The organism is Kaistella montana, from assembly GCF_024436175.1.
GTDB classification, from domain to species: Bacteria; Bacteroidota; Bacteroidia; order Flavobacteriales; family Weeksellaceae; genus Kaistella; species Kaistella montana.
The window spans coordinates 57,672-115,342 of the sequence record NZ_JANFQP010000001.1; the positions used below are offsets into that span (position 1 = coordinate 57,672).

Here is a 57,671-nt window from a genome sequence, read left to right on the forward strand (position 1 = left end):
CAGTCTGCGCCCTTTCCAAGTGGAATATCGATCGTAATAAAGCGACATTCCGACGATTTCATCATCAATTTCCGCGACAAATGCTCCCCAAACCGGATTGTTTCCGAAACCGTCTTCTATAAATTGGTTTAAAGGTAAAACCACTTCGTCACCGGCTTTTTCGAAAACCGCAAGCTCGTGGATGAGCTTCATCATTGCTTCACAATCTTTCTTTTCTGCTTTTCTAATCATTATTTTTATGGCGCCTGGATTTTAGATAAAATTCTTTCTACAATTTCGTCGGCAGTGATTTCTTCAGCTTCCGCTTCGAAACTCAATCCAATTCGGTGACGAAGAACATCTTTTGCAATTTCTTTCACATCTTCCGGAATCACGAATGCGCGATTTTTCAAAAATGCCATTGCTCTTCCTGCGATCGCCAAGTTGATTGATGCTCTCGGTGATGCACCGAAACTGATGTAATTTTTCAATTCTGACAAACCATATTTCTCTGGAAAACGAGTGGCAAATACCATATCGAGAATGTATTTTTCAATCTTTTCATCGAGATAGATTTGGTTGATCAGTTTTTTGGCTTCAACGATATTGTGCAATGAAATTACAGGCTTAATCTCGGGTTGATGAGCTGTAGCAATCATTTTCATGATTTTTCTTTCATCTTCGAAATCGGGGTAAGAAATCGTACATTTTAGCATAAAACGGTCGCTTTGCGCTTCTGGCAAAAGGTAAGTTCCTTCTTGATCGATTGGGTTTTGCGTAGCGAGAACCAAAAACGGCTTCGGAAGTTCCATGGTTTCATCGCCGATGGTTACCTGCTTTTCCTGCATTGCTTCCAATAAAGCCGATTGTACTTTCGATGGTGCACGGTTGATCTCATCCGCCAAAACAAAATTTGCGAAAATCGGACCTCGTTTGATCGTGAAATCATTGTCTTTTATATTGTACATCAATGTTCCCACAACATCGGCAGGAAGCAAATCTGGCGTAAACTGTATCCTCGAAAATTCTCCTTGAACCGCATCTGCCAAAGTTTTAATGGCCAAGGTTTTCGCCAATCCCGGAACACCTTCCAAAAGAACATGTCCGTTCCCTAGAAGACCGATCAGCAAACGATCTACCATGTATTCTTGTCCGATAATTGCTTTGTTGATTTCTTGTTTTAAAAGAGAAAAAAAGTAATTCTGTTCTCTTACTTTTTCCGTGAGTTGTCTGATATCTTCCGCCTGATGTAGTTCTGACATAGCTTTTCTAAAATTTAAGGTGTAAATTTCTAATAATTACGGGGATCAATCAACACAATTGGTGCCAATTTTGAGTTAAAGTTTTGTTAAAACCATGGTTAGAAGGCAAAATCAGTTGCAGCTTTCGTGCTGTAGTTTTGTCTTGTTCAGTTTATTAACCTATTTTTGAGGCTTAAAATTAAGCATCAATGAATTACCATTTTCAGGCACACCGCCAGGTTCGCAGAAATCTGCTGGAAATTCTGCAAAATACTTCTCATCAGGATTTAATGTTGATTCCCGATGGTTTTAATAATAATATTTACTGGAATATCGCGCATGTTGTTGCAACTCAACAGCTTTTGTGTTATTATCTCAGTGGAAATCCTTTCCGGATTGATAAATATTGGATTGAAACTTATAAAAAAGGAACGCTTCCGAACCTGAATGTGGAGCAATCTGAAGTGGATGATTTGGCATTTTTGCTTGCCGAAACTTCTAAGATTTTAATGAAAGATTACGACGCCGATTTTTTCTCTGATTACACGCCTTATACCACAAGTTTTGGCTTGGATTTGAAGAATATTCAGGACGCAATCATCTTCAATAATATGCATGAAAGTTTGCATTATGGTTATGCAATGGCACAGAAAAGAGCTATTATCGGCGAGAAATTTTGAAAAATAAAATTAACAAAGAAATAATCATTCGAAAGATTGGCTATTTCTCATTCAATTAATACAATGAAAGACGACTTTATATTTGGTTTGCGCCCGGTGATTGAAGCTATCGAGGCAGGAAAAACCATCGACAAAATATTTTTGCAAAACGCACTGCAAGGTGAGATTTATTTTGAACTAAAAAACTTGCTTTCCAAGCATAATATTCGACCGAATTATGTGCCGGTAGAAAAACTCAATCGCTTTACCAGAAAGAATCATCAAGGGGTCGTGGCTTTTATCTCGGATGTTCCGTTTGAAAGCATTGAAGATGTTTTGCCGCAACTTTTCGAAGAAGGAAAAACTCCTTTTTTATTGATGTTGGATCGTTTAACGGATGTGAGAAATTTCGGGGCGATTTGTAGAACTGCCGAATGTGTAGGAATTCACGCGATTATTTTGCCTGAAAAAGGCGCTGCACCGATCAATTCTGATGCAATTAAAACTTCTGCTGGAGCGATTTATAATATCAGAATTTGCAAAGAAAAAAATCTTGCTCATACAGTGGATTTCTTGCAGCAATCAGGCGTTCAGGTTTTTGCTGCGACTGAAAAAGCGGATAAATTGATTTATGATGTGGATTTTTCTCAACCTTGTACAATCGTGATGGGAAATGAGGAAACCGGAATTTCAAAAGAGGTTTTGCATCATTCTGATGAAAAAATAAAACTTCCAATTGAAGGGAAAACCCAATCGTTGAACGTATCTGTAGCTTGCGGAGCAATTCTTTATGAAGCGGTTCGTCAGAAGATAAACAGCGCAGTTTAGATTTTTATTTTCATCGATTAGCATCAGTTTTGAATTGAAAAGATTTTTTACCTTTAAATTAAAAATTGAACGATGCGGAAGAGTACGGCTTTGAAAAGTGATGTTCGGAATCACGTGAAAGAAATTATTCTCAATAAAATAGAAAAACTCGAAAAATTCATCGAGTTTACCTTGGATGCGAGTCGAGACATCAAAAAAACGCCAAAATACGATACGATTCGCGAGGAAATGCAGGAGGAAATTTACCAAATGCAAAAACAATTGGCAGCGCTGAGAGATTTACAAAGAAATATGACTAGAGTTTTGAATAAACCAACAGAAAAAATTCAGCTCGGATCGATGGTTTTTACCAATAAAGCTAGGTTTTATATTTCGGTTTCTTTGGGCGAATTTTTCTTTGAAGGTGACCGTTTTTATGCGATTTCCGAAGAAAGTCCTATGGCGAAAATCATGTTTGGCAAGAAATCCGGAGACTCGTTTGTTCTCAATAATATCGCGCAAACGATAGAAAATGTAATATAATTTTAAGCAAAAATTTCATCAGAGAATGGAAAAATCAGAAATATTAAAAGAGATTGTCGAAGGCCGAAGAAGTATTTTTCCTAAAGATTATTTAGCAGAAAATATCGAACAAAATATTCTTGATGAGATTGTAAATTCCTCCAATTTTGCGCCCAATCACAAGCGAACAAAACCGTGGAGATTTAAAGTTTTTAAAGGAGAAGAAAAAGATTTTTTAGGACAACATCTCGCAGAGATTTATAAAAACACTACTGCACCTGAAGTTTTTCTTGAAAAAAAATATCTGGACATCATTGAAAAAGTGGCGAAAACGAATGTAATCATTACGATTTCAGTCAATTTCAGTGGTTTACTTCCGGAATGGGAAGAAATTGCGGCTACGGCAATGGCGGTTCAGAATATGTACCTTACTTCCACGGCGAATAAAGTGGGTTGCTATTGGAGCTCACCTGGAATGATCAAACATCTTGACGGATTTCTCGGTTTGGCGGAAAACCAAAAATGCTACGGATTATTTTATTTGGGTAAAATTTAAGTAAAATGTAACTTTTTCCGGATGATTTAGACTGATTATGAAACAATTAATCAAGAAAAATCAAAAAAATGGAAACTTACGGTTACAGCAATCCCGGATCTCAGCAAAACCAAAATTACAGCAACCAGAATTATCGTTCCGAAAAGAAACTCGCAGCCGGACTTCTGGGAATTTTATTAGGTGCATTTGGAGCCAATAAATTTTTCATGGGATACATTAATGAGGGAATTATTCAGATTGTTCTGAATATCGTAACTTGCGGAATTGCAACCGCTATTCCTTTTATTGAAGGCATTATTTACCTCACGATGAGCGACGAACAATTCGACAAAACTTATATTCAAAATCGAAAAGCTTGGTTTTAAAAAACAAAAAAAATCTTTCAAACTGCTTGAAAGATTTTTTTTATTGAATGAAATTCGATTATTGATTAAGTAAGATTGCTGCTTCTTTGGCTGCGTAAGTGAAAATCATATCGGCGCCGGCTCTTTTGATGCAAGTTAAACTTTCGATAATGGCTTGGTCATTATCCAACCAACCATTTTGTGCAGCGGCTTTCAGCATCGCATATTCGCCACTTACATTATAAACCGCAATGGGTAAATCGATGGTTTCGCGAACTTTGGCAACGATGTCGAGATAAGGCATTCCTGGTTTGATCATGATGATATCCGCGCCTTCCGAAATGTCTTTCATCACTTCATCCAACGCTTCTCGGGAATTATGGAAATCCATTTGGTAGGTTTTTTTGTCTTTCGGAATGTCATTATTTTCTTTCGGCGCCGAATCTAAAGCACTTCGGAATGGTCCGTAAAACGAACTTGCATATTTCGCAGCGTAACTTAAAATTCCTACATCGGTGAAGCCACCTTCTTCCAAACCGGTTCTAATTGCGGCAACGCGACCGTCCATCATATCACTTGGAGCCAAAATATCAGCGCCGGCTGCAGCTAGCGAAACCGACATTTTCACCAAGGCTTCGTTGGTAGCATCATTATCAATTTTTCCATTGGCGATAATTCCGTCGTGGCCATAAATAGAGTAGGGATCTAAGGCTACATCGGGCATCACAACCATTCCCGGAACAGCGTCTTTAATGGCTTTAATGGCATTTTGCATCAATCCGTTTTCGTTCCAAGATTCGGTTCCTTTGTTATCTTTTAGGTTTTCGGAAACTTTCATGTAAAGATTTACACCTTTTACACCTAATGAATATAATTCCTGACATTCTTTTACGGTTAAATCCAAAGTTCTTCGGAAAATTCCGGGCATCGAGGAGATAGATTCTTGCTTATTTTCACCTTCCATTACGAAGATTGGCATAACCAAATCATTGGTGGTTAAAACGGTTTGTTGTACTAAAGCTCTGATAGAAGCATTGATGCGCAATCTTCTATTTCTGGAGTATATAATCATTTTTGGAATGGTATTTGAGTTATGTCCTGCAAATTTAATTATAGTTTTATTAAAAAACTATGGTAAATAAATTTCAATTTCTTAGATTTGTAAGGATATCCATAAATATAAAGTTCTATAAGGTGAAAAAATTATTATTTTCTTTAATCTTTATAAGTAGTTTAACAATTTTTTCGAAAAAAATTTCTGCGCAAAGTTTTGCTAGAGAGCCGATTGCAACATCTCAGAAATCTGATGAAGGAGTGTTGGTTGCGTATCCTAATCCGGCCAAAGATTTTATTATTGTTAAATCAAGAGATAATGATTTAAAAATTAAATCGGTCACTTTTTATTCTATTTTAGGAATGCAAGTGGCAGAATATGCGGTAAATATGTATTCCGGTGAAATTCGGTTGGATAAACTGAAACCTGGAAAGTATCTGATGCGATACACGATGAGCGACAATACTCAAAAGGTGACTCAAATTGTAAAACAATAAACTCTTAATCCTTGATTTTTTCAAGGATTTTTTTTTAAATAATGGTTTTTGAAGGGTTCGGCTAAGAGTTTACTGTAAAAAAAATCAGTAATTTTGTCTCATGGAAACCAGGGAGAAAATTATAGTTATCGGCGGTGGTTTTGCAGGTCTTCAGCTTGCTAAAACGCTAAATAATAAACGAAAAAAAGTGATTGTTATCGATAAGGTAAACCATCACATGTTTCAACCTCTTTTTTACCAAGTTGCTTGCGGACGTATCGAACCGAGCAATATTTCTTTCCCTTTTCGAAAAATTTTCCAGCGCTCCAGAAATATTCAGTATCGGATGATTGAGGTGCAGAAAATTCTCCCAGATCAAAATAAAATCATTACTTCCGAAGCCGAATTTACTTACGACAAACTCGTTATTGCAACAGGTTGTAAAACCAATTTTTTCGGAAATTCCAAGATGGAAAGCCTCACTTTTGGGATGAAAAACACTCAGGAAGCAATCGCAATTCGTAATCATATCTTGCTCACTTTTGAGAAATTAATTATTGAAAAAAAACGAAGCGACGATGGAAATTGGAACATCGTTATCGTAGGAAGTGGACCGACAGGGGTGGAACTTGCAGGTGCTTTTGCAGAAATGAAAAAAGAAATTCTGCCAAGAGATTACCCGAACATGAATTTTGCTAATCTGAATATCATTTTGGTGAGTTCTACAGATACCCCTTTGAGCGTGATGAGCGAAGATGCACAGAAGATGTCGGAGAAATATCTTCAGGAATTGGGCGTGGATTTTATGAGTGGGGAAAGAGTTGTCGATTACGACGGAGACCGCGTTTTCTTAGAAAGTGGTAAAGAAATTCCCGCTAATAATGTGATTTGGGCAGCGGGCGTTACCGGAAATGTGATTGAAGGTTTAAATCCCGAAATCATGGTTAGGAATCGTTACAAAACCGATCGTTTCAATCGTGTTCAAGGGTATAAAAATATTTTTGCAATTGGTGATATCGCTTATATGGAAACTCCACTTTATCCTCAAGGTCATCCTCAAGTAGCGAATGTTGCCATTCATCAAGGGAAAAATTTAGGAAAAAACTTTCTCCAAAAATCGGAAAACGAGTGGGTTGAATATGAATATAAAGATCAGGGAAGTATGGCGACCATTGGGAAACACCGCGCTGTAGTGGATTTGCCGAAATTTAAATTTCAGGGCTTTTTTGCTTGGTACTTTTGGATGTTTTTACATTTGATGCTCATTCTTTCGGTGCGAAATAAACTGGCGGTTTTCTTCAATTGGATGTGGAGTTATGTCAACAAAGATTCCTCGCTGCGCCTCATCATCATCCCCAACAAAAAGAATAATACAGAACAATGAGAATCGATATAATAAGTGTTTTACCGGAATTGATGGAAAGTCCGTTCCGAACGTCTATCCTGAAACGTGCAATGGATAAAGGATTGGCAGAAGTTCATTTTCATAATTTACGCGATTTCGGTTTGGGAAAACATCGCCAAGTTGATGATGAACCTTACGGAGGTGGCGCCGGAATGGTGATGATGATTGAACCTTTGGATCAATGTATCTCAGAATTAAAGGCTCAAAGAAATTACGATGAGGTAATCTATCTCACGCCGGATGGGGAAACTTTAAACCAAAAAATTGCCAATTCATTATCGATTAAGAAGAACCTAATTTTTCTTTGTGGTCATTACAAAGGAATTGATCAGCGCGTTCGGGAATTGCATATTACCAAAGAAATTTCCATTGGCGATTATGTGTTGACAGGAGGCGAATTGGCAGCTTGTGTTTTGGCCGATAGCGTGATACGACTTCTTCCGGGAGTTTTAAATGATGAGCAAAGCGCTCTTACAGACAGTTTCCAAGACAATCTTCTCTCACCACCAATTTATACAAGACCTTCGGAATACAAAGGATTGAAAGTTCCGGAAATTTTAATGAGCGGCAATTCCAAAAAAATTGAAGAATGGCTTCATGAAGAAGCGGTAAAAATCACTCAGGAAAAAAGACCCGACTTATTGGATTAAAATGAATCATAATTAATTATTTTTCCTAAATTTACAATACAATAAAAACAGAAAGACAAATTTGTAGATGATAAATATGGATGCTAAAGAGTTGATCGCTTTTTATAATGTAGAAAATTTGTTTTCTCCAGATCCGCCTCAGGTTCATAAGTTAGATCCAACCTTATCTGGTCTTAGAAACTGGGATGAGCGACGATATCAAAACAAGCTTTTCAAGATTGCTCACGTTTTTCAACTCATTCAAGAAGCTGAAAACACCCTGCCTTTTCTTATTGGACTCTCAGAAATTCAAGGTCAAAAACCTTTGGAAGATTTAATCGCCATGGAACCTTTCAACTCAAATTTCGGAGTTGTGCATTACGATTCTATGGATGAAAGAGGAGTGGATGTAGCGTTACTTTATGACAAAAGCAAGGTGGAAATTATTTCTTCTGAACCTATAACTTATTTCTTTGAAATCGAGGACAATAATCCCGCAAACTATGATACAACAAGAGATGTATTGTTTTGCAAGGTGAAATATTTAGGAGAAATTATCAATCTTTTTGTCCTTCATCTTCCGTCAAAAAGAGAAAAAGATGTCAATAAACCTAAGCGCGATTATATCATGAATGATGTGCGGCAGAAGGTTTCGGATATTATTTCCGAGAAAAAAGAAGCAGTGATCATCTGCGGAGATTTCAATGAAAATCCTACTGATGATAATTTAATAAAACTGCAATATGATTATAATTCCGAAAAAATAATGACGAACCCTTATCTGGATTTATACCAAAATCAAAATTTTTCAACATACCATTACAAAGATGGCTTGCTTTTTGACCAGATAATTTTTTCCCCTCAGTTTTTTGCTACAGATTTTCCTTTAAAGTTTGCTGCTGCGAAGGTTTTCAATCATATAAAACTGAGTAATTATGATAAGAAATTTGCAGGAAGGCCTTTTCGCACTTATGCAGGCACAAGATATTTAGGAGGATACAGCGACCATTTTCCGGTGATTGTAGAATTTAAAAAATAATAATATAAAAGACGACTAATAAAAAATGAAAAGCGCAGTAGAGACAGGTTATCATTTGGATTCGGTGGATAAAGAAATCATCTATATGTTGATGGATAATGCTAAAACTTCTTTATCACATATCTCCAAAAATGTAGGTATTTCGACCACCGCTGTTCACCAAAGAATAAAAAAACTGGAACAGGCGGGAGTTATCGAAAACTCAATTTCCTTTCTTAATCCTAGAAAAATTGGTTATAAAGTAGTTTCATATATCGGGGTTTTCTTGGATCAACCAAGTCATTATCACGATGCAGTAAAAGCACTGAAAGAGGTAAATGAAGTGGTAGAAGCTCATTACACCACTGGGAATTATACTATTTTCCTTAAAGTTCTTTGCAGAGATAATGATCATTTGATGGAAATTCTTAACAAATTACAAAAACTGAAAGGAGTAACAAGAACTGAAACTTTCATATCTTTGGAACAAAGTATTAACCGACAACTGAAAGTGTAATGAAAATTAATAATTACTTAGATTCTACTTATCTTAAAACACCACAACAATCGGGGTTAACAGAAGAAGAAACCAAAGAAAAAGTTGACGAACTCACCCGAGAAGCGATCGATAATCAGTTTTTTGAAGTGATGATTCGCCCGAATTTTGTGAAAGAAATCAAAGAATATTTGCTTAAAAATAATTCCGATGTGAAAGTCGGAACCGTGATTGGATTTCATGAAGGAACCGCAACTGTTGAAGAAAAATTATTCGAAGCACAACAAGCCATCAATGATGGAGTGGATGAATTGGATTTTGTAATCAATTTTGAAGCCTATAAAAAAGGAGATTTGGAAACTCCGAAACAAGAATTTTTGAAAGGTTCTCAACTTGCATTAGAAAACGGAAAAGTCGTAAAATGGATTATCGAAATCGCCGCTCTTACCGATGAACAAATTGTTGATATCACTAAAAATATCAGAATTTGGGCGGAAGATAACCTCAAAGAGGAAGATTTAAAAAACATTTTCGTGAAATCTTCCACCGGATTTTATCCTACAGAAAACGGAAAACCGAACGGAGCCACTTTTGAAGGAATCAAATTAATGCTTGAAAACGCAGGTTCTCTTTCCGTAAAAGCTGCAGGTGGAGTAAAAAGCCCCGAAGATGCAGAAAAGATGATTGCTTTGGGCGTGAAAAGAATCGGAACATCATCAGCAAAAGCTTTGGTATCCGACGAAGAAGCGCAAGGAGGATATTAATTCCAACTTTTATATAAAATTTCAAGAAATCGTGCCGAAGGTGCGATTTTTTGTGTTTAAATCCTATTTTTGCAAACCATGGCAAAGAAACCCATCAAAAAAAAGACGACTCGAAAAATTCATAAGGCTAGAAAAAGACATTTTCTCTTGCGACGTGAGATTTTGCTCGTCATTTTGGCGGTAGCTCTCCTCGGAACTGGGTTTTATTTGAAACAAAAAATTGCATTTTATTATGCGGTGTATTTCAATAAATTCGAGCATAAAAAACTCTCCAATACCGAATTCGAAGAGCAGCGAATCAACAGAATTATGGAAGATTATGTTGATAAAACTTTTGGAATCGACATGTCGCATTACCAACGGAAAGAAGATATCAATTGGGACAGTTTAAGCATCGGAAACCGTTCAATTCCTATAAAATTTGTGATTTTAAGAGCAACGATGGGAAACCGAAGCGCCGATAAAAACTTTGATGAATTCTGGGCTCTTGCCAAAAAACACAATCTAATCCGTGGAGCTTATCATTTTTATCGTGCTGATGAAGATCCGGTGATGCAAGCCAATAATTTTTTAGAAAACGCAAAACTCGAGGAAGGAGATTTGCCACCGATTTTGGATATTGAAAAAATTCCGCGCCGAAAATCCAACGAAAAACTCATCGAGGATTTGAAAATCTGGTGCCGAATCGTAGAAGAAAAATTCGGTGAGAAGCCTATTATTTACAGCTATTATCACTATCACAAAGACTTTTTGCAAGGTGAATTCGACGATTATCCATTGTGGTTGGCTAATTATAATGATGTTCCGCAGCCCACGCCGACTGGGGTTTGGGATTTTTGGCAATTTACCGAAAACGGAATCGTGTACGGTATCAATACCAAAATTGATTTGAATGTATATAACGGAAGTCTTTGGTCACTGAAAAGTTTAACTTTGGATTAGTTGTTTATTTCTTAAAAAGGGTGCTTTTTTTAATGAGTAATGATCGGTCAATATGAGGTTGCCCTTCTTACAACTATAGAAATGTGCCCAAAATTCAGTACTTTCGCAAAAATTCCTAATTCTGATGAACTACGTTTCCGCTGAAAATTTAACTAAATCGTATGGTTTAAAAGTCCTATTTCAAGACATAACCTTCCATGTGAATGAAGGCGACAAAATCGCAATCGTGGCAAAAAATGGCTCCGGAAAATCTACATTATTAAAGATTTTGATGGGCAAAGAAATCGCCGATTCCGGAAATGTGGTCATTAATAAAGATATTCAGGTGGTTTTGTTTGATCAGGAAATTGATTTTGAAGGCGATCTCAATGTGGAAGAATTCATGATGACGCTGGATTCTGCACCGATTTTGGCAGTGAAAAATTACCATCACGCGCTTCATACCGAAAATCCTGATGATATGGAAAAAGCTTTGGCTGAAATGGAAATCCATAAAGCTTGGGATTTGGAAAATGAAATGCGCCAAATTCTTTCTCAGCTAAAAATCACTGATTTGGAAGCGAAAATGAAAACGCTTTCCGGAGGTCAAATAAAAAGAGTTGCGCTCGCAAAACTTTTATTGGAAACCCGCGCCGAACATCGCCACACCCTTTTGATCATGGACGAACCTACCAATCACCTCGATGTCGATATGGTGGAATGGCTGGAAAATTACCTTTCAAAAGCGATGGTAACGCTACTTTTGGTAACGCACGATCGTTATTTTTTGGATGCGGTTTGCGACACGATTTGGGAAATGGAAGACCGAAATTTGTATGTTCATAACGGAAGCTACGCGACTTATTTGGAAAACAAAATGATTCGCGAAGATAATTTGAATTCCACCATCGATAAAGCTAATAACCTTTACCGAAAGGAATTGGAATGGATGCGCCGCCAACCAAAAGCAAGAACTACAAAATCTAAATCAAGAATCGATTCCTTTTACGAAACCGAAAAAGTGGCAAAAACCGATACCAGAAAACAAAATCTGGAGCTGGATTTCGAAATGAAACGCCTTGGAAAGAAAATTCTTGAACTTAAAAACATCAATAAAAGTTTCGGTGAAAAGCTTTTGATTAGAGATTTTTCCTATCAATTTCAGCGTGGTGAAAAAGTAGGAATTGTAGGGAAAAATGGAGCCGGAAAATCGACTTTACTTAATATTATTCAAGGCTTTGAACCTTATGACAAAGGCGAAATTGAAACTGGGGAAACCATAAAATTTGGATATTTTTCTCAAAAAGGTTTAAAATATAAAGAAGACGAACGCGTTATCGATTTCATCAAAGAAATTGGTGAAAATTTCCCTTTAGCCAACGGGAGAACTATTTCTGCATCGCAGTTTCTAAGGTTGTTTCTTTTTGATGATCAAACGCAATATTCGCCGATTTCCAAACTTTCAGGTGGAGAAAAAAGACGACTTCATTTGATGTACGTTCTTTACCAAAATCCGAATTTCCTCATTTTTGATGAACCTACAAATGACCTTGATTTACCAACTTTGACGGTTTTGGAGAATTTTCTGTTGAACTTTCAGGGTTCTTTGATCATCGTTTCGCACGACAGATATTTCATGGATCGTATTGTCGATCATGTTTTGGCATTTGAAGGCGATGGAATCATCAAAGATTTTGTAGGGAATTTCTCGGAATATCGTGAGAACAAAAGCCAAGAAAGCAGTAAAAACCAACCGGAAATCCAAAAAGATTCTGTAAAAAATGAAACTCCCGTTCCTGTAGTTTCTGCTGAAAAACCAGCTGCGATTAAAAGAAAATTATCTTTCAAAGAACAACGCGAATTGGAAATGATCGATAAAGAACTTCCGGTTTTGGAAAAAGAAAGGAATGTAATTCTGGAAAAACTGAATAATGAAACCGATTACGAAAAAATCTCGGTTTATTCGGCAGAATTGGAGCTTATTTCTGGTAAAATGGAAGAGATGGAAATGCGCTGGCTAGAATTACAAGACTAAAAATATTTCTCACATAATCACTTTCTCAATATGGAAAATCAGCAAAAACTCGAAGCCAAATATGGTTTGTTCACCGCAATTTCGATGGTTATCGGTCAAGTAATTGGTTCCGGGATATTTTTCAAAGTTGATGATGTTCTCACTGCTACTCAAGGAAATATTTTTGCAGGTCTTGCAGGTTTCGTAATCGTCGGTTTCAGTGTGATTTTCGGTGCGATTTCAATGGCAAATTATGCCGAATTGCTCCCAAAAGATGGTGGAATTCTAAATTATGTAGAATACCGATTTGGTAAAACCGCCGGATATTTCGTTGGTTGGATGTACATGAGTTTGTTTTATCCTTTGCTTACCGCTGTTTTATTCATGGTATCGGGAATTTATATTGCGCATTTCGCAGCAGAATTTTTGCAATTTCAACCGACGACTTTGCATTTTGTTTTAATTGGATTTGTGAATTTGTTGATCTTTTTTGTTTTTAATATTTACAAACCGAAAAGCAGCGGAATTTTTCAACAGTTAACGACGGTTTTGAAGGTTCTTCCACTTATTTTGATTGCTTCTTTAGGGATTATCAGTTTACTGAAAGGAGATGTGGATGAAGCCAATACTTTTTCCTATGCTGCGAAAAATGTAAAGGAAAATCAGTCATTATTGGTATTGATTGCGGCAAGTTTTATCCCGATTTCGTTTGCTTTTGATGGTTGGTATGTGGCGACACAAATCTCTGGAGAAATAAAAAATTCAAGTAAAAATCTTCCAAAAGCATTAATTATAGGTACAGTTTCAGTGATGATGATTTATATTTCTTATTACATGGGAATTGTTTTTCGAATGAGCGGCGATGAAATTATTACTTTAAAAGACACTTATATTACTGAATTTTCCAGAAAAATTGGATCAAATACAGGAGCTTTGCTGATGCAGATTTTCATTATCATTTCGGTTTTGGGAACAGCCAACGGATTGCTTTTGGCGACGATTCGGGTACCTTATCAGTTTGCAAATCTTGAAAAATCGAAAAAGTTTTTGAATCTCAATCAAATTAATTCGAAGACAAAAATGCCGGTAAACAGTGCATTTCTTGGTTTGGGAATCATCATTTTTTATCTCGTTATTTATTATATAACCAATACTTATCCATATTTTACAGAACGAAATTTTGATCTTTCTGCAATTCCGATTGTGTTTATTTATTTGGTTAATACTGCGCTTTTCATCGGATTATTCAAGCTTGTAAGACAGAATGTCTTTTCTGGAAATCATTTTTTCAAAGCTACAATGGCTGTAATTGCGATTTTGGGAACTTTCACAGTGCTTTTCGGAACGGCAACTGCTCCGAACGGATGGTCTTATTTTTTAGTAACCATCGTTTTTATTGTTGTGGGATTCTTCTTCAAAAAGCAAAACTGATAAATATCACTATCAATTAATCTTCTTTATTTCAGTTACTTAAATTCTTTTGCAAGGATTTATTTAGAATTATTAAAAATAAATTTGGACGAATTGCAGGCGTTTTCTACATTTGCGTCGTTATTTTAATTCATTCTAAATAAAAACTTGTTAATGAAAAAGCAAATACTATCTGTAGGTCTTCTTGTCGTTGCAATATCGATAAATGCTCAAATGAAATATGAACCAATCAGTGATACCTTAAAAATACAATTGATTGAGGACGTGAACTTGCACAAAACGGGTAATCCCAATGTAGCAAAACCGATGTCAACAAAATCGAATCTTTCGATTATGGAAACGCCACAGCCGATTGCCATTGTTACTCATGAAATTATCGAACAGCAGCAAGCAAAGCAGTTGAGCGATGTGTTGCAAAACGTGAACGGTTTGTATATCACTTCATCAAGAGGGAATTCTCAGGATAGTTTTGGTGGAAGAGGTTTTGCTTTAGGAAATGATAATATTTTCAAGAATGGAACTCGCGTGAACAGCGGAGTTTTTCCTGAAGTTTCCGGTTTGGAAAGAGTAGAAGTGCTGAAAGGTGCCAATGCAATGCTTTACGGAAATACTGCAGCTGGAGGAGTTATTAATATGATTACCAAAAAGCCGAGATTTAATTATGGAGGAATGGTTGGTTTCAGTGCAGGAAGTTGGAATTCTTATAAGCCAACCGTAGATTTTTATGGACCGCTTTCGGATCAAGTGGCGTTCCGAGTGAATGGAGCTTACGAAACTGCAGATAGCTTCAGGGATAAGGTTTCTTCGGAAAAATATTATTTCAATCCTTCGTTTTTATTCAATTTAGGTGAAAAATCCCAGTTGATTGTGGAAGCAGATTATCTGAAAAATGATTTCACTCCCGATTTTGGGGTTGGTTCAATTACTCATCCGGATTCAAGCTATTCGTTAAACGATCAAGTTGGAAGAAATGTTTTTTTTGGAACCGATTGGCAATATCAATCCGTGGAACAAGCTTCTACCAACATTACTTTTAATCATCAATTAAGTACCAATTGGACTTTGAATGCAGTTACTTCTTATCAGAATTATACCAAAGATTATTTTTCTTCGGAGCGCGTACAATGGGGTTATGTTAAAAATAATCCATCTGTAGATCCGACTCGTTTGGCTTGGGTGAGACCTTTTACCAAAACTTATAACGAACAAAATTACGGATCGGCTCAGGTGAATATTAATGGTGAGTTTAACACAGGAAAAATTAATCATAAATTATTATTCGGAGCGGACGCGGATTACAGTCAGGCAGATTCTTATGCTTACACATTGAGTTCAACCAACAATGTACTTTATTTGGATGATCCTTCAACTTGGGGAAATGTGGCGATGCCAACTTCTAGTGCAAATACCAAAAACCGAATTAATACTCGAAGAATTGGTGTATATGCACAAGATTTCATCAGTCTCACCAAACAATGGAAAGTGATCGCAGGATTGCGTTGGACTTACTTCGAAAATATGCCGACCATCAATACCAATTTTGTAACTGGTGAAAAGAAATTAACCGACAATACCGCGACTTCCGAACAAGCATTTTCACCAAAAGTGGGATTTGTTTATATGCCAAATGATAATTTGTCGGTTTTTGCGACTTATACCAACTCGTTTGCAGCAAATTCCGGGGAAACTTCTTCAGAAATATCAACAATCAATACCACAGGAACAGCTGAGGAAGTATTGGCACAAGTACAAAGTATTTCCAGACAAGGAATAAAACCGACGACCATCGATCAATATGAAATCGGATTAAAGAAAAATATTTGGAATAATACTTTAGCATTTAATTTGTCCCTTTACCAAATCGATTACAACAATTATTATCAAAGTTATTGGTATCAAAATAATTCGGGAGCCGTTGTTACGCCGGATGCTAATTTGAAAGAATTTGCCGGAAAAATGAGAAGCCGCGGTGTGGAATTAGACATCACCGGAAATCCGACCAAGAATATCTCCATCATCGGAGGGGTTTCTTACAATAATTCGGTTTATTTAGACACTCCTGAAAAAGGCTATATTGAAAAGCAAAGACTCGTTCGAACTCCTGCAACAACGGCAAATGCTTCGGTTTTCTATAAATTCACCGAGGGTGATGTCAAAGGTTTAAAAATAGGAGCCGGCGCATATTATATCGGAGACCGATTGGCGGGTTGGAATGATACGAAATCCACAGAAATCACCAGAAACGGCGTTTCCCGCTCCTTCGAATTGAAAGATTATATCATTGTAAATGCAACAATTGGTTATGAATGGAATAAGTTTTCATTACAAGGAAAAATCGGAAATATTTTCGATACAGAAAACTACAATGTACACGAAAACTATTCGGTAAATCCGATTACCCCAAGAAATTATTATTTTACTTTAACTTATAAATTATAGATTCAGATTAAATTTTTTTTAATTGAGAAGGGTGGTGGCAATTGCTTTCACTCTTGTCGTTAAAAGAATTTGGTTTAATAAAAAAGTCCTTTTCAAGCATTGGTGAAAAGGACTTTTTTTAAAATTCTAGAAATTATTTATTAGGTTGCGGAGTGAAGCGTAAATAGGGTTTCAATTCTGTAACTCCTTTCGGAAAGATTTTCTTCGCATCTTCGGTTGATAAAGTTGCGGGAACAATCACATCATCACCATCATTCCAATTCACCGGAGTAGCAATTTTGTGTGAATCAACTAGTTGAAGAGAATCTAAAACGCGAAGTATTTCATTGAAATTTCTACCTGTAGAAGCTGGATAAGTGATAATTAATCTTACTTTTTTGTCAGGATCAATAATCAATAATGAGCGAACAGTAGCCGTAGCAGAAGCATTTGGATGAATGAAATCATATAATTCAGAAACTTTCCGATCTTTATCAGCAATAATTGGGAAATCTACTACCGTATTTTGGGTTTCGTTGATGTCGTCGATCCATTTTCGATGATCATTGGCATCATCAACAGAAAGTGCCAAAACTTTGGTGTTTCTTTTTTCAAACTCAGCTTTTAATTTGGAGGTCATTCCAAGTTCAGTCGTGCAAACTGGAGTAAAATCTGCAGGATGAGAAAACAAAATTCCCCAAGAATCTCCTAAAAAATCATAAAAATTAAGTGTTCCGACAGAAGAATCTGCCACGAAATTGAGGGCGATATCGCCTAATCTTATTGCCATAATTTGTAAATTTTAAAAAACAAATATAAAAATTATTCTATTAGTCTACTAAATTTATAGACTAATATTTTTATTTTAAAGTAAATTAACAATTGGTTGATGATGAATTTCTTTTAATTCAAGAATGATGATGAAATATTGCAACGTAATTTGAAAGAAAGTGAGTGAGTTATAGAAAAAATTATTATATTTGCACCCTCATAATTAATCGGGACGAGTTCCCACAAAATCAAACATTTATGTCAGTAAAAATTAGATTACAAAGACACGGTAAAAAAGGAAAACCTTTTTTCCACATTGTTGTTGCAGATGCAAGAGCTAGAAGAGATGGTAAATTCATCGAAAAAATTGGTACTTATAACCCAATTACAAACCCTGCGGTTATTAATTTAGACGTGGATGCGGCTGTAAAATGGTTAAACAATGGTGCGCAACCAACAGACACTGCAAGAGCAATCCTTTCTTACAAAGGTGCACTTTACAAAAAACACTTACAAGGTGGTGTTGCTAAAGGTGCTTTCTCTGCCGAAGAAGCTGATAAAAAATTCGCTGCTTGGTTAGAAGAAAAAGAAAATGCAGTAAACAACAAAAAAGAATCTTTAACTAAAGCACAAAAAGAAGCTAAAAAAGCAGCTCTTGAAGCAGAAGCTAAAGTAAATCAAGCAAGATTAGATGCGGCAGCAAAAGCAGAAGCTGATGCAAAAGCGGAAGAAGAAGCTAAATTGGCTGAAGCAGAAGCTGCAAACGCTCCTGTAGCTGAAGAAGCAACCGAAGAACCAGCTGCTGAAGCAGAAGGAACTGAAGAAGCTCAAGCTTAATTTTATTCTGTAAAATCTTACAAAATAATACGCAAAGACGCCTTTTGGGCGTCTTTGTTATTTTAAAACCCTTTATATTTGCAACATATTATGTAAAATAATGACGGACTTTTTTCCAAGTCTTTCGATGAATTTACATGTTGATTAATTATTAAAAAAAATGAGAAAAGAAGATTGCTATTTCTTAGGAAAAATTACCCGAAGACACGGTCTTCAAGGAAATGTTTTTCTTAAATTAGATACGGATCAGCCTGAAATGTATAAAAAACTCAATTCTATATTTGTAGAAATCAATGGTTTGTTGGTGCCTTTTTTTGTTGCCAAACAATCCTGGAGCAAAGGCGATACATTGATTATTTCCTTTAAAAATTCTACCGAAGCATTGGTTGATCAATCTTTGGGAAAAGACGTTTATCTTCCGCTGTCCACCTTGCCCAAACTTACAGGGAACAAGTTCTACTATCATGAAGTTGTAGGTTTTGAAATTCGTGAAGAAGATGGTAAAACTTGTGGAACAATTGTTTCCATCAACGATCAAACTGCGCAACATTATTTCTATCTGAATCTTGCCGGAAAACAAATTATTATCCCAATTATTAAAGATTGGATTTTGGAATTGAATCGTGAAGAAAAATACTTAAAAATGGCTTTGCCGGAAGGTTTGATGGATGTTTTCTTGATTCCTTCCAAGAAAGATGAATAATGTTTTTAAGACGGAATTTTTGTTTGAAATGGTCTCTTTTTTAATGAAAAACGATTAAATATTTCAGAAAAATTCCAGGCCTAACATCAAAAATTACGCCAAATTTTATTACATTTGTATTTATTGTTAAATAAAAAAAACGGAGCTAAAAATTCCGAATGATATATAAAAAATTGAATGTCAGCAATGAGAACGACGATTAACGAATTACTTTCAGATTATAAAAAACTTTTGCATCACGATATTACCGTACAAGGCTGGGTAAGGGCATTTCGCTCCAACCGTTTTATCGCTTTGAACGATGGTTCTACGATTAATAATCTACAAGTTGTGGTGGATTTTGAGAAATTTGATGAAAGTATTCTGAAAAATATCAGTACTGCTTCTTCCGTGAAAATTGTGGGCGAAGTAGTAGAAAGCCAAGGAGCTGGACAAAATATCGAAATTATCGCTAAGAAAATTCAGATTTTAGGAGATAATTTTACTGAAGAAAGAGACAGAACGATTCTTCAACCTAAAAAACACTCGCTTGAAGTTCTTCGTGAGCAAGCGCATTTGCGTTTCCGTACCAATTTGTTTGGATCGGTTTTCAGAGTGAGAAGTGCGATCAGTTTTGCGATTCACCAGTTCTTTAACCAGAATCAGTTTTTCTACATGAACACGCCGATTATCACCGGAGCCGATGCAGAAGGAGCTGGCGAAATGTTTGGTGTAACCAATTTCAACCTGAATAATATTCCAAGAGACGAAAACGGTGATATCGATTTCGAACAGGATTTCTTTGGTAAAAAAACCAATCTCACGGTTTCTGGCCAGTTGAATGTGGAAACTGCAATGATGGGATTGGGTAGAGTTTATACTTTCGGACCAACTTTCCGTGCTGAAAATTCCAATACGACGCGTCACCTCGCTGAGTTTTGGATGGTAGAACCTGAAGTTGCGTTCAACAATCTAGAAGATAATATCGATTTGGCGGAAGATTTCTTGAAATATGTGATTGGTTATGCATTAGAAAATTGCAAAGACGATTTGGAATTTTTGGATAAAAGATTTGCTGAAGAACAAAAGCAAAAACCTGAAAAAGACAGAGCTTCCGAAGGTTTGATCGAGAAATTGGAGAATGTGATCAAGAAAAGATTCAAAAGAGTTTCTTATACGGAAGCGATTGATATTCTGAAAAATTCTAAAGAAAACAAGAAAGGCAAATTCCAGTTCCCAATTGATGAATGGGGTGCAGATTTGCAAAGCGAACACGAAAGATATTTGGTTGAAAAACATTTTGGAAGTCCGGTAGTGCTTTTTGATTATCCGAAAGAAATTAAAGCGTTCTACATGAAACTCAACGAAGATGGGAAAACTGTAGCGGCAATGGACGTACTTTTCCCAGGAATTGGAGAAATTATCGGAGGTTCGCAAAGAGAGGAAAGATACGATGTTCTTACCGAGAAAATGAAAGCCATGAACGTTGATGAACACGAGCTTTGGTGGTATCTTGATACCAGAAAATTCGGTTCAGTTCCGCATGCTGGTTTCGGTCTTGGACTCGAAAGATTGGTTCTTTTCGTAACAGGAATGACGAATATTCGGGATGTAATTCCTTTCCCAAGAACACCAAATAATGCTGAATTTTAGAAAAATAAAACTTAAATAAAAACCTTAACCATCCTTCCAAATTAAAGCATAGAAAACTGTTAAATAACTAAAAACTACGGAAAAAATAATTCCACAAAATGCTGAAACAAAATCTACAATTAAGACTCGGGCAAAAACTAGCGCCACAACAAATTCAACTGATGAAGCTGATTCAGCTGCATACTTTGGAGTTTGAAGAAGAATTGGAGCGCGAACTCGAAGAAAATCCGGCACTCGAAAAGGTTCAGGAAGAAACGAAAGAGGAAGATTATGCTTCTTTGGATGAAGGTTATGAGGATGAAGGAACTGATACCATCAACACCGATTTTGATGTGGATGAATATATTTTCGACGACGAACCGGCCTATAAAACATCTTCCAATAACTATTCTGCTGACGATGAGGAATTTGATAACGAGTCGCTTCTTACAGAAGGTCAGTCGCTGTATGATTATCTTTTGGAGCAAATTAATCTCAGCAGTATTGATAGCGAAGACTTGAAAATCGCCGAATATTTGATCGGAAATCTCGATAATGATGGTTATTTGAGAAGAGAAATTAAACAAATTGTTGATGATTTAGCTTTCTCACAAGGAATTTACACCACTCAGGAAAAAGTGACCGAAATTCTTGAAAACTATGTTCAAAAACTTGATCCACCAGGAGTTGGCGCAAGAGGTCTTCAGGAATGTCTTTTATTGCAAATCGAGAAAAAAGTAAGCGCTGACAAAGCGGTGATTTTGGCAGGAAATATTCTGAGAAATCAGTTTGATGCGTTGACGAATAAGCATTACAACAAAATCATTCAGAAATACGATATCGAAGAAGAAGATTTGAAAGATGCTTTGGAAGTGATTTCGAAACTTTCCCCGAAAGTTGGCGGAAATTTCGATACGCAAACCATCACCATTAACCAAGAAATTATCCCGGATTTTGTCATTCAAATTAAAGAAACTAAAAACGGGCAGGTTGATGTAATTCCTTTGTTAAACAGTAAGAATGCACCAACATTAAGGGTTTCGGAAGAATACAAAGATATCCTCACAACGTATTCCCATGATAAAAAATCGCCGGATCATAAGCAAGCGGCGCTTTTCATCAAACAAAAATTGGATGCTGCGAAATGGTACATCGATGCAATTAACCAAAGACAAAATACTTTGTTGCAAACCATTTCCGCGATTGTGAAACTGCAGAAAAACTATTTTATCACAGGTGACGAAAAATCTTTGAAACCTATGATTTTAAAGGATGTTGCGGATATTACAGGTTTCGATATTTCTACAATTTCAAGGGTGGTGAAAAGCAAATATGCCGACACACCGAACGGAATTGTATATCTGAAAAGTCTTTTCTCCGACTCGTTAACCAATGATGATGGGGAAGAAGTTTCTACGAAAGAAATTAAAAATCATCTTCAAGAAGTCATCAGCAATGAAAATAAAAGAAAGCCATTGACCGACGATGCTTTGGTAGGACTTTTAAAAGAAAAAGGCTATAATATCGCTAGGCGAACCATCGCAAAATACCGTGAACAGCTAAATATTCCGGTAGCGAGATTAAGAAAAGAGTTATAAAAAAAGTCAGAGAAATCTGACTTTTTTGTTTTTATTGTTGTTGCTCATCAATTCTCTGGAGCTCCTCGAGGTTTTTGCCTAAACGTTTCAGAATGATGCCATAAACCAAGCGATAATATACCCAAATGAGTACAACGCTGATTCCCATCATCACAATAGTTCCTACCAAAAACCCAATTAATGTCGGATTGTTGAGGTGAATATTTTGCTGCGACAATATCATGAAAGTGAAAGCGGTAAGTATCACGGTAAATAAAATGATGAGAAAAATATTAGCTAGAATGAAAAGATTTACTGTTTTTTTGAAATTAATAATCTGTAGAATTAATTTTTTAAGATTCGATTCAACATTGATTTTTCGGTAATTCTGAAAAAATTTAACAACAAAAAAAGCAGTAAGTACAAGACTTATGGTTTTCATACCCAAATAAAGATTTGAAAAACCATTTTCGAGACCGGTAGTACTTTTTACCCCAAGTTTCCCCAAAATACTGATAAAGCTATTGGTGTCATCCCCAATAAATGCATAATAAAGATTCATACAGAAAATCACTAGAAACTCAGCAATACTAATCCAAAGGATATATTTCACATAATTCCTGGATGATTTGTTCAGCATAGCTTCGATTTCTGTGCTGTTATATTTTGGCTGAACCATCTGCTCCTGCCAAGTTTTTTTGAAATTATCTAAATCAAATTCAGGCATGTTTTTCCATTAAGTGTTTTAAAGTCTTTTTCAATCTGTTCATTTTTACCCGTGCATTGACCTCGGTAATCCCCAAGTTTTCTGCGATATCACGATAGGGCAAATCGTCCAGATACATCATCACAATCGCTCTTTCCACGTTGGGCAGCATTTTCACAACTTTATAGAGCAATGAAACCTGCGCCTGTTTTTCGTCATCATCATCCATGAAATTACTATGATGGAAATCCATCAATTCATCAGTTTGTGGCGATTTTGTTTTTTTTCTGAAAAGCGTAATAGCCGTATTCAAAGCAACCCGATACATCCACGTTGAGATTTTCGATTGTCCTTTGAATGAGTCGTACGAACGCCAAAGTTGTAACACGATTTCCTGAAAGAGATCCTGCTCATCTTCTAGAGAATTGGTATAAAGCCGCGAAACCTTAATAATCAGACCTTGATTATCTTTGACTAATTTCGAAAATTCTTGCTCTTTGCTCAAGGCCAATACGGATTTAAGTAGCGAATATATGATTTTTTTTGCCTGAAATGATTAATAATAGTGCGCAAAACCAATCTTTTTTCATAAAAATAAAACCCTCATTTTTTGTGCAGACTTTCAATATACAATCTTTCGCTTCCCGCATTTTTGTTATATTTGCTTTATGATTCTACGCGGAGAAAATTTAATTAAAGAATACGGCCCGAAAAAAGTTGTAAAAGGCGTTTCAGTGGAAGTTTCACAAGGTGAAATCGTTGGGCTTCTTGGCCCAAATGGAGCCGGAAAAACAACTTCTTTTTACATGATTGTAGGTTTGGTAAAGCCTACTTCCGGGAAAATATTCCTTGATAATCAGGAGATTACCAATGATGCTATGTATCGCCGTGCGCAGAAAGGAATCGGTTATTTGGCACAGGAAGCATCGGTTTTTCGCAAACTTTCCGTAGAGGATAATATTCTTGGAGTTTTGCAATTGACTAAACTTTCAAAACGCGAACAGCAAATGAAATGCGATGAATTGATTGAAGAATTTTCTTTGCAGCATGTTCGAAAAAATCGTGGAGATCTTCTTTCCGGTGGTGAGAGACGGCGTACGGAAATTGCGCGCTGCCTCGCTACAAGTCCTAATTTTATTCTTCTGGATGAGCCTTTTGCGGGTGTAGATCCAATTGCGGTTGAAGATATTCAGAAAATTGTGAGAAGTTTGGTCGATAAAAATATCGGAATTCTTATTACCGATCACAATGTTCAACAAACCCTCGCAATTACTCATAAAACTTACATTATGTTCGAAGGAAGAATCCTGAAAGAAGGTCTTCCGCATGATTTAGCGAATGATCCGATGGTTCGGGAAGCATATTTGGGGGAAAATTTCGTTTATCAGGATATTCTCAACAAACCAAAGAAAAAATCGTTTGTTTACAACATTTGGGCAGGTAATTTCGATTCGAAACAGCAACTTCAAGATTTTGTAAACGAAAACTTCGACGGAGCAGAAAATCTTCGGGTAATGTATGGTTTCGAAGACATCAGTTTTGCGTCGCTTTCCAATTCGGAAATTGAATATATTTTCAATGAAATCGTAGATAAAAACGCCAATAATTCTTTTTTGTTTCAGAAGAAAGAAATCTCTGAAAACTATAAAAAAGATGAAGCTGAAGCCGTTGCAAAAGCGCTCAGCAAACCTGAACTTCATTATCTAACAACATTTTCTTACGAAGGGTAGCATAAAAAAGCATACTTTTTGTAAATGAAATATTTACAGATATTGACATTATGGCCAAACCTTTCAACCGAACTATTACCCTTTACAACATTTATCAGCAACTGATTCCTTTCATTAAACCTTATCGTTTGATGATTTACGGAACGCTTTTCCTCACATTTTTAGGAGCTTTGATGGCTCAGGTGAATCCGTTGGTTCTAAAATATACCGTGGATGAGGTCACTGAGCTTACTAAACAATCCGATCCGATGCAGGAGGGAGTCCACGTGCTGGTGGTGATTTCGGCAATTTTATTGGGAAAGGAATTGTTGAATATTTTCATTCAGTTTGGACAGAAATTTTATGGCGAAAAAATAAGAATCAACACCAGCAGCGTTTTGGCGCAATCGGTAATCGACAAAATTTTGTTGTATCGAGTTGCTTATTTTAATGATGAAAACCACGAATCCGGGAAATTGCAAATTCGTATTGATCGGGGAATTGAAAGTCTTACGAAATTAGTTCAGAATTTTTTCATTGATATTTTGCCGTTGTTTTCAAATGCAATTATTGCGCTGATTATCATGTATATGCAGAATATTTATGTGGGAATTGTTTCGACCATTGTGGTTCCAATTTATTTTTATGTAAGTGCTTTGCAAGCAAAAAAACTCACCGGAGTTCGGCGGACACTCAGAAATCAGCGAGAACAGAAAACTTCTGGACTTTTAAACCTGATCAACTCAATTATGGTGATTAAAAGTTTCGTTCGTGAAAAATTCGAAGGAGAAAAACAATTTGACCTCCAAATGCAATTGATGGAAAGTCAGTTGTTTACGCGCAGAACCAATTTTATTTATGATGGTTTAAAAACTTTTATCGAACAATTTGGGGTGGTTTTGATCATTTTGCTAACCGTTTATTTGGTGCTCGATCAGCAAATGACCATCGGTGCAATTATGCTTCATATTCTTTTGTTTAATAATGTTTCTGCGCCCATTCGGCAATTGCACAGGATTTATGATGACATGAATGATGCGATGATTTATGCAGAAGGCTATTTTGATATTCTCAATGCTGATGCGGAAAACGAACCGAACGGAAGTTTTGTAAAAGAAAAAATCAAAGGAAGATTTGAACTGAAAAACGTTGATTTTTCTTATCCAAACGGAACGAAAGCACTAAATAATGTTTCGATGTTGATCGAAGAAGGAAAAACCACTGCTTTGGTGGGATTGAGTGGCGCCGGAAAATCTACTGTAATCAATTTACTTTGCAAATTTTATCTTCCGAATTCTGGCGAAATCACGCTAGATGACGTGAATTTGAACGAATACAACAACACTTTTCTCCGAGATGATATTGGATTGGTTTTACAAAAAAATCACATTTTCCAAGGAAGTATCGAAGACAATATCCGCTACGGAGACATGAACGCGACGTTCGAAGAAATCGAAATTGCAGCTAAAAAAGCTTATCTTCATGATCAAATTCTCGACCTTCCGGAAAAATATCAGCATGATGCGACACAGCTTTCCGGTGGACAACAACAGAGAATTGCCATCGCCAGATTATTCTTGAAAAATCCGCCCATTATTTTCCTTGATGAGCCTACAGCAAGTCTCGACGCAATTGCGACCGAACAAATAAAGAATTCTCTCGATGCTATCAAAGAAGGCAGAACGGTGGTGATTATTTCGCACTCGCTTTCTCAGATTTTAGATTCGGATCGAATTTATGTGATGAGAAAAGGGGAAGTCGTAGAAAGCGGAACCCATGATGAATTAATCAGTTTCAATGGGACTTACCGCGAAATTTTCGATGCTTCCGCAAGAAGTTTAAATCTTGATAAATTGGTGAGTTCTTACCGAAGTTAGGTTGAATTTTGTAATCTTCAAATAAAATTTAAAATGAAAAAAATATTTCTCGTTGCTGTTTCAACTTTCGCGCTCGTTTCTTGTAATAAAATCGAAGAAACCGTGAACGAAACTGTGACCATTGCTAAAGAAAAAGCACAACAGAAAGCCCAGGAAACTATTCAGGAAACGGTAAACACGCAACTGAGCAAGTTGGTGAATGCACAAACGGTTGAGTTTGATAGCGTATTTCCGAATCAACAAAACTTGGCTTTGGAACAGTTTAATGGAAAAAAATTAGCATTCCCAAATGGTTCGCCTTTTTATGTTTTTAAATTTAAAACTAGCGAAAAAGATTTGCTGTTAAAAACTTTGGTTGAACAAACGACAACCGATGAATCGAAGTCGGAAAAGCAATTTCAAAAAGTAGATGGTTCTTCTATTATTGAAAAAATTGGTTATTTAGAGAAATTTATTCCGGCGAGTACGATAGATACTAGTTTCCTTGAGGATATAAAAAACGACAAAAACATCGAATTTTATAAAATAAAACGTTTCCCAAACGTGAGTACGGTGATTTATAACCCGAAAACGCAAATGGTTTATCAGTTTGTAGAAGTGAAAAAATAATAGGAAAATGACGGAAACAATTCAAAAAACGATCGTATTTGTAAAACAAAAATTGGAAGGCGCGGAAGCCGGACACGATTGGTTTCATATCGAAAGAGTGTGGAAACTTTCCCAAAAAATTGCTGCTGAGGAAGGCGGAAATAGGGAAGTGGTGGAACTTGCGGCGTTGTTGCACGATATTGCTGATCCAAAATTTCATGATGGTGATGAAACTTTGGCATTGAAAATTTCTGAAGAATTGATGAATTCGCTGAATGTTTCGGAAGAAGTGATAGCTCAGGTTTTGTTTATCATTAAAAATATTTCTTTCAAAAACCGAGGGGAAAGCCCTGAAAATCCGCCGATTGAATTGAAGATTGTACAAGATGCGGATCGACTCGACGCAATTGGAGCGATTGGAATTGCGAGAACTTTCAATTTCGGAGGATTTAAAAATAATTTGATGTATCATCCGGAAATTTCTCCAAAACTGAACATGTCGAAAGAAGAATACAAGAAAAATGAAGGAACAACCATCAATCATTTTTATGAAAAATTGCTGCTTTTGAAAGATTTAATGAATACCGATTCTGCAAAAAAAATTGCTGCCGAAAGACACGATTTCATGCTGAAATTCCTTGACGAATTCTACAAAGAATGGAACGTTAATTAAAAAAATAAAAGTCCCTAAAATAAGTTTCTGTAGGAAAATCCATTTTATCCAGAATCAACACTTCCTAAATTTCTTTATCTTTACGCATGTTTTATTTGTTTTTCTTACTGTTTATAGCGCTTTGTCTGGCTTTGATCTTCCCTTTTTTTGTGAGTGAAAGGTTTCGCGTTGCTGCAAAATTGTTCAGGATTTTAGTAGTTGCGGTGGTGATAGGTGTTTTCACGTACTTTTTTGTAAACAAAAGTTTAAACCATTTCCGCAAAGATTCGCTCACTGTACAGTTGATTAATACTCTGCCTTTTCCGTTAGATTTTTATATTGTTCAGGTTAATAATTCTAATGCGAGCGAAAGATTCGAAACGCTGCATCTGGGAAATATCCGCAACAATTATTACCGAATCGAATATTTGGACATGAAAAACTCGGATGAATTTTGGGTGGTAGGTTACATGGGAAAGAAAAATTTAGTGTATTTCTCGCAGCATGCTGTTCCTAATAAAAACGAAGATCAAATTTTAGAAATAAGAAATTACATCATTCAAAGTCAAAAACTCTCAGAAAGGGCGCAATCTATGGTGGAAGATTTGAAATTAGAGAATGTAAAAGCTGCAATTTGGTTCACGTTGGATCTGTTGCTGCTTTTTCTGAATATCGCACTTTTACTAAAGAAACCAAAATAAAAAAGCCCGGAAATACCGGGCTTTTGTTATGTTTCGCTGTGTAAGTTAGTTTTTCTTTTCTTTAAGAGCTTCTTTGTCTTTATCGGAAGGGTTCCAAACTTTCACTTCAGCATCTTTGTTGATTCCGGAGAGGATTTGAACATTAATTCCATCGCTTGCACCTAATTTCACTTTTACTTTTTTGAATTTTCCGTCGGGTTGTTTCACTTCTACAAACGGACTGTCTTTGCCATTCACCTTTTCGTATTGAATTAAAGATTCATCCAAAAGCAAAGCATTTTTCTGAGAACTGAGGATGATTTCGCCATTGGCAGAAAATCCGGCTCTGATGTATTCATTCGTTTTATTGAACACATCGCCTTCAATTGGGAATTTTATAGTTCCGTTTTCATCTTTTCCTTTAGGTGCGATCATCGTCACTCTTCCGGGGAAGGTTTTGTTTTGTAGGGCACCAATTACCACATTCATTTCCATACCTTCTTTCAGTTTTCCAGCTTGTGCTTCATCGATGGTTCCTTGGAAAATCAGGGAATTTAAGTCAGCGATGGAACAAATCGTAGTTCCTGCGTTAAATGAGTTGGCTTCAATCACTTGGCTACCTACCTTTACGGGAACTTCCAAAACGGTTCCTGTGGCTTTCGAACGGATTTGTGTAGTCGCTAAACTAGCAAGTTCAGGAGTAGCACCAGTTCTGGCGATTTGCAGGTTTTTCTGCGCGGTTTGCAGTTGTTGCACAGCGTTTTTTAATGTCTGTTGGGTTGATTGCAATTGTTGTTGCGCGGTGATGAATTCTTGTTTAGAAATCACGCCTTGATTATACAAACTTTGTTGCATAGCAAATTGTTTTTGCTGATTTTGGACATTCATTCTCGCGTTGCTAATCTGTAAATTTGCATTGTTGATTTCTTGCTGAGCCGCATTTACATTCTGTACACTTGGAACAATTCTAATCGTTGCAACCAATTGTCCAGCGGTAACGTGATCGCCTTCATCAACCAATATTTTATCGATAATTCCAGACATATTTGGTTTAATTTCGATTTCCTCGCGAGGTACGATATCTCCTGTAGCCATCACTTTGTCATCCATATTTTGAACTACCGGTTTTTTGGTGAGGAAGGTTTCGCTTTCCTTGCTGTTGGAGGAAATTAAATAGCTAATACCCGAAATTAGGGCGACTGCAAGAATCAATCCCAGAAAGATATAAATTGCTTTTTTTAAAGTGAATTTCTTTTTCATGTGAATAGTTTATTTCTTTTTTAATATTTTTTAATGGCAAATGACTCAAATAAGATTACTCGCCGTTTTTTGATTTTTTTCAAAATTATTCGCTTCGCAAAGCTTCAATTGGGCGAATTCTCACAGCCCTTTGTGCGGGAATCATCCCAATGATTAATCCCAAAATTACCATCACGGCCATCGCTCCGAATACTTCACCATAATTCACCGTGGGATTATAGAAAGGAAATTCGTCTTGATTCTTGGTTAAAATATTCAGGATCATGAGCAAGAAAATCCCGAAAATAAATCCTAACAAACCTGAAGAAAGTGTTATCACCACGCTTTCTAGCAAAATTTGGTTTCTTACTTCAGCGGGTTTCGCGCCCAAAGCTCGTCGGATCCCGATTTCCTTAGTTCTTTCTTTTACGGTGATTAATAAAATGTTTGAAATCGCGATTACACCGGCTAAAATCGTTAAAGTTCCCACAACGATGGTCAAAAGCTGCATTCCGGTTAGGAATCCTGTGAGCTTTCCGAATTCTTTCCCCAGGTTGAAACTTCCGAAAGCATTTGTATCGTCTGGGGAAACATTATATTTTTTTTTCAGCTCAGTTTTTACGCTTTCTTCTACGGTGTTCAGGTCGGCTTCGGGTTTACTTACGATTGCGAAAAATCCTACTTTGTCTCCATCATTATACATTTTGGTAAAAGTTGAAAGGGGAATAAATGCAGATTGATCGTTCTCCATTCCACCGCCTTTTTTTACTCGGAAAACACCGATGACATTGAAGAAAATTCCTTTTACGTTTACTGATTTTCCTATTGGATTTTCGTTCTTTTTGGCATCGAAAAAGTTTTTGTAAATCTCTTCACCAATAACGATGACGTTTTTATTTGCGGAAATATCGGCATCGTTGAGATATCTTCCGTAGATTAATTTTTTCTGAGAAATTTTATTTCCGATTGGGTAATCACCGGTTAAAGTGTAGGTTGCTTTTTTTCCGTTTCTCGAAAAGCTTTCGCCGGGAGAACCGAAATTTCCTCTGGCGTTTTGAGGCGAAATATAGTCGATTTGTGGAATTTTCTTGGGAAGCATTTCCATATCGCTCAAGTGCAAATTCATTTTTCTTCCTTTTGGGAAACCATCATAAGGAATGGTGGTATTTTGCGCCCAAAGAAAAATGGAATTGGTAGCAAACCCGGAAAAAATTTTGTCGAAACCATTTTCCATTCCTTTTGCAGCTCCCAAAAGCGCAACAAAGAGAAACATTCCCCAACCAACTCCAATCATGGTAAGGAAGGTACGCAGCTTATTATTCCGAAGAGAATGATAAATTTCTTGCCAAGTATCTATTTTGAAAATGATATTCATTATCGTTAGTTTTTATTTCACCGTCCAATTTATATTGCTAATAAATTTTTAAGGAAAGTTTTGTTTATTCTGATCTTAATGCTTCAATAGGTTTAATCTTACTTGCTCTGTAGGCGGGAACAAATCCAGCAATCAAACCGGAAATCACCAGACTTACAAAAGCTGCAATAATTAATCCCCAACCAACCGATGGGTCTTTGATGAAATATTTTTCTAAGCTGTCGCCAATTAACATTAATGATAAAACTCCCAATCCCACTCCTATAATTCCTGAAACTACGGTTATCACTACACTTTCTTGCATTATCAATCCAACGATTGAGCTTGGTTTTGCACCGATGGCTTTTCGTACGCCGATTTCTTGGGTTCTTTCTTTCACGATATACACCATGATGTTGCTGATTCCGATGATTCCGGCAAGCAATGTTCCCATTCCTATGAAACCTACAATCAAGGTGATAATGAACAAAAACTGTATGGTTTCGCCCATATTTTTGGCATTATTTCTTACAACAATTGCATTTTCATCATCTGGCGAAACTTTGTTTTTTGCTTTAAGTTCTTTCTGAATATTTTCACCATATTTTATGGCTGCTTCTGGTGAAAGTTTGGAATCATAAGTGATGAAAATGTTACTCACCGTATCTGAACCTTTTTTCATTTGCTGCAAAGTGGTGATGGGAACGGTAATCATCCTTTCATCCCAGTCGCCACCATCATCAGAAAAAACACCGACTACTTTGAAAAAACTTCCGTTGATATCTAAATCTTTTCCAATTGGGCTTCCGTTTTTTATTAAATCCCGCTGTACCATTCTCCCGATTACGGCAACATTTTGCTTGCGCTCCATGTCCATATTGTTCAGGTATCTACCTTCAGTGAGTTTTCGGTTTTCAATGATTTTTTCTTCCGGATTGGCGCCGCTTATTTGATAACTTCCGCTTTCTTTGCCGTATTTCACAGTCATATTGGTTGAATATCTTGCGGTAGAATTTTCTAATTTTGAGGGATCAGATTCTTTTACTTGTTCGTAATCATCATTTTTTAAAATGATTTTTCGATCCGATTGTAATCCGCCATAAGCGATGGAAGTTTTTCCTGTGAAAATGGTAATTAAATTGGCAGCATCGCGCGTAAATCCCTCTGTAAACGCATTTTTAAGGCCGGTTCCGATTCCGAATAGGACAATGAATATGAAAAGACCCAGCGCTACTGTAAAGCCAGATAACACCGTTCGCAATACATTACTACGAATGGATTCAAAAATTTCTCGCCAACGATCCAGATCAAACATATATTTTTTATTTAACGCTTTTATTTTTTAAGCTAAGATTCTTTGGGCAATGAATTCGTCACTTTGGATGAGACCATCTTTTAAGATAACATTTCTTTTGGTTTCGGCTGCTACATCAGGTTCGTGGGTTACGATGATGATGGTTTTTCCTTCTTCATTAATTTCTTGTAGAAGCTTCATAATATCATAAGTCGTTTTGGAATCCAATGCACCTGTTGGCTCATCAGCAAGAATCACTTTTGGGTTGGTAATTAATGCTCTTGCGATAGCTACCCGTTGTTTTTGTCCACCAGAAAGCTCGTTCGGAAGGTGACTTGCCCATTCTGCTAAACCTACTTTTTCCAAATATTCTAATGCTTTTTGATTGCGTTCTTTTCGTGCTACATTTTGGTAGTAAAGCGGAAGAGCAACGTTTTCTAAAGCTGTTTTGTAACCAATAAGGTTGAACGATTGAAAGATGAAACCAAGAAACTGACTTCGGTATTCCGCTGCTTTGATTTCGGAAAGATCTTCGATTGGAATTCCGTCGAGTTCATAAATTCCTGAATCTTTTTCATCCAAAATTCCGATGATGTTGAGAAGTGTAGATTTCCCAGAGCCGGAACTTCCCATAATAGAAACGAACTCGCCTTCATTGATTGTGAGGTTTATTCCCTTGAGGACGTGGAGTTTACTCTTTCCCGTGTCGTATGATTTATGCAAGTCTTTTATTACTAACATGGAGTAGTGGAATTTAATTTAAATATAAGTAGGAAAATGTATTTGTTTGTTACATACTGCTTTTTTCTTTTTTCAAATAAGATTGTTTAGTTTTTTTAGCCTGGTTTTATTGGTCTATTGTGGTGGTGTTTAATTATTATTCGCTGGAAAGAGGGTGTTTTTAAATAAGACTCGGCGAAATTCAGTAACAATGCAAGGTCTGTGTCATTGTGGAAAACTTTTAGGGCTTAAAGTCAGAGTTTTAATATTTAGACCTTTCAAGATCAGCTTCAATTTTCTATTTTTGTGAGCCACAGTACCAAAACTCGGGAAAATAATTGGGGATTATTTTATGATTTAAAATAATGATAACCAGAAGGTTATAGAAATAAAATATTTTTCCACAATAATCACAGCATTAATTTTTTAAATATACTTTAAGATATGGGAATTTTCGACAAAAGAGTAAGCTATAAACCGTTTGAGTATCCGGAGGTTCTGCAATTCGTAGAAGCCATTAATAAATCTTTTTGGGTGCATTCGGAGGTCGATTTCACCGCTGATGTACAAGATTTTCAGTCGCAACTGGAACCGCACGAAAAAAATGCCATCAAAAATGCACTTTTAGCCATTGCACAAATTGAAGTTTCTGTGAAAACATTTTGGGGCAATCTTTACAGCCATCTCCCGAAACCAGAATTGAATGGTTTAGGATCTACTTTTGCCGAATGTGAGTTCCGTCATTCTGAAGCCTATTCGCGCCTTTTGGAAGTCTTGGGTTACAATGATTCTTTTAATCAGGTGGTTGAAATTCCCGCTATAAAAAAGAGAATTGATTTTCTTTCAAACGTACTTAAACACGCCAATTCTACCACTCCGAAAGAATATGTTTCGTCATTATTGCTTTTCAGTATTTTAATTGAAAACGTTTCCCTTTTCTCGCAATTTGCCATCATACTTTCATTTACCAGATTCAAAGGATACATGAAAAACGTATCCAATATTATCGCTTGGACGTCTGTGGATGAGCAAATTCATGCTAATGCAGGAATTTATTTGATTAATAAAATCCGTGAAGAACAACCGGAACTTTTAACCGATTCCGATATTGAAGATATTTATACTTTGGTAGATCATTCCATTGATGTAGAAGAAGAAATTCTTGATTGGATTTTTGAGTTGGGAGAAATTGATAATTTCACCAAAAATGATTTGTTGAATTTTATGAAATACCGTGTTGATGATAGTTTAAAGAAAATCAACATGAAAAACCGATACAATATTTCACCGGAGCAATACCGTCCGATGATTTGGTTTGAAGAAGAAGTATTCGCCAATTCAATGGACGATTTCTTCGCTAAAAGACCGGTAGATTATACCAAACACGACAAAAGTATCACAGAAAACGATTTGTTTTAACTAAAAAATACATTGTACTTTTTTACATCGTACATCGAAAATATAAATTATGGAAGAGAATACAAACATCTGGTGGCTGAATGAAGAATCTGAGCAAATGCTGAACCGCGGTTACCTTCTGAAAGGTGAAACCGTAAAAGGTGCCATCGAAAGAATCACCACAGCAGCTGCTAAAAGATTATACAAACCCGAACTACAACCTGCTTTTGAAGAAATGATCACCAAAGGATGGATCAGTTTTTCATCGCCGGTTTGGGCTAATATGGGAACGCAAAGAGGACTGCCGATTTCTTGTTTTAATGTTCATGTTCCCGATAATATCGAAGGAATTACGCATAAACTGGGCGAAGTAATCATGCAAACCAAAATCGGTGGCGGAACTTCCGGTTATTTCGGCGAACTCAGAAATCGTGGAACTGCCGTTACAGATAATGGTAAATCTTCTGGAGCGGTTTCTTTTATGAAGCTCTATGATACTGCAATGGACGTGGTTTCGCAAGGTGGTGTTCGTCGTGGAGCTTTCGCAGCGTATCTGGATATTGACCACGGTGATATCGAAGAATTTTTATCGATAAAAGATATCGGAAGCCCGATTCAGAACCTTTTTACAGGAATTTGTGTTCCGGATTATTGGATGCAAGATATGATCGATGGCGATATGGACAAGCGTAAAATTTGGGCGCGTGTTCTCGAAAGCCGTCAGCAAAAAGGATTGCCATATATTTTGTTTACCGATAACGTGAACAGAAATAAACCACAAGTTTATAAAGACCTCGGATTGCCGATTAATGCAAGTAATTTGTGTTCGGAAATTATGTTGCCTTCATCCAAAGATGAAAGTTTTATTTGCTGTTTATCTTCGATGAATCTTGAATTATATGATGAATGGAAAGATACCAATGCTGTAAAATTGGCCATTTATTTCTTAGATGCAGTTTTGTCTGAATTCATTGAAAAAACTGAAGGGAATTATTACTTAACCGGAGCGAGAAATTTCGCAATGCGCCACAGAGCACTTGGTTTAGGCGTTTTAGGATACCATTCTTACCTTCAAAAAAATATGATTCCGTTTGAAAGTTTCGAGGCGACTCAGTTTAATGCAAGAGCTTTCAGACAAATTAAAGAACAATCTTTGCAAGCTTCTCAGGAATTGGCAAATATCTACGGCGAACCGGAAATTTTAAAAGGTTATGGAATGCGAAATACCACCACAATGGCAATTGCTCCAACCACTTCAAGTTCCGCTATTTTAGGACAAACTTCACCGGGAATTGAGCCTTTTGCATCGAATTATTACAAAGCTGGTTTGGCGAAAGGAAATTTCATGCGTAAAAATAAATATCTCGCAAAGTTGCTTCAGGAAAAAGGTCTCGACAACGAAGAAACTTGGAGAACAATCATGTTGAACCACGGTTCTGTACAGCATTTGGAAGAGCTTACAGATGAGGAAAAAGCTGTTTTCAAAACTTTCAGAGAAATTTCTCCGATGGAAATTATTTCCCAAGCTGCACAAAGACAGCAATATATTGATCAAGCGCAATCTTTGAACTTGCAAATTCCATCGACAATGCCTGTGAAAGACGTGAATTATCTTTACATAGAAGCATGGAAAAAAGGTGTAAAAACCTTGTATTATCAAAGAAGTTCATCGGTTTCGAAAGAATTAATGGTCAACTTTGTGACTTGCTCTTCTTGCGAAGCTTAAATTAAAATACATAAAACCAAAAAAGCCACAGATTTTTTCTGCGGCTTTTTTTATGGGATTAAATGGTCTTAAAATTTCGTTTTCACATCTGCCATTTCCGGAATATGAATAGAAGTTCCGAATTCTTTATTCAAATTTTCAATAAAATACGCTGACAAAAGCGGAGAAGCCTTTTCGATATTTTGGTGAACGAAAAAATACAGTTTTTCCAAGCCTTCTTCTTTCCAAGTTTTGATGTGTTCCAACCAATCGTCGAGTCGCGTGTAATCACTTTCTGCATTAGCGCCAACATATCGAATAAACGCCACCGGAGTCGTCAATCTCATGTGAAGCATATCTCTTCTTCCTGCCGTATCTACAATGATATTGGTGATATAATATTTCTCGAAAAGATCACAGATTTTGTTTAAAATTTCCTCATCAGAAAACCATTCCGCGTTTCGAAGTTCCACCGCAAGCGGAATTTCTTGTGGCCAATCTTGGATAAATTTTTCTAATCTCTCGTAATCTTTCGGCTTGAAATTATCGTGAAGCTGAAGAAAAACCATTCCTAATTTTTCATCAAAATTTAAAACTACAGTCGCAAATTGTGTTACTACATCATTGATATTCAGCAATCTACGAAAGTGCGAAACTGTATTGGTGATTTTTGGGAAAAATTTAAAATCAGCCGGCGTTTTTTCTTTCCAGGTTTGTACCTGATCGGGACTCGGCATGCCGTAAAACGTCGCATTCAGTTCAATTGAATTAAATTGAGTTGCATAATATGTCAATTCATCCTTAGTTCCTTTTGGGTAAAATCCTTTCAGATCGGTTTTGTTCCATTTCGCGCAACCAACAGATATTTCAAGTTTTTTTGATGAACTTTTTTGTAAAATTTGAGAAGTTCTGGGATGATCTTTTGGTAAAGAAAAATCTACAGATGACGGGTCTTCAACTTGTCCGAATTTCATAATTTCAAGGGTAAAATATTGGGATAAATTTACTGAAATTTTAAATGATGAAGACCAATTTCAATGATTTTAAAACAAAATAGAAAGAAAAAGCTCACGCTTCCAGAAAGTTTTTCCGGTGGCGTGAGCATTTTTTTTAGGTAAATGAAATTAAGCTAAAAACTCAATTTCTTTATCTGTGAATTTATTTTTTTCAACCAATTGATTGATGGTTTTCAGCATTTTTTTACGAAGTTTTGCGATTTTTCTCACGTTTTTGTCTTCGCTGTAATCGAAAATATTGTCTTCAAAAGAGAAAGTATCGCCTTTTTTGAAAGAGATATTATTTTTTTTCATTTCCTTTAGAAGCATCATGTTGGTCATTGTTTCCAGAGAAACATATTCGGAAATTGCAAGTTCTTTTAGTAAAATCAGCAGCTGTTTTTTATATTTTTTTTTCGCTTTCATAGTAAACATTTATAGCGTTGCAAGATACGGAATTTCGCTGAGAATCTCTGTGTTTCAAACCAATTCGCTCGTTTTTTTCTGTACTCAAAGGCGTAAAATTTATTATCTTTGTCATTCTGATGGATAAAAACGAACTTTTATCGCTGATTACTCTTGCGAAAAATAAAAACCAAAAATCGCAAACCAAACTCATCAACTATTTTTGGGTGGATGTTTTCAGCTTTGTGATGAAAAAAGTTCAGGACGAGAATGTAGCGGACGAAATTACTGTTTCCGTTTTCTCTAAAGTTTTAGCAAAATTAGATCTTTACGATCCCAATTTTCAGTTCAAAACATGGATTCTGACCATTGCACAAAATACAGTAATCGATTATTGGCGAAAGAAAAGCCGTGAAAACGAAGATTCTACAGATAATTTTGATGATTTTAAAAACCAGTTTGCGCGTTCGCCGGAGGAACTTCTGATTTCAGAAGAAGATCAAAAACAGATTTTAACCATTATCGAAAGTCTGGATTTTAACTATCAGGAAATCATTAAATTAAGATTTTTCGAAGAAAAAAGTATCAAAGAAATTGCCGATGAACTCGGATTGACCATCGCAAATACGAAAGTGAGAATCATGCGCGCCAAAAAAGTGCTCTCGGAATTATTGAAAAACAAAGAGTTTGAGGATTGATGAAACCAATTTCTTAATTCGTAAATTTGTGTTTTATTTTTAAAGAAAAAGATGAACGAAACCACAATAGAAAACCCAAACCAAAAACCCAAATGGATTCGCGTAAAACTTCCAACCGGGAAAAACTATCGCGAACTCCGTAGTTTGGTGGATAAATATAAACTCAACACCATTTGCCAAAGCGGAAGTTGTCCAAATATGGGTGAATGTTGGGGCGAAGGAACCGCTACTTTCATGATTTTAGGGAATATTTGCACCAGAAGTTGTGGATTTTGTGGCGTGAAAACCGGAAAACCTTTAGATGTAAATTGGGATGAACCGGAAAAAGTAGCCCGATCCATCAAATTGATGAAAATTAAACATGCCGTTCTCACATCTGTTGATCGTGATGATTTGAAAGATATGGGCTCGATTCTTTGGGCAGAAACAGTGAATGCAGTCCGAAGAATTTCTCCCGGAACCACGATGGAAACTTTAATTCCTGATTTCCAAGGAATCACAAAACATATCGATCGATTGGTTGATGTCGCTCCGGAAGTGATTTCCCACAACATGGAAACGGTGAAACGATTGACGCGCGAAGTGAGAATTCAAGCTAAATACGAAAGAAGTCTTGAGGTTTTGCGTTACTTGAAAGAAGCAGGACAAAACCGTACCAAAACCGGATTAATGCTTGGTTTGGGCGAAGAAAGAGATGAAGTTTTCCAAACAATTGAAGACATCAGAAATGCAAATGTAGATGTGATTACGATTGGGCAATACCTTCAACCGACCAAAAAACATTTACCGGTGAAGAAATTTATTACTCCTGAAGAATTCAATGAATTTGGCGATTTTGCGAGAAATCTCGGTTTCCGTCATGTGGAAAGTTCGCCGTTGGTGAGAAGTTCTTATCACGCGGAAAAACACATTCACTAAGATTTTTTTCTAAATATTTAATAAAAAATAACCCGGCTCAAAAAACTTGAACCGGGTTATTTTATGCTCGGAAATATTATTTTCCTTTGAAATATTTTCTCAATTTCCAAGCCATTTTTTCATGTTCTTGCATTAGGCCTGTCAAGAAGTCAGAAGTTCCTTTGTCGCCGTATTTTTCTTCGGTATCGTCCACATGTTTTCTCAGCGATTTTACGATTGTTTCATGATCGGCAACCAATTCCTTAATCATTTCCTGATTGGTCGGAATTTTTCCTGGATTTTCAATCAAAAGCGATAATTCTGCAAACTCAGAAGTCGTTCCAATTGCAACACCACCCAAAGTGCTAATTCTCTCCGCAACTTCGTCAATAGCTTCTGCTACGGCATCATATTGTTCTTCAAATAATTTGTGCAACTCCATGAAATTATCACCGGAAAGATTCCAATGGAATTTTCGTAATTTAATGTAAAGCACATTTCCATCGGCCAAAACATGGTTCAAAAGATCATTTACGGAAGTCAAATTTTTGTCTGTAATTCCTAAGTCTGGTTTCATAATAATATATTTTTTAGTGTTATTGAATGAGATTGAATTTGAAATGCATCAAGAAAAGAAAGAAGTGATGCACTTGTCTAATCTAAACAATTTTCAAACCATTGAAGGAATTGTCATAGGACTTTTGTGTTAAATTTTTATTAAATCTATCTAAACGAATTTTTAGATAGAAATTAAATAATTGGGGCTTGTTTTTTGATTGATATGAAAAAAATAAACTCAATGGATCTGAAATCAAATGAACCTTTTTGGTTAGTGAAAAATGGAATTTTAAATTCTTATCCTTCTTTGAAATCTAATGAAAATTGTGATGTATTAATCGTCGGAGGTGGAATAACTGGAAGTTTGATGGCGCACCAAATGATTGCGGATGGATATAAAACCATCCTCATCGATCGTCGTGAAATAGCCAACGGAAGTACTTCTGCAACGACTTCGATGTTACAGTATGAAATTGACATTCCGCTTTACAAATTATCGGAAATGATTGGCAAAGAAGGCGCTGCGAAAAGCTATCAAGCGTGTTCAGAATCAATCGATATATTGGAGAATCTTTCGAAAAAAATCAAATCTAAAGCAGGTTTTCAAAGGAAAAAATCATTGTATTTTGCCTCAAAAAAGAAAGATGTTTCTTGGTTGAAAAAGGAATTCGAAACTAGGCTTTCCGCTGGTTTTAAAGTGAAATGGATTAAATCTGATGAAATTCAAAAAAAATACGGACTGAAAAATACTTTTGGCGGCATTTTATCAGATCAAGGCGCGAGCATCGATGCATTTGTCTTTGCGCATGAACTTTTGGCTTTTAACCTTAAAAAAGGTCTCAAAGTTTACGATAAAACTGAATTAAAATCGGTAAAATATCATTCTGGATTTAGTGAAGTGATTCTTAATAATAACGTGAAAATTAAAACTAAAAAAATAGTTTATTGTAACGGATACGAAAGCAAAAATTTAATTAAAGAAAATTTCGTACAATTGAAAAGCACTTTTGCAGCAGTTTCGGAAATCGATTTGGAAAACATCAAAAATTTGAGTAAAACTCTCTTCTGGAACACCGATGAACCCTATCTTTATATGAGAACAACCGATGATGGAAGATTGTTGATTGGTGGTGGAGATGAAGATTTTCAAGATCCCGAAAAACGCGACAAAATGATTGGGAAAAAGGAAAAAGAAATACTAAAAACCCTGAAAAAATTACTTCCCGAATATCAATTTTATACCGATTTTACTTGGGCAGGAACTTTCGGTGAAACCAAAGACGGACTTCCGTATATCGGAAAACATGAAAAATTTAAGAACTCCTATTTTGTATTGGGTTTTGGCGGCAACGGAATTACTTTTTCCGTAACTGGAATGGCAATGGTTTCCGCTTTTATGAAGAATAAAAAACATCCGCTCACTGAATTTTTTAGGTTTGGGAGATAATCATTTCAATTGCAATGTAAAGCAGAAATTAATTCTTGGTTGATGAGGTTGAATTCCTTCCAAATTTACTAAATTTACACCTCAAACCTTTATATGGAAGCAGTTCTCATCACCATCGGCGACGAAATTTTGTCTGGAAATACGGTCGATACCAATTCAACTTACATCGCAGCTCAACTTAAAAATATCGGAATTCCTGTACGACAGATTTTTACAATTTCAGATGATGTTGAAACCATTAAAACTACTTTGAAATCTGCTTTTGAAATCGGGAATCTTGTTATTACAACCGGCGGTTTGGGGCCAACCAGAGACGATAAAACCAAAATGGCTTTTGCAGATTTTTTTGAGGATGAATTGAAATTGGATGAAGAAACTTTCGAACATCTTCGGAAATTGATGGTAAAAAGAAAGCGCGAACATTTGTTGGAAATTAATAAAAACCAAGCGGTTATTCTTTCGAAAGCATTTATTTTTCAAAATGAAAATGGTACTGCTCCTTGTCAAATGATCGAAGAAAATGGCAAAATAGCGATCTGTCTTCCAGGTGTTCCTTACGAGGTAAAACCTTTGATTCAAAACAAAATTATTCCGTATCTGAAAGAACAATTTTCTTTAAATTTTATCGCTACACGAATCATTTCTGTAGTCAATTTTCCTGAAAGTTTGCTCGCGCTTACGATTGAAAATTGGGAATTGGAGCTTCCTGAAAATATTACTTTGTCGTATTTACCAATCGGAAATCGAGTGAAATTGAGATTGACTGGAGTCGGAGATGATTTGAAAGTAGTTGAAAATCAATTAGATGATGAAATTGAAAAACTTCGGCCAATTATTGAAGAAAAAGTGATTTCGTGGAACGGAAATGAAATTCAAGAAATTTTAAAAGAAATTTTAATCGAAAAAAAACTCACTATTTCAACGGCCGAAAGTTGCACCGGTGGTGAACTTGCACGATTGATTACTTCGGTTTCCGGAAGTTCAAAATATTTTCAAGGCGGAATAATTCCGTATGATTATCATCAAAAAATAAAAATTCTTGGCGTTTCAGCTGAAACAATTTCAGCGAAAACGGTAGTTTCTCAAGAAGTTGCTGAAGAAATGAGTTTGGGTTGCCAAAAATTGTTCGGAACCGATATTTCGTTGTCTACAACGGGCGTTTCTGGACCCAATTCGGACAAGTTTAATAATGAAATTGGTGTTATTTTTTATTCGATTCGGGTGGGGGATTTTGAGCAATCCAATCGACTTTTTCTTCCTCATTTAGAGCGAAATGATTTTGCGAATTTTGTTTCTCAGCGAATTTTGCAGGATTTAGTCGAGATTTTGGTGAAAGAAAATAGCTGATTATTTTAAAGGTTAAGAAGAAATAAAACAATAGAGAAAACGTTTACTTAAAAGAAAAAATCAATATCATTATGAAGAAAGTATTAGGAAGTTTTTTGATTCTGGCATTTCAGTTATCATTTGCGCAATCGGTTAGAAATGTGGGTTCATTTACCTCATTGAAGGTTTATAATAAGCTCAATGTAACACTTATTGAATCCAACGAAAACAAAGTAGAAACCGAATCGGAAGATGCAGATGTAGAAACCATTAACAAAAATGGCGAACTGAAAATAAAATTATCGCCGGCAAAAATTCTTCAAGGCGGACAAATTTCGGTGAAAGTTTATTATCAAAAACTCAATGATATTCAGGCAAGCCAAGGTTCAACGATTACTTCGTCTGACGAAATGGGAACCAACATGCTATCGCTTGTTTCCAACGAAGGTTCGAAAATCGATTTGAATGTGGATGCTGAAAAATTAAATGTAAAAACCAATTCGGCAGGTGAAGTGAGAATTTTTGGAAAAGCCGATAATCAGGATGTTGTAGTGAATTCCGGAGGAAAATATTACGGGCAAGATGCAAAGTCGAAAAACACAAGTGTAACCGCAAACGCAGGTGGTTTTGCTGAAGTAAATGTAAAAGATTCGGTGAAAGCAATAACCAGAGCAGGCGGAATTATCGATATTTATGGAGATCCAGACGATAGAAAAGTGAAAAACGTCATCGGCGGAAAAATTAATTTCAAATAAAAATCACAACCATTCTTTTTCAAGAGTGGTTTTTTATTGATAATTGTAACATTTGAAAATTCTTTAAGACTAAACAAGAAATAATATTTCATCAATGAAAAAAATCAACATAACTGTGCTTGCTTTTGCAGGAATCATCGCATTGAATTCTTGTACCGCAAAAACCTCAGTAGCTGCAACTCCTGAAACCCCAATTCCGCCTATGGAAACTGTGAAAGAAACTCCTGAAAAAGGTTTGGATCTCAGCACCATGGATAAATCGGTTCGTCCGCAAGATGATTTCTATAATTTCGTGAACGGAACTTGGATGAAAACCGCTGTAATTCCTTCGGATAAATCAACTTGGGGAAGCTTCAACAAATTGGCTGAAGACACCGATAATAATTCCATGACCATCTTGAATTCGCTTCTGACAGAGAAATTTGCAGAAGGAAGTGAAGGAAAAAAAATCCAGGATTTGTATGGAACTTATATGAATATGGATAAGCGAAATGCTGATGGAATCAGCCCGATAAAAGCGGATTTATCGAAAATTGATGGAATAAAATCGGTTTCTGATCTTCAAAATTATTTGATCGAAGCTACCAAAAATGGCGAAAATCCTTTCTACGCATGGGGAATTGATGCGGATTTGAAAGATTCTAAGATGAACGCCGTCTATCTAGGAAATGCCAGTTTGGGAATGGGCCGCGATTATTATCAAAAAGAAAATCCTAAAAACACCGAAGCTTTGGCAGAATATACCAAATATGTGGCTTCAATGTTGGATGTTTTAGGTTATAAAAATTCAGCTACAACTGCGCAGAATATCGTGAAATTCGAGAAAAGTATCGCGAAAACTTATCTTACCAACGAGCAAATTCGTGATGCAACTTTGCAATACAATCCGAAAACGATGACCGAACTTTCGGCTTTGGTGAAGAACGTAAACCTTCCGAAATATCTTGCTGAAGTTGGTGTGAAAACCGATAAAGTAATTGTAGGTGAATTGAATTATTACAAAAATTTAGATCAATTCATCAACCAAAAAAATCTTCCTTTGATTAAGGATTATATGAAATTTCACTTGCTTTCCGGCAGCGCATCTTATCTTTCGAAAAGTTTAGATGAGCAGAAATTCAACTTTTATGGAAAATATTTGAGAGGTCAACAAGAGCAAAGAGCGCAAAACAAGCGAGGTTTCGAATTGATCAATGGAGTTTTGGGCGAAGCTTTCGGAAAATTATATGTTGAAAAATATTTCCCGGCTGAAGCGAAATCTCAAATGGTGGAATTGATCGGTTATCTTAAGAAAAGTTTCTCTGAACACATCACCAATTTAGCGTGGATGTCGCCGGTAACGAAGGAAAAAGCATTGAAAAAACTCAATACTTTCACCGTGAAAGTCGCTTATCCTGATAAATGGAAAGATTATTCGAAACTTCAATTTCAATCGGCTGAAAATGGCGGAACTTTATATAAAAACCTTCAGAATTATACCGCTTGGCAATATCAAAAAGATTTAGACAAAATCGGAAAACCAGTTGATAAAACAGAATGGGGAATGTCGCCGCAAACTGTAAACGCTTACTACAACCCTTTGAACAACGAAATCGTTTTCCCGGCGGCTATTTTGCAACCTCCCTTCTTCAATCCTGAAGCGGATGCAGCGATTAATTTTGGTGGAATTGGCGCTGTGATTGGTCACGAAATGACTCACGGTTTTGATGATTCCGGAGCGCAATTTGATGCTGATGGAAATCTTGTCGATTGGTGGACAGCTGAAGATAAAGCCAACTTCGAAAAAGCTACAAAATCCCTCGCAGCGCAATACGATACCTACGAACCTGTGAAAGGGACTCACGTAAACGGAACTTTTACCAATGGTGAAAACATTGCGGATTTGGGTGGAGTGAATATTTCTTACGACGCTTTACAAATGTATTTGAAAGACCACGGAAATCCTGGAAACATCAGTGGTTACACCCAAGATCAGCGTTTCTTCATGAGTTGGGCAACCGTTTGGAGAACTTTGCAAAAAGAAGCAGCATTGATCAACCAAATTAAAACCAACGAACACGCACCGGGACTTTATCGAGCGTTCGGACCTTTGGTGAATACCGACGCTTTCTATAAAGCTTTTGATGTGAAAGAAGGCGATAAACATTACAAAAAACCAGAAGAAAGAATTAAAATCTGGTAAAAATACCCAAAACTTAGTTTGTAAATCACTTTGAGAATTCTCAAGGTGATTTTTTTTGTTAGATTGCCATTTTATTCATAATTTTAGACAAAAGGTAACAAATTGCTTTATTCTTCGACTATTTATTAATCAATTCTAAATTCTATCCAATGAAAAAAATTTCAATAAGCATTCTTGCGTTTTCGGGAGTTGTATTCCTCAATTCGTGTACGGCAAACAAGGTTACTCAAACCGAAACAACTGAAACAGCAGTGCAAAATACACCAGCAACTGTTAAAGAAGAAGGCCTTAATCTTTCGTATATGGACACTTCGGTGCGTCCGCAAGACGATTTCTTCAATTATGTGAACGGAAACTGGATCAAAACTGCAGAAATTCCTTCAGATAAATCGAGTTGGGGAAGTTTTAATGCACTTCGTGAAGACGTGGATGTTGCTTCTTTGGAGATTTTAAATAAAATTTTATCTGATAATTTTACTCAAGGTTCTGAAGGTCAAAAAATTCAGGCGCTTTACGGATCTTTCATGGATTGGGATAAAAGAAATGCCGATGGAATCAACCCAATCAAAGCAGATTTGGCTAAGATTGATCAAATTAAAACGATTGCAGAATTGCAAAAATATTTAATTGATGCCACCAAAACCGGCGACAATCCTTTTTACGCATGGAGAGTAGGAGCCGATATGAAAAACTCAAACATGAATGCGGTGTATTTTGGCGGTCCAAGTTTAGGATTGGGAAGAGATTATTACCAAAAAGAAAATGAAGCCAACACGAAAACTTTGAATGAGTATAAAAATTATGTTGCTCAACTTTTCACCGTTTTAGGTGATTCAAAAGCAGATCAAACTGCGCAAAGAGTGGTTGCTTTCGAAAAACGTCTTGCAGCTGATCTTTTAACCAACGAGCAAAACCGCGACGCAAACTTGCGATATAACCCGAAAACGGTAGCTGAACTTCCAGGATTGGTGAAGAATATCGACCTTAAAGGATATCTTTCTTCAGCCGGAGTGAAAACCGACAAAGTAATCGTAAGCGAATTGAAATATTACCAAAATATGGATTCGTGGATGAATGCGCGAACATTGCCGTTGATTAAAGACTACATGAAAGCCCGAATGATTGCTGGAAATGCAACAGCTCTCGATAAAAAATTGGATGATATCAATTTCAATTTCTACTCCAAATACCTTCAAGGCCAAAAAGAACAACGCTCTATGGACAAAAGAGCTTTGGGCGTGGTGAACGGTACTTTGGGTGAAGCTTTTGGTAAATTATATGTAGAAAAATATTTCCCCGCAGGTGCAAAACAGCAAATGGAAACTTACATCGATTATCTGAAAAAATCATTCAAACAACATATCGATAACCTCGATTGGATGTCGGATGCGACGAAAGTGAAAGCTCAGGAAAAACTCTCGAAATTTAGTGTGAAAATTGCTTATCCAGATACTTGGAAAGATTATTCTAAACTTCAGCTCACCGCTCCAAAAGATGGCGGAACTTACTACGGAAATCTCATGAAAGTAAGTGAATGGCAGTACGCGAAAAGTTTGGATAAAGTAGGAAAACCAGTGGATAAAACCGAATGGGGAATGTCGCCTCAAACAGTAAACGCTTATTACAGTGGATCCAACAACGAAATCGTTTTCCCTGCCGCTATTTTGCAACCGCCATTTTTCAACTTCAAAGCTGATCCAGCGGTAAATTTCGGTGGAATTGGCGCAGTAATCGGGCACGAAATTTCACATGGTTTCGATGATTCCGGTTCGCGATTTGACGGTGATGGAAACCTCAACAACTGGTGGACGGAAGCTGACAGAAAAAATTTCGATGCAAAAGTGGGAGAATTGGCCGCTCAATACGATAAATATGAGCCGGTAAAAGGCAGTTTTGTGAACGGAAAATTCACCAGCGGCGAAAATATTGGTGATTTAGGTGGAGTAGCAGTGGCTTACACCGCGTTGCAAATGTATTTGAAAGATCATGGAAATCCAGGTTTAATCAGTGGTTTCAATCAAGATCAACGATTTTTCATGAGTTGGGCAACGGTTTGGCGTACCAAATCTACCGAACAATATATGACCAATCAAGTGAAAACCGATCCGCATTCGCCGGGATATTTCAGAAGTTTCGGACCGCTTGTTAACCAAGATGCCTTCTATAAAGCATTTGACGTAAAACCAGGTGATAAACTCTATAAAGCTCCAGAAGAAAGAATTAAGATCTGGTAATCACAAAAAATCACTCAATTATTTGGGTGATTTTTTTTTGAAACAAGTAAAAATTTTTATTCAATACTGTATTTAATTGCTATTTTTGTTGAAATTTATATAATCAATGGAATTCCTTTCTGTAATAGATTTACCCAATTTTGCAGATCCGCAAATCTGGATCAGTTTGCTTACACTTACCTTCTTAGAAATCGTTTTGGGAGTAGACAATATTATTTTTATATCAATAATTTCAGACAAATTGCCGAAAGAAAAACAGCGTTTTGCCAGAAATCTCGGTTTGGCATTTGCGATGATTTTCCGTGTAGCACTTTTGTTAATGATCAACTGGATTATCGGTTTAAAAGAAGCTGTCATCACATTACCGTGGTTCAATGAGCCCGGTTCGGAATTGCCACTTTCTCTCAGTTGGAAAGATATCATTCTTCTTGCCGGAGGTATTTTCCTTATCGGAAAAAGTACTTTTGAAATTCACGGAAAAATGCAAGGGCACGATGATGCACCAAAACCAAAATCCGGCGCTTCCGCACTGATGGCGATGGTGGTTTTTCAAATAATCCTGATCGATATGGTATTCTCTCTGGATTCTATTCTTACTGCTATTGGATTGGTTGATAGTGTTTTATTGATGATTATTGCGGTAATTGTTTCTATCGGAATTATGATGGCTTTTGCGGGACCAATTTCTGCAATTATCAATAAATATCCGAGTTTACAGATGTTGGCGCTTTCTTTCTTAGTGGTAATCGGTGTGATGTTGGTTGCGGAAGGAATTCATCAGCATGTAAGTAAAAATATCATCTATTCATGTCTTGCATTTAGCTTAGCGGTAGAAATGCTCAACATTAAATTCCGGAACAATCAGAAGAAGAAATACCTGAAACTGAACCCGGATTTAAACAAAGATTTAAGTCTAAAAGAAGAAAACGAGTAATAAAAAAAGAGTGAATTTGTTCACTCTTTTTTTTGTTTACAATATCAAGGTTTCCCAAGCTTTTTCAATGTTGTTTTGCTGAAGCAATTGTTGAGCTTCTTGATGCAGATTTTCATTATCGGTACAATTTCCTTCTGGCAATTGTTCGATGTTGGCAAGCATTCCCAAATCGTTTCCCGTGAAAATTTTGCTATATTTGATTTCGTTCGGCAATAAATCAAAACCGATTCCTTTGGTTACCAATGGTTTCGGAACTTCAAACAAATTGCTTTCATTGTTTCTGGCGTACCAATTTCCTCCTAATCTCGCCACCAAATCGAGTTTTATCTGGTCTAAACTCCCTTCACCATTCAAGTATTTTTCGTGAATATGAATTTTAATGATTTCGCAAATTACTAAATTTCCGGCTCCGCCTTCAGTACCTAATTGTTTTATTTCTAATACTCTACATTCGAAATTTACAGGGCATTCTTCAATAAGTTTTGGTCGGATTAATTCTGCATCTTTCATTGTAAGACCGGATTTCACAAACTCGTTGACGCTTTTTCCGTACTCTGTAGAAGCAAGTGAAATTTGTTGTACAATTGGATGATTCACAATCCCAATCACGACTTCCGGAACTTCCAAGACATTTTCTAAAGTATGTTTCGTGGTATTGTCACGTACTCTTCGCGCCGGAGAAAAAATCACCACTGGCGGATTAGAACTGAAAAGATTAAAAAAACTGAATGGGCTTAAATTCACATTTCCTTCTGCGTCGATAGTAGATGCAAGTGCAATTGGTCGTGGTGCAATTGCCGTCTGTAAAAGGGTTTGCAATTGAAGATTATTTAATTCTTTTGGTGAAATTGTTTTCATGATGAAATTAAATTGAAAGAATTATTTAGCAGGCAATATTTTCCCTGAAACTTCACCAAAACCTACACGAATTCCATCTTTTTCGGCAAAGCCTCGCATGATAATCGTGTCGTTGTCTTCGATAAATTTTCTTTCTTGCCCGTTGTTTAATTGGATTGGATTTTGCCCTCTCCACGTGACTTCAAGCATGGAACCGAAAGAATTTGGATCTTCTCCCGAAATTGTTCCGGATGCATAAAGATCTCCCACTTCCACATTGCAACCATTTATTGTATGATGAGCCAATTGCTGCAACATATTCCAGTACATGAATTTGTAATTGCTTTGCGTGATGAGGTTTTCCGTACCATTTTCGGGTTGCAAATAAACTTCAAGATTGATGTCGTAATTTTGTTCTCCTGAGAATTTTAAATAATCCAAAACTTCCGGCTCCTGCTGCGGAGATGAAGTTCTGAACGGGTTCAAAGCTTCCATGGTCACCACCCAGGGTGAAATGGAACTTCCGAAATTTTTCCCTAAAAAAGGTCCAAGCGGAACATATTCCCAACTTTGAATATCTCGCGCCGACCAGTCGTTGAAAAGCACCATTCCGAAAATGGCATTTTCAGCTTCCGAAGTGGAAATACTTTCGCCCATTTCGGTATGTCTATTCACCACAAAAGCCATTTCCAGTTCGAAATCGAGCTGTTTTGATGGCCCGAAAATCGGTTTTTCGGAATCCGCAGGTTTCGTTTGACCTTTCGGACGAATAATTTCGGTTCCGGAAACCACGATGGACGAAGCGCGACCGTGATATCCTACCGGAAGATGTTTCCAGTTCGGAAGCAGGGCGTTTGCTGGATCACGAAACATTTTTCCTATATTAGTCGCATGTTCGATGCTGCTGTAGAAATCGGTATAATTCGGAATGTGAAGTGGCATCATCATTCTCACTTTATCTAAACTGAAAAAACATTCTTCTAAAGTTCTTTCATCATTGTCAATTTTAGAATCCTCCAAAAGAAGTTCTTGGATTTTAAGCCTTACCGCATTGGTAACTGGTTTCCCAAGTTCGATAAATTCATTTAAAGTATATGCTTCAAAAACATTTTCATTGAGACCTTCGATTTCATCAAAAAATCCGTAGTCGTAAAGCGTTGCCAAATCGATCACAATATCGCCAATTCTCGTACAGCAAGCGATATATTCATTATTGAAAGCCGCAACTCCGAACGGTATATTGTGGATTGAAAAATCTGAGTTTTGTTCGTAATTTACAAAAGACTTCATTCTTTTTGGGTATTTTTAAAAAGAAGGTTCAAGGGAAAATATATTTTATCTTGAACCTTCATTATGGATTAATTTTATTTTTGATTGATGGCAGATTCCTCTATCCATCGTTCTTTGGTGTTGACGTCGATCAAGTAAAGGAACTTTTTTTGTTTCGTCATGAGTAAAGTTTTCGTTACCGGTAGAGCTATTTTTTTTCCTTCAAGTTTGTCGGCTCTCAGAGAAATAATGTTGTGTTGCGAGCGAACAATATCACCGGAAAAAACGTTGGAAGAGGTTTCTCCGTTTTTTTTGTCATCAAACATTTCAACATAAGTTGCAAGATTTCCTTTAATGATGATGAAACTCCGTTCGGTATGATCCTCAAAATCTTTTATCAGAATAAATTTTCTGTCATCAATATTTACATCGGAAAGGTTTTGGTTAATTCCGCGTCTTTCTTCCAATTTCTGGATAATCGCATTGATAGAGCCATACTGAGCATTCAACCCAAGCGTGGAAAAACAAAAAACGATGCTGAAAATTATTTTTTTCATGGATGATTTTAAATGATTTAATGAAAACAGAACGAGATTAATTTCGATTTATAAGTTTCCGCGACGTTCCTGTTCCTTTTCTAAAGCTTCAAATAAAGCTTTGAAATTTCCTGCACCAAAACTTTGTGCACCGTGTCTTTCGATGATTTCGTAGAAAAGAGTAGGGCGGTCTTCCACAGGTTTGGTGAAGATTTGTAGTAAGTAACCTTCTTCATCACAGTCGATTAAAATTCCTAACTCTTCCAGTTTTTTCAGGTCTTCATCGATTTGTCCGACTCTTTCAGGAACCATTTCGTAGTAAGCATTTGGAGGCGCAGGAAGAAATTCAATACCTCTCGCTTTCAGTTCTGTTACTGTTTTGATGATATCTTTGGTGGCAACCGCTATGTGTTGTACGCCTTCACCTTCGTAGAAATCGAGGTATTCTTCAACTTGAGATTTTTTCTTTCCTTCTGCTGGTTCATTGATCGGAAATTTCGCGTAACCATTTCCGTTACTCATTACTTTCGACATGAGCGCAGAATATTCTGTATTAATTTGTTTGTCGTCAAAACTTAAAATATTCACAAATCCCATTACTTTTTCGTACCATTCAACAGTCGGAATCATTCGATCCCAACCAACGTTTCCAACGCAATGATCAACATATAACAACCCAACTTCCGATGGATTATAGTTGCTTTCCCATTTTTGGTAACCGGGCATGAAATCTCCGGAATAATTTTTTCTTTCAACGAACATGTGAATGGTTTCGCCGTAAGTGTAAATTCCGGCCATTCGTACTTCGCCATGTTCATCGGTGATTGTGGTAGGTTCTAAATAAGGTTTTCCGCCACGTTTTGTGGTTTCTTCGAAAGCAGCATAAGCATCATCTACCCAAAGTGCCAAGATTTTCACTCCGTCGCCGTGTTTTTTCTGATGTTCGCAAATCGGAGAATCTGATTTTAAACCAGAAGTTAAAACCAAACGAATTTTCCCTTGTTGAACAACATAAGAAGAGCGGTCCCGAACTCCGGTTTCTGGTCCTGAATAAGCGACTGACTGAAACCCGAAAGCGGTTTTGTAAAAATGAGCTGCTTGTTTTGCATTTCCTACATAAAATTCAATATAATCGGTACCGTTAATCGGTAAAAAGTTTTCTGCCTGTGCTATTTTTTCGGCGAAAGTAAGTGTTGACATTTTATTCTTTTTTTAGATATGCCAATTTACAAAAATTTTAGGACAGCTAAAATTTAGCTTTAAGTAAGTTTTTTCGTAATTAAAAATGCAAAAAAACTCCCAAGAACATTGGGAGCATTTTTTTTTAATGATAAAATCTTTCAAAAGTCGCCTTTTCAAGCATTTCGCGATCATCAGGATGAGAAATTTCAATGAGGGCTTTTGCTCTTTGTTTTAAATTTTTTCCGTAGAGATAAGCGGTTCCGAATTCAGTTACTACATAATGAATATGACCTCTCGTGGTTACTACACCGGCTCCCGGTTTCAGGAACGGAACAATTCGCGGAACTCCTTTTTTTGTTCTTGATGAAATCGCGATGATGGGTTTTCCTCCTTCGGAAAGTGCTGCACCACGCATGAAATCCATTTGCCCACCAATACCGCTGAACTGATATGTCCCGATAGAATCTGCGCAAACCTGTCCCGTAAGATCAATTTCAATGGCAGAATTGATGGCCACCATTTTTTTGTTTTTCATGATATTGATTGGGTAATTCACATGTTCCACATCCATGAAAGCGAATGAAGGATTATCATGGATATAATCGTATAATTTCTTGGTTCCAAAGGCAAAACTAGTGATGGTTCTGTTCATGTGAGTGCCTTTATACTTGTTATTTACGATGTCTTTCGCTACCAAATCTACAATACCATCGCTGATCATTTCGGTATGAATTCCTAAATCTTTGTGATTATTCAAACATTTCAAAACCGCATCAGGAATGGTTCCGATTCCCATTTGCAGGGTACATCTGTCGTCGATTAATTCGGCAACATTTTTACCGATTAGCAATTCTTCTTCACCTACTTTTGCACCGTAATCTACGGTTAAAAGTTCTTCTTCATGCCAAACCATTTTATGGATTTTTGAAACGTGAATCATCCCGTCACCGTGAGTTCTCGGCATTTTTGGGTTTACTTGAGCAATAATTGTTTTTGCAGTATCTACCGCACTTCTGGCAACATCTACTGAAGTTCCCAAGGTGCAATATCCGTGTTGATCGGGTGGTGAAACGGTAATCATCGCAACATCGATTGGTAAATGTCCGTTTTTGAAAAGCAAAGGAATTTCACTTAAAAAAACCGGAACGAAATCCCCATGATCGGAATTTACAGCATCGCGAACCGGTGTGGAAACAAATAAGGAATTGATGAAAAAACGATCTTTGTATTGAGGTTTTGCAATCTCTACATTTCCCTGTTGGGTAATCGATACAAATTCTACATTGGAGAGGCGTGACGATTGCTTTGCTAGTTCATCGATCAAAAAATTTGGAGTACATGCACTGCCATGTGAAAAAATCCTGTCTCCGCTTTTGATGAGTGATACCGCTTCTTCTGCGCTTACGTATTTCATATTGGTGTAATTAAATTTCAATTGTTTGATTTCTCAAATTTACTTAATTCTGCTAAGAGCCGAAATGAGGAATCTCAGTTTTTAGAGAAATTATCGCTAATTTCTGTCATGTTTTTGGTTAAAAAAAATGAAGATTACTCTTGAGAACGATCGCCCAAATAATTATCTGAATTTTCAAGCCAAGAAGTTGCATACGAAGGATCTTCCACTTTCATCGCCTCTTCAGTAAGTTTCAAAGGACGGAAAGGATCGACCATTACTGCATATTCTTCGGTGAATTTTTTCCCGATGCTGCGTTCCATCGCTCCCGGATGTGGTCCATGAACAATTCCGCCCGGATGCAGCGTGAAATCCATCAAATCGATATGGTTTCTGCTCATAAAATCACCTTCAGTATAAAATAAAACTTCGTCGGAATCGATATTTGAATGGTTATAAGGTGCAGGAATTGCCAATGGATGATAATCGTACATTCTTGCCACAAATGAACAAACTACAAAGTTGTGCGCCTCAAAAGTTTGATGAATTGGCGGCGGAAGATGCACTCGCCCAGTGATTGGTTCGAAATTTTTGATATTAAATTTAAAAGGATAGAAATATCCGTCCCAACCAACCACATCGAAAGGATGAGTTGCGTACACGAAATCCCAGATTTGGTTTTCTTTTTTTACTTTAATGGTAAATTCTCCTTTTTCGTCTTTTGGCTCGACGAATGTTGGCGTAATGATGTCCCTTTCGCAAAATGGAGAATGTTCCAAGAGCTGTCCAAATTCGTTTCGGTAACGTTTTGGTGTATAAATCGGAGAGTGCGCTTCAATAAAGAAAATTACATTATTCTCATCATTAAATTCGATTTGATAAATGGTACCGCGCGGAATGATGAGATAATCTCCCACAGAAAATTCCAGATTTCCAAGGAAAGTTTTCAAAGTTCCTTTTCCTTCATGAATAAAGAGCAACTCGTCACATTCGGCGTTTTTGTAGAAATATTCGGTAGATTTTTTCGGTTTTGCCAAACCCATTTTCAGGTCATTGTTCAGCAAAAGCACTTTTCGGCTGTCGAGGAAATCGTTTTCAGCCGTTACATTCATGCCTTTGAGCATTCTAGGTGTCACATTTTTTTCAACCGCAATTTTTGGAGTGACATCTTTGGGTTTGCTGATCGATTTGATTTGTGTCGGACGATGAATATGATAGAGTAGGGAAGAAATTCCATGAAAACCTTCGGTGCCAAACAATTGTTCGTAATAAAATTGGTCATTTTCAGACTTGAAAATTGTATGTCTTTTCTGAGGTATCTTTCCGGAATGGTGGTATCTCATTTTATTTACTTTTTAATTATCGTAAATTTAATGAAATTTTCCTGATCTTATGGAAAAGAGCTTTTCTTCCTTAATTACAGAAGGTTATGTGCTAAAACTGAAACAAAAAAATTCCTTTGAATTTATTCGAAAGTCATCATCGGCTCATAAAATTCTTCTTCCATCACGCCGAATTGTTGACAAAGAAGTTGAATTCCATTGACGTTTTTTAAGAGAATTTCATCTTTAGAAACTAAAGGAATGTTTCCCAAATCGGTATGAAGCACAAAATTTTCACCTGATTTGCTAATTTTTGAAGGTGAAAAAGCTAGTTTTCTGAAATAATTTTCTGCTTTTTCTACAATTTCTTCTTTGCTTTCGGGATAAACCAAAACGCCGCCGGGAGTAATGTTTTCTAATATCGAAACCAAATGTTCATCGCCAATTTCTTCTGAAACTAAAATGATATTCGGTTCGAAATTTTTAGCTTTTTCGGCATCGTCTGTTTCCAAAATCACAAAATCGTTGTCCGAAACTTGATTTTCGCCATTTATTAGAAAAAAATCAAATTCTTTTCCTGAGAAATTGAGCACTTGAAAGACTAGTTTTGCTATGGAAAACTGCGATGTATAAAGTACTACACGAGTTTTATTGTTAGAATATGGAAGAATTTCTGGAAAAGTCATTATTTTATTTCGGAAAGTTATGAAGTGGCGTTGATTTTATTTTTAATGATATCTTGGAAAACTGTGGTAATGTTGTTCCAACGGTCTTTGTCGCCTTCCATAATCATTGAAGCATCGGATTTGCTGCCCGATTGGTTGCCGATTTTCACGTTGATACTGGTAGAAATATTGTCGTAAACTTTTTGGTAATCTTCGCGGATCATGCGGAAATTATTTTGCGAAAGTACATTTTCAATTTTCTTGCGTTCTTCGGCAGTAACTTTGAAATCTTTTTTGATGTTTTTACCATGTCCTTCGAAGGAATAGTGCGCGTTATTGCCTTTTATCAAAAGGTTTTCATAGATTGGTGAAAGTCCGCCACTTCGGGAATAGCTGTAATCGAAATCCGAATATTTTTTCTGGGAATTACAAGCGGCAAGAATTATAAAAACGAATATCGCAATAAATTTTTTCATAGATCAATTTTTAAGATTTCACAGGAGATTTTTCTTCAGATTTTTGAGCTTTCAACGTTTCATCATATTCATGTAAAAGGTTGAAATCTTCGGTCTGTTCGATGGCAACCATTATCTTATTCAGAATGGTTTGTGCATCATCATTATCATAATCGATATCTAAAGCTGGTTTGAACTCCATGGTAGGTTTCACACCGGTTACTTTTACTCTCAATCCTTTTTTGTCAAAAGCTCTTCTAAAACCATTGATTTTAATAGGAATTACGATAGGCCTTTGATTTTTAACCAACTTTGCGGTTCCTTTTCTTCCTTGTGCAAAAGCTGAAGTTGTTCCTTGCGGAAAAGTGATTACCCAACCGTTATCCAAAGCCTTCATGATGTTTTCAACTTCTGTTAAATCCACCATTCTGTTTACATTTTGTCCTTCTGCACGCCAAGTTCTTTTGACGGTAACCGCGCCTGCAAGTTTGAAAAGTTTGGTCATCAAACCTTTATTCATCGTTTCTTCGGCAGCTACATAATAAAAATCTACTTTAGGATTCAATAAATAAATAGGATTTTTAATGGAATTAAGATAACCATTATTCACAGCACAAAAAGCATGATACATCGCCGCTACATCTGCAAAATAAGTTTGATGGTTAGAAACAAATAAAACATTGGAATCTGGAAGATCCACCAAATTTTCAGTACCGGAAATTTTCAGTTTATTAAAACCATTAAATCTTCTGTAAGATACAATTCCCAGAATAAAAATGATGAGTCTTTTTAGGAAATAAAGGTTGCCAAAAGCATCCGTGAAAATATTTTTCTTCGCCATTATCAGTTGATCATAATTTGCGAATTTACAAATTTTTCATTAATGTACTGAATTCGCTTAAAATCATTGAAGTTGCTCCCCAAATAATGTATCCGTTGAAGTTGATTACCGGAACTTCAATGCCTCTGGAACTCGGCAAAACCATCATTTCCGGACGATCGGAAAGGGTGAGAATGGATGAAATTGGAAATTCAATCAATTCAACAGCTTCGGATTCTTGTAAGATAAATTCCGGATTTTTTTTGGTGTAGGAAATGAATGGTCTCACGTAAAAATTGCTTGGCGGAATATAAATGGGCGACATTTCCCGAATTATTCGGATATAGTGTTCGCCAATTCCCATTTCTTCAGAGGTTTCGCGTTTTGCAGTTGCTTCGAAATTGGGATCGTATTCTTCTTTTTTTCCGCCTGGAAGCGAAATTTGGCCGCTGTGACGATCACGCTCGTTGGTGCTTCTCACCATCAAAGGGAAATACCATTCGTTGTTTTTAAGATAAAGAACGATGTTTACCGCTGCGAATTTTGGATTTTTGGTAAGGATTTCATCATAAGAAAATACAGGACGATAAGGCGGCGAATAAATTG

General features: G+C 36.5%; 56 protein-coding genes and 1 pseudogene (2 of these 57 cut by a window edge). 34 read left to right on the forward strand and 23 right to left on the reverse strand.

The window, feature by feature from the left end:
- Window positions 1-231, reverse strand: the 5' portion of a protein-coding gene (locus NOV28_RS00290; RefSeq protein WP_255926376.1) for a GNAT family N-acetyltransferase. The gene continues 210 nt to the left of window position 1, outside the view; the window shows 231 of its 441 coding nt (coding positions 1-231); its start codon is at window positions 229-231; its stop codon lies off the left edge, out of view.
- Window positions 232-236: 5 nt separating this feature from the next.
- The gene (locus tag NOV28_RS00295; RefSeq protein ID WP_255926378.1) at window positions 237-1,241 is read right to left on the reverse strand and encodes an AAA family ATPase; all 1,005 of its coding nucleotides are present in this window, start codon (window positions 1,239-1,241) and stop codon (window positions 237-239) included.
- Between the two features lie 188 nt (window positions 1,242-1,429).
- Between NOV28_RS00295 and NOV28_RS00300 the strand changes: the two genes are divergently transcribed.
- From NOV28_RS00300 to NOV28_RS00320, 5 genes are all read left to right on the forward strand, one after another.
- Window positions 1,430-1,900: a DinB family protein gene (locus NOV28_RS00300; protein WP_255926380.1), complete on the forward strand. Its 471-nt coding sequence runs from the start codon at window positions 1,430-1,432 to the stop codon at window positions 1,898-1,900.
- A 63-nt stretch (window positions 1,901-1,963) separates the two neighbouring features.
- Window positions 1,964-2,707 (forward strand): 23S rRNA (guanosine(2251)-2'-O)-methyltransferase RlmB, encoded by a 744-nt coding sequence (gene rlmB / locus NOV28_RS00305; RefSeq protein WP_255926382.1) that lies wholly within the window; start codon window positions 1,964-1,966, stop codon window positions 2,705-2,707.
- A 72-nt stretch (window positions 2,708-2,779) separates the two neighbouring features.
- On the forward strand, window positions 2,780-3,229 hold the full coding sequence (locus tag NOV28_RS00310) for a hypothetical protein (protein WP_255926384.1): 450 nt from the start codon (window positions 2,780-2,782) through the stop codon (window positions 3,227-3,229).
- Window positions 3,230-3,254: 25 nt separating this feature from the next.
- Complete coding sequence (locus NOV28_RS00315) at window positions 3,255-3,764, forward strand: nitroreductase family protein (protein ID WP_255926386.1); 510 nt, start codon at window positions 3,255-3,257, stop codon at window positions 3,762-3,764.
- Window positions 3,765-3,832: 68 nt separating this feature from the next.
- Window positions 3,833-4,129: a TM2 domain-containing protein gene (locus NOV28_RS00320; protein ID WP_255926388.1), complete on the forward strand. Its 297-nt coding sequence runs from the start codon at window positions 3,833-3,835 to the stop codon at window positions 4,127-4,129.
- A 58-nt stretch (window positions 4,130-4,187) separates the two neighbouring features.
- Here NOV28_RS00320 and hemB read toward each other — a convergent pair whose 3' ends face one another.
- Window positions 4,188-5,180: a porphobilinogen synthase gene (hemB, locus tag NOV28_RS00325; protein ID WP_255926390.1), complete on the reverse strand. Its 993-nt coding sequence runs from the start codon at window positions 5,178-5,180 to the stop codon at window positions 4,188-4,190.
- 122 nt (window positions 5,181-5,302) lie between these two features.
- On the opposite strand from hemB, the gene NOV28_RS00330 reads away from it, so the two are divergent.
- The 10 genes from NOV28_RS00330 (at window position 5,303) to NOV28_RS00375 (ending at window position 16,755) form a co-directional block, all read left to right on the forward strand.
- Window positions 5,303-5,659, forward strand: a complete 357-nt coding sequence (locus NOV28_RS00330) for a T9SS type A sorting domain-containing protein (RefSeq protein WP_255926392.1) — start codon at window positions 5,303-5,305, stop codon at window positions 5,657-5,659.
- Between the two features lie 100 nt (window positions 5,660-5,759).
- Window positions 5,760-7,022, forward strand: a complete 1,263-nt coding sequence (locus NOV28_RS00335; protein ID WP_255926394.1) for an NAD(P)/FAD-dependent oxidoreductase — start codon at window positions 5,760-5,762, stop codon at window positions 7,020-7,022.
- Window positions 7,019-7,693, forward strand: coding sequence for a tRNA (guanosine(37)-N1)-methyltransferase TrmD (trmD, locus tag NOV28_RS00340; RefSeq protein WP_255926396.1), 675 nt, complete (start codon window positions 7,019-7,021; stop codon window positions 7,691-7,693). The genes NOV28_RS00335 and trmD overlap by 4 nt, the downstream gene beginning before the upstream one ends.
- Before the next feature lie 76 nt (window positions 7,694-7,769).
- A complete protein-coding gene (locus NOV28_RS00345; RefSeq protein ID WP_255926398.1) occupies window positions 7,770-8,711 on the forward strand; it encodes an endonuclease/exonuclease/phosphatase family protein in 942 nt (313 codons plus the stop codon).
- 25 nt (window positions 8,712-8,736) lie between these two features.
- Window positions 8,737-9,207 (forward strand): Lrp/AsnC ligand binding domain-containing protein, encoded by a 471-nt coding sequence (locus tag NOV28_RS00350; RefSeq protein WP_255926400.1) that lies wholly within the window; start codon window positions 8,737-8,739, stop codon window positions 9,205-9,207.
- Window positions 9,207-9,950, forward strand: coding sequence for a deoxyribose-phosphate aldolase (deoC, locus tag NOV28_RS00355; RefSeq protein WP_255926402.1), 744 nt, complete (start codon window positions 9,207-9,209; stop codon window positions 9,948-9,950). Before NOV28_RS00350 ends, deoC begins: the two co-directional genes overlap by 1 nt.
- 78 nt (window positions 9,951-10,028) lie before the next feature.
- Window positions 10,029-10,892: a glycoside hydrolase family 25 protein gene (locus tag NOV28_RS00360; RefSeq protein ID WP_255926404.1), complete on the forward strand. Its 864-nt coding sequence runs from the start codon at window positions 10,029-10,031 to the stop codon at window positions 10,890-10,892.
- A gap of 124 nt (window positions 10,893-11,016) precedes the next feature.
- The gene (locus NOV28_RS00365; protein WP_255926406.1) at window positions 11,017-12,906 is read left to right on the forward strand and encodes an ABC-F family ATP-binding cassette domain-containing protein; all 1,890 of its coding nucleotides are present in this window, start codon (window positions 11,017-11,019) and stop codon (window positions 12,904-12,906) included.
- A gap of 30 nt (window positions 12,907-12,936) precedes the next feature.
- A complete protein-coding gene (locus NOV28_RS00370; RefSeq protein ID WP_255926408.1) occupies window positions 12,937-14,316 on the forward strand; it encodes an APC family permease in 1,380 nt (459 codons plus the stop codon).
- A 153-nt stretch (window positions 14,317-14,469) separates the two neighbouring features.
- Window positions 14,470-16,755 (forward strand): TonB-dependent siderophore receptor, encoded by a 2,286-nt coding sequence (locus NOV28_RS00375; RefSeq protein ID WP_255926410.1) that lies wholly within the window; start codon window positions 14,470-14,472, stop codon window positions 16,753-16,755.
- A gap of 133 nt (window positions 16,756-16,888) precedes the next feature.
- On the opposite strand, the gene NOV28_RS00380 is transcribed toward NOV28_RS00375, so the two are convergent.
- Window positions 16,889-17,524 (reverse strand): peroxiredoxin, encoded by a 636-nt coding sequence (locus NOV28_RS00380; RefSeq protein ID WP_255926412.1) that lies wholly within the window; start codon window positions 17,522-17,524, stop codon window positions 16,889-16,891.
- 239 nt (window positions 17,525-17,763) lie between these two features.
- Here NOV28_RS00380 and NOV28_RS00385 point away from each other — a divergent pair, with 239 nt between their 5' ends.
- The 4 genes from NOV28_RS00385 to rpoN all read left to right on the forward strand — a co-directional run bounded on the left by NOV28_RS00385 (window position 17,764) and on the right by rpoN (window position 22,254).
- Window positions 17,764-18,342, forward strand: coding sequence for a 30S ribosomal protein S16 (locus tag NOV28_RS00385; protein ID WP_055042577.1), 579 nt, complete (start codon window positions 17,764-17,766; stop codon window positions 18,340-18,342).
- A gap of 160 nt (window positions 18,343-18,502) precedes the next feature.
- The gene (gene rimM / locus NOV28_RS00390) at window positions 18,503-19,045 is read left to right on the forward strand and encodes a ribosome maturation factor RimM (RefSeq protein WP_255926415.1); all 543 of its coding nucleotides are present in this window, start codon (window positions 18,503-18,505) and stop codon (window positions 19,043-19,045) included.
- A gap of 177 nt (window positions 19,046-19,222) precedes the next feature.
- A complete protein-coding gene (gene asnS / locus NOV28_RS00395; protein ID WP_380264798.1) occupies window positions 19,223-20,677 on the forward strand; it encodes an asparagine--tRNA ligase in 1,455 nt (484 codons plus the stop codon).
- 98 nt (window positions 20,678-20,775) lie between these two features.
- Complete coding sequence (rpoN, locus tag NOV28_RS00400; RefSeq protein WP_255926417.1) at window positions 20,776-22,254, forward strand: RNA polymerase factor sigma-54; 1,479 nt, start codon at window positions 20,776-20,778, stop codon at window positions 22,252-22,254.
- Window positions 22,255-22,285: 31 nt separating this feature from the next.
- On the opposite strand, the gene NOV28_RS00405 is transcribed toward rpoN, so the two are convergent.
- Complete coding sequence (locus NOV28_RS00405; RefSeq protein ID WP_255926419.1) at window positions 22,286-22,960, reverse strand: DUF8845 family protein; 675 nt, start codon at window positions 22,958-22,960, stop codon at window positions 22,286-22,288.
- Window positions 22,953-23,444, reverse strand: a complete 492-nt coding sequence (locus tag NOV28_RS00410; protein ID WP_255926421.1) for an RNA polymerase sigma factor — start codon at window positions 23,442-23,444, stop codon at window positions 22,953-22,955. Before NOV28_RS00410 ends, NOV28_RS00405 begins: the two co-directional genes overlap by 8 nt.
- A gap of 163 nt (window positions 23,445-23,607) precedes the next feature.
- Here NOV28_RS00410 and lptB point away from each other — a divergent pair.
- From lptB to NOV28_RS00435, 5 genes and pseudogenes are all read left to right on the forward strand, one after another.
- A pseudogene (lptB, locus tag NOV28_RS00415) lies at window positions 23,608-24,333 on the forward strand (LPS export ABC transporter ATP-binding protein); the annotation flags it as partial.
- A gap of 467 nt (window positions 24,334-24,800) precedes the next feature.
- A complete protein-coding gene (locus tag NOV28_RS00420; RefSeq protein ID WP_255928658.1) occupies window positions 24,801-26,525 on the forward strand; it encodes an ABC transporter ATP-binding protein in 1,725 nt (574 codons plus the stop codon).
- 33 nt (window positions 26,526-26,558) lie between these two features.
- The gene (locus NOV28_RS00425) at window positions 26,559-27,134 is read left to right on the forward strand and encodes a hypothetical protein (protein WP_255926425.1); all 576 of its coding nucleotides are present in this window, start codon (window positions 26,559-26,561) and stop codon (window positions 27,132-27,134) included.
- A gap of 7 nt (window positions 27,135-27,141) precedes the next feature.
- A complete protein-coding gene (locus NOV28_RS00430) occupies window positions 27,142-27,786 on the forward strand; it encodes an HD domain-containing protein (RefSeq protein WP_255926427.1) in 645 nt (214 codons plus the stop codon).
- Between the two features lie 149 nt (window positions 27,787-27,935).
- Window positions 27,936-28,466 (forward strand): hypothetical protein, encoded by a 531-nt coding sequence (locus tag NOV28_RS00435; RefSeq protein ID WP_255926429.1) that lies wholly within the window; start codon window positions 27,936-27,938, stop codon window positions 28,464-28,466.
- Between the two features lie 45 nt (window positions 28,467-28,511).
- On the opposite strand, the gene NOV28_RS00440 is transcribed toward NOV28_RS00435, so the two are convergent.
- The 4 genes from NOV28_RS00440 to NOV28_RS00455 form a co-directional block, all read right to left on the reverse strand.
- On the reverse strand, window positions 28,512-29,705 hold the full coding sequence (locus NOV28_RS00440) for an efflux RND transporter periplasmic adaptor subunit (RefSeq protein ID WP_255926431.1): 1,194 nt from the start codon (window positions 29,703-29,705) through the stop codon (window positions 28,512-28,514).
- A gap of 85 nt (window positions 29,706-29,790) precedes the next feature.
- Window positions 29,791-31,059, reverse strand: a complete 1,269-nt coding sequence (locus NOV28_RS00445) for an ABC transporter permease (RefSeq protein ID WP_255926433.1) — start codon at window positions 31,057-31,059, stop codon at window positions 29,791-29,793.
- Window positions 31,060-31,123: 64 nt separating this feature from the next.
- On the reverse strand, window positions 31,124-32,353 hold the full coding sequence (locus NOV28_RS00450; RefSeq protein WP_255926435.1) for an ABC transporter permease: 1,230 nt from the start codon (window positions 32,351-32,353) through the stop codon (window positions 31,124-31,126).
- Window positions 32,354-32,380: 27 nt separating this feature from the next.
- A complete protein-coding gene (locus NOV28_RS00455) occupies window positions 32,381-33,073 on the reverse strand; it encodes an ABC transporter ATP-binding protein (RefSeq protein WP_255926437.1) in 693 nt (230 codons plus the stop codon).
- Between the two features lie 423 nt (window positions 33,074-33,496).
- Here NOV28_RS00455 and NOV28_RS00460 point away from each other — a divergent pair, with 423 nt between their 5' ends.
- Window positions 33,497-34,471 carry a ribonucleotide-diphosphate reductase subunit beta gene (locus NOV28_RS00460; protein ID WP_255926439.1) on the forward strand — a complete coding sequence of 325 codons (975 nt, stop codon included), beginning with the start codon at window positions 33,497-33,499 and terminating at the stop codon, window positions 34,469-34,471.
- Between the two features lie 49 nt (window positions 34,472-34,520).
- Window positions 34,521-36,176: a ribonucleoside-diphosphate reductase subunit alpha gene (locus NOV28_RS00465; RefSeq protein ID WP_255926441.1), complete on the forward strand. Its 1,656-nt coding sequence runs from the start codon at window positions 34,521-34,523 to the stop codon at window positions 36,174-36,176.
- Between the two features lie 68 nt (window positions 36,177-36,244).
- Here NOV28_RS00465 and NOV28_RS00470 read toward each other — a convergent pair whose 3' ends face one another.
- On the reverse strand, window positions 36,245-37,129 hold the full coding sequence (locus NOV28_RS00470; protein WP_255926443.1) for a DUF72 domain-containing protein: 885 nt from the start codon (window positions 37,127-37,129) through the stop codon (window positions 36,245-36,247).
- Window positions 37,130-37,279: 150 nt separating this feature from the next.
- The gene (locus tag NOV28_RS00475) at window positions 37,280-37,576 is read right to left on the reverse strand and encodes a hypothetical protein (RefSeq protein WP_255926445.1); all 297 of its coding nucleotides are present in this window, start codon (window positions 37,574-37,576) and stop codon (window positions 37,280-37,282) included.
- A gap of 119 nt (window positions 37,577-37,695) precedes the next feature.
- On the opposite strand from NOV28_RS00475, the gene NOV28_RS00480 reads away from it, so the two are divergent.
- Window positions 37,696-38,253, forward strand: a complete 558-nt coding sequence (locus NOV28_RS00480) for an RNA polymerase sigma factor (RefSeq protein WP_255926447.1) — start codon at window positions 37,696-37,698, stop codon at window positions 38,251-38,253.
- 51 nt (window positions 38,254-38,304) lie between these two features.
- Window positions 38,305-39,171: a lipoyl synthase gene (lipA, locus tag NOV28_RS00485; protein ID WP_255926449.1), complete on the forward strand. Its 867-nt coding sequence runs from the start codon at window positions 38,305-38,307 to the stop codon at window positions 39,169-39,171.
- Window positions 39,172-39,247: 76 nt separating this feature from the next.
- On the opposite strand, the gene NOV28_RS00490 is transcribed toward lipA, so the two are convergent.
- Complete coding sequence (locus NOV28_RS00490; protein WP_255926451.1) at window positions 39,248-39,727, reverse strand: Dps family protein; 480 nt, start codon at window positions 39,725-39,727, stop codon at window positions 39,248-39,250.
- A gap of 222 nt (window positions 39,728-39,949) precedes the next feature.
- Here NOV28_RS00490 and NOV28_RS00495 point away from each other — a divergent pair, with 222 nt between their 5' ends.
- From NOV28_RS00495 to NOV28_RS00520, 6 genes are all read left to right on the forward strand, one after another.
- On the forward strand, window positions 39,950-41,155 hold the full coding sequence (locus tag NOV28_RS00495) for an NAD(P)/FAD-dependent oxidoreductase (RefSeq protein WP_255926453.1): 1,206 nt from the start codon (window positions 39,950-39,952) through the stop codon (window positions 41,153-41,155).
- Window positions 41,156-41,248: 93 nt separating this feature from the next.
- Window positions 41,249-42,502 (forward strand): CinA family nicotinamide mononucleotide deamidase-related protein, encoded by a 1,254-nt coding sequence (locus tag NOV28_RS00500; protein WP_255926455.1) that lies wholly within the window; start codon window positions 41,249-41,251, stop codon window positions 42,500-42,502.
- A 71-nt stretch (window positions 42,503-42,573) separates the two neighbouring features.
- Entirely contained in the window at window positions 42,574-43,236 is a 663-nt protein-coding gene (locus NOV28_RS00505) for a head GIN domain-containing protein (protein WP_255926457.1), read from the forward strand.
- Between the two features lie 94 nt (window positions 43,237-43,330).
- Window positions 43,331-45,418 carry a M13 family metallopeptidase gene (locus NOV28_RS00510; protein ID WP_255926459.1) on the forward strand — a complete coding sequence of 696 codons (2,088 nt, stop codon included), beginning with the start codon at window positions 43,331-43,333 and terminating at the stop codon, window positions 45,416-45,418.
- A 149-nt stretch (window positions 45,419-45,567) separates the two neighbouring features.
- Entirely contained in the window at window positions 45,568-47,652 is a 2,085-nt protein-coding gene (locus NOV28_RS00515; protein WP_255926461.1) for a M13 family metallopeptidase, read from the forward strand.
- Between the two features lie 106 nt (window positions 47,653-47,758).
- A complete protein-coding gene (locus NOV28_RS00520; RefSeq protein ID WP_255926463.1) occupies window positions 47,759-48,586 on the forward strand; it encodes a TerC family protein in 828 nt (275 codons plus the stop codon).
- A gap of 36 nt (window positions 48,587-48,622) precedes the next feature.
- Here the strand turns inward: NOV28_RS00520 and NOV28_RS00525 are convergent, their stop codons facing one another.
- The 10 genes from NOV28_RS00525 to NOV28_RS00570 form a co-directional block, all read right to left on the reverse strand.
- Window positions 48,623-49,444, reverse strand: coding sequence for a flavin reductase family protein (locus NOV28_RS00525; protein ID WP_255926465.1), 822 nt, complete (start codon window positions 49,442-49,444; stop codon window positions 48,623-48,625).
- A gap of 21 nt (window positions 49,445-49,465) precedes the next feature.
- Window positions 49,466-50,713, reverse strand: coding sequence for a fumarylacetoacetase (fahA, locus tag NOV28_RS00530; protein ID WP_255926467.1), 1,248 nt, complete (start codon window positions 50,711-50,713; stop codon window positions 49,466-49,468).
- 74 nt (window positions 50,714-50,787) lie between these two features.
- Window positions 50,788-51,249, reverse strand: a complete 462-nt coding sequence (locus NOV28_RS00535; RefSeq protein ID WP_255926469.1) for a hypothetical protein — start codon at window positions 51,247-51,249, stop codon at window positions 50,788-50,790.
- A 48-nt stretch (window positions 51,250-51,297) separates the two neighbouring features.
- Complete coding sequence (gene hppD / locus NOV28_RS00540) at window positions 51,298-52,428, reverse strand: 4-hydroxyphenylpyruvate dioxygenase (RefSeq protein WP_255926471.1); 1,131 nt, start codon at window positions 52,426-52,428, stop codon at window positions 51,298-51,300.
- Window positions 52,429-52,552: 124 nt separating this feature from the next.
- Window positions 52,553-53,824, reverse strand: a complete 1,272-nt coding sequence (locus NOV28_RS00545; RefSeq protein ID WP_255926473.1) for an acetyl-CoA hydrolase/transferase family protein — start codon at window positions 53,822-53,824, stop codon at window positions 52,553-52,555.
- Between the two features lie 134 nt (window positions 53,825-53,958).
- Window positions 53,959-55,146: a homogentisate 1,2-dioxygenase gene (locus NOV28_RS00550; protein WP_255926475.1), complete on the reverse strand. Its 1,188-nt coding sequence runs from the start codon at window positions 55,144-55,146 to the stop codon at window positions 53,959-53,961.
- A 122-nt stretch (window positions 55,147-55,268) separates the two neighbouring features.
- Window positions 55,269-55,811: a hypothetical protein gene (locus NOV28_RS00555; protein ID WP_255926477.1), complete on the reverse strand. Its 543-nt coding sequence runs from the start codon at window positions 55,809-55,811 to the stop codon at window positions 55,269-55,271.
- 17 nt (window positions 55,812-55,828) lie between these two features.
- Window positions 55,829-56,266 (reverse strand): hypothetical protein, encoded by a 438-nt coding sequence (locus tag NOV28_RS00560; protein WP_255926479.1) that lies wholly within the window; start codon window positions 56,264-56,266, stop codon window positions 55,829-55,831.
- 10 nt (window positions 56,267-56,276) lie between these two features.
- Window positions 56,277-57,086 carry a lysophospholipid acyltransferase family protein gene (locus tag NOV28_RS00565; protein WP_255926481.1) on the reverse strand — a complete coding sequence of 270 codons (810 nt, stop codon included), beginning with the start codon at window positions 57,084-57,086 and terminating at the stop codon, window positions 56,277-56,279.
- Window positions 57,087-57,111: 25 nt separating this feature from the next.
- Window positions 57,112-57,671, reverse strand: partial view of an NUDIX hydrolase gene (locus NOV28_RS00570; protein WP_255926483.1) — the 3' portion only. It continues 70 nt past the right edge of the window; the window shows 560 of its 630 coding nt (coding positions 71-630); the start codon falls outside the window, past its right edge; its stop codon occupies window positions 57,112-57,114.

What these genes read in the sequence shown, in the direction of transcription:
- NOV28_RS00520 (WP_255926463.1), top strand. Translation starts at nt 47,759, where the DNA reads ATGGAATTCCTTTCTGTAATAGATTTACCCAATTTTGCAGATCCGCAA.
- NOV28_RS00480 (WP_255926447.1), top strand. Translation starts at nt 37,696, where the DNA reads ATGGATAAAAACGAACTTTTATCGCTGATTACTCTTGCGAAAAATAAA.
- NOV28_RS00420 (WP_255928658.1), top strand. Translation starts at nt 24,801, where the DNA reads ATGATTTACGGAACGCTTTTCCTCACATTTTTAGGAGCTTTGATGGCT.
- trmD (WP_255926396.1), top strand. Translation starts at nt 7,019, where the DNA reads ATGAGAATCGATATAATAAGTGTTTTACCGGAATTGATGGAAAGTCCG.
- NOV28_RS00365 (WP_255926406.1), top strand. Translation starts at nt 11,017, where the DNA reads ATGAACTACGTTTCCGCTGAAAATTTAACTAAATCGTATGGTTTAAAA.
- hppD (WP_255926471.1), bottom strand. Translation starts at nt 52,428, where the DNA reads ATGTCAACACTTACTTTCGCCGAAAAAATAGCACAGGCAGAAAACTTT.
- NOV28_RS00455 (WP_255926437.1), bottom strand. Translation starts at nt 33,073, where the DNA reads ATGTTAGTAATAAAAGACTTGCATAAATCATACGACACGGGAAAGAGT.
- NOV28_RS00500 (WP_255926455.1), top strand. Translation starts at nt 41,249, where the DNA reads ATGGAAGCAGTTCTCATCACCATCGGCGACGAAATTTTGTCTGGAAAT.
- NOV28_RS00320 (WP_255926388.1), top strand. Translation starts at nt 3,833, where the DNA reads ATGGAAACTTACGGTTACAGCAATCCCGGATCTCAGCAAAACCAAAAT.
- NOV28_RS00545 (WP_255926473.1), bottom strand. Translation starts at nt 53,824, where the DNA reads ATGAAATACGTAAGCGCAGAAGAAGCGGTATCACTCATCAAAAGCGGA.
- rpoN (WP_255926417.1), top strand. Translation starts at nt 20,776, where the DNA reads ATGCTGAAACAAAATCTACAATTAAGACTCGGGCAAAAACTAGCGCCA.
- fahA (WP_255926467.1), bottom strand. Translation starts at nt 50,713, where the DNA reads ATGAAGTCTTTTGTAAATTACGAACAAAACTCAGATTTTTCAATCCAC.
- NOV28_RS00300 (WP_255926380.1), top strand. Translation starts at nt 1,430, where the DNA reads ATGAATTACCATTTTCAGGCACACCGCCAGGTTCGCAGAAATCTGCTG.
- NOV28_RS00440 (WP_255926431.1), bottom strand. Translation starts at nt 29,705, where the DNA reads ATGAAAAAGAAATTCACTTTAAAAAAAGCAATTTATATCTTTCTGGGA.
- NOV28_RS00430 (WP_255926427.1), top strand. Translation starts at nt 27,142, where the DNA reads ATGACGGAAACAATTCAAAAAACGATCGTATTTGTAAAACAAAAATTG.
- lipA (WP_255926449.1), top strand. Translation starts at nt 38,305, where the DNA reads ATGAACGAAACCACAATAGAAAACCCAAACCAAAAACCCAAATGGATT.
- NOV28_RS00460 (WP_255926439.1), top strand. Translation starts at nt 33,497, where the DNA reads ATGGGAATTTTCGACAAAAGAGTAAGCTATAAACCGTTTGAGTATCCG.
- asnS (WP_380264798.1), top strand. Translation starts at nt 19,223, where the DNA reads ATGTCAGCAATGAGAACGACGATTAACGAATTACTTTCAGATTATAAA.
- NOV28_RS00405 (WP_255926419.1), bottom strand. Translation starts at nt 22,960, where the DNA reads ATGCCTGAATTTGATTTAGATAATTTCAAAAAAACTTGGCAGGAGCAG.
- deoC (WP_255926402.1), top strand. Translation starts at nt 9,207, where the DNA reads ATGAAAATTAATAATTACTTAGATTCTACTTATCTTAAAACACCACAA.
- rimM (WP_255926415.1), top strand. Translation starts at nt 18,503, where the DNA reads ATGAGAAAAGAAGATTGCTATTTCTTAGGAAAAATTACCCGAAGACAC.
- NOV28_RS00510 (WP_255926459.1), top strand. Translation starts at nt 43,331, where the DNA reads ATGAAAAAAATCAACATAACTGTGCTTGCTTTTGCAGGAATCATCGCA.
- NOV28_RS00350 (WP_255926400.1), top strand. Translation starts at nt 8,737, where the DNA reads ATGAAAAGCGCAGTAGAGACAGGTTATCATTTGGATTCGGTGGATAAA.
- NOV28_RS00525 (WP_255926465.1), bottom strand. Translation starts at nt 49,444, where the DNA reads ATGAAAACAATTTCACCAAAAGAATTAAATAATCTTCAATTGCAAACC.
- NOV28_RS00425 (WP_255926425.1), top strand. Translation starts at nt 26,559, where the DNA reads ATGAAAAAAATATTTCTCGTTGCTGTTTCAACTTTCGCGCTCGTTTCT.
- NOV28_RS00375 (WP_255926410.1), top strand. Translation starts at nt 14,470, where the DNA reads ATGAAAAAGCAAATACTATCTGTAGGTCTTCTTGTCGTTGCAATATCG.
- hemB (WP_255926390.1), bottom strand. Translation starts at nt 5,180, where the DNA reads ATGATTATATACTCCAGAAATAGAAGATTGCGCATCAATGCTTCTATC.
- NOV28_RS00315 (WP_255926386.1), top strand. Translation starts at nt 3,255, where the DNA reads ATGGAAAAATCAGAAATATTAAAAGAGATTGTCGAAGGCCGAAGAAGT.
- NOV28_RS00495 (WP_255926453.1), top strand. Translation starts at nt 39,950, where the DNA reads ATGGATCTGAAATCAAATGAACCTTTTTGGTTAGTGAAAAATGGAATT.
- NOV28_RS00475 (WP_255926445.1), bottom strand. Translation starts at nt 37,576, where the DNA reads ATGAAAGCGAAAAAAAAATATAAAAAACAGCTGCTGATTTTACTAAAA.
- NOV28_RS00560 (WP_255926479.1), bottom strand. Translation starts at nt 56,266, where the DNA reads ATGAAAAAATTTATTGCGATATTCGTTTTTATAATTCTTGCCGCTTGT.
- NOV28_RS00380 (WP_255926412.1), bottom strand. Translation starts at nt 17,524, where the DNA reads ATGGCAATAAGATTAGGCGATATCGCCCTCAATTTCGTGGCAGATTCT.
- NOV28_RS00370 (WP_255926408.1), top strand. Translation starts at nt 12,937, where the DNA reads ATGGAAAATCAGCAAAAACTCGAAGCCAAATATGGTTTGTTCACCGCA.
- NOV28_RS00565 (WP_255926481.1), bottom strand. Translation starts at nt 57,086, where the DNA reads ATGGCGAAGAAAAATATTTTCACGGATGCTTTTGGCAACCTTTATTTC.
- NOV28_RS00295 (WP_255926378.1), bottom strand. Translation starts at nt 1,241, where the DNA reads ATGTCAGAACTACATCAGGCGGAAGATATCAGACAACTCACGGAAAAA.
- NOV28_RS00555 (WP_255926477.1), bottom strand. Translation starts at nt 55,811, where the DNA reads ATGACTTTTCCAGAAATTCTTCCATATTCTAACAATAAAACTCGTGTA.
- NOV28_RS00445 (WP_255926433.1), bottom strand. Translation starts at nt 31,059, where the DNA reads ATGAATATCATTTTCAAAATAGATACTTGGCAAGAAATTTATCATTCT.
- NOV28_RS00385 (WP_055042577.1), top strand. Translation starts at nt 17,764, where the DNA reads ATGTCAGTAAAAATTAGATTACAAAGACACGGTAAAAAAGGAAAACCT.
- NOV28_RS00360 (WP_255926404.1), top strand. Translation starts at nt 10,029, where the DNA reads ATGGCAAAGAAACCCATCAAAAAAAAGACGACTCGAAAAATTCATAAG.
- rlmB (WP_255926382.1), top strand. Translation starts at nt 1,964, where the DNA reads ATGAAAGACGACTTTATATTTGGTTTGCGCCCGGTGATTGAAGCTATC.
- NOV28_RS00310 (WP_255926384.1), top strand. Translation starts at nt 2,780, where the DNA reads ATGCGGAAGAGTACGGCTTTGAAAAGTGATGTTCGGAATCACGTGAAA.
- NOV28_RS00470 (WP_255926443.1), bottom strand. Translation starts at nt 37,129, where the DNA reads ATGAAATTCGGACAAGTTGAAGACCCGTCATCTGTAGATTTTTCTTTA.
- NOV28_RS00490 (WP_255926451.1), bottom strand. Translation starts at nt 39,727, where the DNA reads ATGAAACCAGACTTAGGAATTACAGACAAAAATTTGACTTCCGTAAAT.
- NOV28_RS00535 (WP_255926469.1), bottom strand. Translation starts at nt 51,249, where the DNA reads ATGAAAAAAATAATTTTCAGCATCGTTTTTTGTTTTTCCACGCTTGGG.
- NOV28_RS00450 (WP_255926435.1), bottom strand. Translation starts at nt 32,353, where the DNA reads ATGTTTGATCTGGATCGTTGGCGAGAAATTTTTGAATCCATTCGTAGT.
- NOV28_RS00505 (WP_255926457.1), top strand. Translation starts at nt 42,574, where the DNA reads ATGAAGAAAGTATTAGGAAGTTTTTTGATTCTGGCATTTCAGTTATCA.
- NOV28_RS00345 (WP_255926398.1), top strand. Translation starts at nt 7,770, where the DNA reads ATGGATGCTAAAGAGTTGATCGCTTTTTATAATGTAGAAAATTTGTTT.
- NOV28_RS00335 (WP_255926394.1), top strand. Translation starts at nt 5,760, where the DNA reads ATGGAAACCAGGGAGAAAATTATAGTTATCGGCGGTGGTTTTGCAGGT.
- NOV28_RS00465 (WP_255926441.1), top strand. Translation starts at nt 34,521, where the DNA reads ATGGAAGAGAATACAAACATCTGGTGGCTGAATGAAGAATCTGAGCAA.
- NOV28_RS00515 (WP_255926461.1), top strand. Translation starts at nt 45,568, where the DNA reads ATGAAAAAAATTTCAATAAGCATTCTTGCGTTTTCGGGAGTTGTATTC.
- NOV28_RS00550 (WP_255926475.1), bottom strand. Translation starts at nt 55,146, where the DNA reads ATGAGATACCACCATTCCGGAAAGATACCTCAGAAAAGACATACAATT.